Annotated in this window: 53 protein-coding genes, 2 tRNA genes, 1 other RNA gene and 1 pseudogene (2 of these 57 running past the window's edge); 23 read left to right on the forward strand and 34 right to left on the reverse strand. The window is 70.1% G+C overall.

Translation table 11 applies throughout. The features are described 5' to 3' along the window. Positions 1 to 238 carry the start of a phosphocholine cytidylyltransferase family protein gene (locus BGO91_RS13775; protein WP_039922356.1) on the reverse strand. The gene continues 455 nt to the left of window position 1, outside the view, so 238 of the gene's 693 nt are visible here — the first part of the coding sequence; it begins with the start codon at positions 236 to 238; its stop codon lies beyond the left edge, outside the window. Between the two features lie 372 nt (positions 239 to 610). On the opposite strand from BGO91_RS13775, the gene BGO91_RS13780 reads away from it, so the two are divergent. The 3 genes from BGO91_RS13780 to BGO91_RS13790 are packed head-to-tail and all read left to right on the forward strand — an operon-like array spanning position 611 to position 3,415. Continuing rightward, positions 611 to 1,561: an ABC transporter ATP-binding protein gene (locus tag BGO91_RS13780; protein WP_290473367.1), complete on the forward strand. Its 951-nt coding sequence runs from the start codon at positions 611 to 613 to the stop codon at positions 1,559 to 1,561. Then, complete coding sequence (locus tag BGO91_RS13785; protein WP_290473309.1) at positions 1,537 to 3,114, forward strand: hypothetical protein; 1,578 nt, start codon at positions 1,537 to 1,539, stop codon at positions 3,112 to 3,114. The genes BGO91_RS13780 and BGO91_RS13785 overlap by 25 nt, the downstream gene beginning before the upstream one ends. A 22-nt stretch (positions 3,115 to 3,136) precedes the next feature. After that, positions 3,137 to 3,415: a DUF3039 domain-containing protein gene (locus tag BGO91_RS13790; protein ID WP_021764578.1), complete on the forward strand. Its 279-nt coding sequence runs from the start codon at positions 3,137 to 3,139 to the stop codon at positions 3,413 to 3,415. Positions 3,416 to 3,467: 52 nt separating this feature from the next. On the opposite strand, the gene BGO91_RS13795 is transcribed toward BGO91_RS13790, so the two are convergent. Continuing rightward, positions 3,468 to 4,778 (reverse strand): nicotinate phosphoribosyltransferase, encoded by a 1,311-nt coding sequence (locus BGO91_RS13795; RefSeq protein WP_290473310.1) that lies wholly within the window; start codon positions 4,776 to 4,778, stop codon positions 3,468 to 3,470. A gap of 52 nt (positions 4,779 to 4,830) precedes the next feature. Here BGO91_RS13795 and murI point away from each other — a divergent pair, with 52 nt between their 5' ends. From murI to BGO91_RS13815, 4 genes are all read left to right on the forward strand, one after another. Further along, complete coding sequence (murI, locus tag BGO91_RS13800; RefSeq protein WP_290473311.1) at positions 4,831 to 5,649, forward strand: glutamate racemase; 819 nt, start codon at positions 4,831 to 4,833, stop codon at positions 5,647 to 5,649. 28 nt (positions 5,650 to 5,677) lie between these two features. After that, complete coding sequence (gene rph / locus BGO91_RS13805) at positions 5,678 to 6,418, forward strand: ribonuclease PH (RefSeq protein WP_290473312.1); 741 nt, start codon at positions 5,678 to 5,680, stop codon at positions 6,416 to 6,418. Between the two features lie 5 nt (positions 6,419 to 6,423). Beyond that, positions 6,424 to 7,014 (forward strand): RdgB/HAM1 family non-canonical purine NTP pyrophosphatase, encoded by a 591-nt coding sequence (rdgB, locus tag BGO91_RS13810; RefSeq protein ID WP_290473313.1) that lies wholly within the window; start codon positions 6,424 to 6,426, stop codon positions 7,012 to 7,014. Positions 7,015 to 7,085: 71 nt separating this feature from the next. After that, positions 7,086 to 7,988: a cation diffusion facilitator family transporter gene (locus BGO91_RS13815; protein WP_290473314.1), complete on the forward strand. Its 903-nt coding sequence runs from the start codon at positions 7,086 to 7,088 to the stop codon at positions 7,986 to 7,988. A 14-nt stretch (positions 7,989 to 8,002) separates the two neighbouring features. Here the strand turns inward: BGO91_RS13815 and BGO91_RS13820 are convergent, their stop codons facing one another. From BGO91_RS13820 to BGO91_RS13835, 4 genes are all read right to left on the reverse strand, one after another. Then, a complete protein-coding gene (locus tag BGO91_RS13820; RefSeq protein ID WP_290473315.1) occupies positions 8,003 to 8,710 on the reverse strand; it encodes a VTT domain-containing protein in 708 nt (235 codons plus the stop codon). 140 nt (positions 8,711 to 8,850) lie between these two features. Then, positions 8,851 to 8,932 (reverse strand) — tRNA-Leu (locus tag BGO91_RS13825). A gap of 18 nt (positions 8,933 to 8,950) precedes the next feature. After that, positions 8,951 to 9,988: an LLM class flavin-dependent oxidoreductase gene (locus BGO91_RS13830; RefSeq protein ID WP_290473316.1), complete on the reverse strand. Its 1,038-nt coding sequence runs from the start codon at positions 9,986 to 9,988 to the stop codon at positions 8,951 to 8,953. Positions 9,989 to 10,078: 90 nt separating this feature from the next. Continuing rightward, positions 10,079 to 11,344, reverse strand: coding sequence for an MFS transporter (locus tag BGO91_RS13835; RefSeq protein ID WP_290473317.1), 1,266 nt, complete (start codon positions 11,342 to 11,344; stop codon positions 10,079 to 10,081). Between the two features lie 70 nt (positions 11,345 to 11,414). On the opposite strand from BGO91_RS13835, the gene prfB reads away from it, so the two are divergent. The 6 genes from prfB (at position 11,415) to BGO91_RS13865 (ending at position 16,700) form a co-directional block, all read left to right on the forward strand. Next, positions 11,415 to 12,533: a peptide chain release factor 2 gene (gene prfB, locus BGO91_RS13840; RefSeq protein ID WP_179699308.1), complete on the forward strand. Its 1,119-nt coding sequence runs from the start codon at positions 11,415 to 11,417 to the stop codon at positions 12,531 to 12,533. A 111-nt stretch (positions 12,534 to 12,644) separates the two neighbouring features. After that, on the forward strand, positions 12,645 to 13,772 hold the full coding sequence (gene ftsE, locus BGO91_RS13845; protein WP_290473318.1) for a cell division ATP-binding protein FtsE: 1,128 nt from the start codon (positions 12,645 to 12,647) through the stop codon (positions 13,770 to 13,772). Continuing rightward, positions 13,769 to 14,674, forward strand: a complete 906-nt coding sequence (ftsX, locus tag BGO91_RS13850; protein ID WP_290473319.1) for a permease-like cell division protein FtsX — start codon at positions 13,769 to 13,771, stop codon at positions 14,672 to 14,674. Before ftsE ends, ftsX begins: the two co-directional genes overlap by 4 nt. A gap of 70 nt (positions 14,675 to 14,744) precedes the next feature. Continuing rightward, positions 14,745 to 15,221, forward strand: a complete 477-nt coding sequence (gene smpB / locus BGO91_RS13855) for an SsrA-binding protein SmpB (protein ID WP_290473320.1) — start codon at positions 14,745 to 14,747, stop codon at positions 15,219 to 15,221. A 20-nt stretch (positions 15,222 to 15,241) separates the two neighbouring features. After that, positions 15,242 to 15,982, forward strand: a complete 741-nt coding sequence (locus tag BGO91_RS13860) for a tyrosine-protein phosphatase (RefSeq protein WP_290473321.1) — start codon at positions 15,242 to 15,244, stop codon at positions 15,980 to 15,982. Positions 15,983 to 16,067: 85 nt separating this feature from the next. Continuing rightward, a complete protein-coding gene (locus tag BGO91_RS13865) occupies positions 16,068 to 16,700 on the forward strand; it encodes a hypothetical protein (protein ID WP_290473322.1) in 633 nt (210 codons plus the stop codon). On the opposite strand, the gene BGO91_RS13870 is transcribed toward BGO91_RS13865, so the two are convergent. Beyond that, positions 16,701 to 17,369 carry an SIMPL domain-containing protein gene (locus BGO91_RS13870; protein WP_290473323.1) on the reverse strand — a complete coding sequence of 223 codons (669 nt, stop codon included), beginning with the start codon at positions 17,367 to 17,369 and terminating at the stop codon, positions 16,701 to 16,703. 128 nt (positions 17,370 to 17,497) lie between these two features. Between BGO91_RS13870 and ssrA the strand changes: the two genes are divergently transcribed. After that, positions 17,498 to 17,892, forward strand: a transfer-messenger RNA (tmRNA) gene (ssrA, locus tag BGO91_RS13875). A 122-nt stretch (positions 17,893 to 18,014) separates the two neighbouring features. Beyond that, a complete protein-coding gene (locus BGO91_RS13880) occupies positions 18,015 to 18,680 on the forward strand; it encodes a hypothetical protein (protein WP_290473324.1) in 666 nt (221 codons plus the stop codon). Between the two features lie 45 nt (positions 18,681 to 18,725). On the opposite strand, the gene BGO91_RS13885 is transcribed toward BGO91_RS13880, so the two are convergent. Beyond that, entirely contained in the window at positions 18,726 to 20,075 is a 1,350-nt protein-coding gene (locus BGO91_RS13885) for an APC family permease (protein ID WP_290473368.1), read from the reverse strand. A gap of 250 nt (positions 20,076 to 20,325) precedes the next feature. Here BGO91_RS13885 and BGO91_RS13890 point away from each other — a divergent pair, with 250 nt between their 5' ends. Next, positions 20,326 to 21,453, forward strand: a complete 1,128-nt coding sequence (locus tag BGO91_RS13890; RefSeq protein ID WP_290473325.1) for a serine hydrolase — start codon at positions 20,326 to 20,328, stop codon at positions 21,451 to 21,453. Here BGO91_RS13890 and BGO91_RS13895 read toward each other — a convergent pair. Continuing rightward, entirely contained in the window at positions 21,450 to 22,280 is an 831-nt protein-coding gene (locus BGO91_RS13895) for an alpha/beta hydrolase (RefSeq protein WP_290473326.1), read from the reverse strand. The two genes, BGO91_RS13890 and BGO91_RS13895, sit on opposite strands and share 4 nt — an antisense overlap. Beyond that, positions 22,277 to 23,320, reverse strand: coding sequence for an adenosine deaminase (locus tag BGO91_RS13900; RefSeq protein ID WP_290473327.1), 1,044 nt, complete (start codon positions 23,318 to 23,320; stop codon positions 22,277 to 22,279). The genes BGO91_RS13895 and BGO91_RS13900 overlap by 4 nt, the downstream gene beginning before the upstream one ends. A gap of 81 nt (positions 23,321 to 23,401) precedes the next feature. Here BGO91_RS13900 and BGO91_RS13905 point away from each other — a divergent pair. Continuing rightward, positions 23,402 to 23,710: pseudogene (locus tag BGO91_RS13905) on the forward strand (DUF2809 domain-containing protein); the annotation flags it as partial. Between the two features lie 37 nt (positions 23,711 to 23,747). On the opposite strand, the gene BGO91_RS13910 reads toward BGO91_RS13905, so the two are convergent. The 5 genes from BGO91_RS13910 to BGO91_RS13930 all read right to left on the reverse strand — a co-directional run bounded on the left by BGO91_RS13910 (position 23,748) and on the right by BGO91_RS13930 (position 28,690). After that, entirely contained in the window at positions 23,748 to 24,728 is a 981-nt protein-coding gene (locus tag BGO91_RS13910) for an NAD(P)H-quinone oxidoreductase (protein WP_290473328.1), read from the reverse strand. Further along, positions 24,728 to 25,969: an ABC transporter permease gene (locus tag BGO91_RS13915; protein WP_290473329.1), complete on the reverse strand. Its 1,242-nt coding sequence runs from the start codon at positions 25,967 to 25,969 to the stop codon at positions 24,728 to 24,730. Before BGO91_RS13915 ends, BGO91_RS13910 begins: the two co-directional genes overlap by 1 nt. A gap of 1 nt (position 25,970) precedes the next feature. Continuing rightward, complete coding sequence (locus BGO91_RS13920; protein ID WP_290473369.1) at positions 25,971 to 26,846, reverse strand: ABC transporter ATP-binding protein; 876 nt, start codon at positions 26,844 to 26,846, stop codon at positions 25,971 to 25,973. A 152-nt stretch (positions 26,847 to 26,998) separates the two neighbouring features. Continuing rightward, complete coding sequence (hisN, locus tag BGO91_RS13925; protein WP_290473330.1) at positions 26,999 to 27,781, reverse strand: histidinol-phosphatase; 783 nt, start codon at positions 27,779 to 27,781, stop codon at positions 26,999 to 27,001. Between the two features lie 9 nt (positions 27,782 to 27,790). Further along, positions 27,791 to 28,690, reverse strand: a complete 900-nt coding sequence (locus tag BGO91_RS13930; protein ID WP_290473331.1) for an NAD(P)H-binding protein — start codon at positions 28,688 to 28,690, stop codon at positions 27,791 to 27,793. A gap of 67 nt (positions 28,691 to 28,757) precedes the next feature. Between BGO91_RS13930 and BGO91_RS13935 the strand changes: the two genes are divergently transcribed. From BGO91_RS13935 to BGO91_RS13945, 3 genes are all read left to right on the forward strand, one after another. Continuing rightward, entirely contained in the window at positions 28,758 to 29,096 is a 339-nt protein-coding gene (locus tag BGO91_RS13935) for a metalloregulator ArsR/SmtB family transcription factor (protein ID WP_290473332.1), read from the forward strand. Positions 29,097 to 29,244: 148 nt separating this feature from the next. Continuing rightward, positions 29,245 to 30,336: an acyl-CoA desaturase gene (locus BGO91_RS13940; RefSeq protein WP_290473333.1), complete on the forward strand. Its 1,092-nt coding sequence runs from the start codon at positions 29,245 to 29,247 to the stop codon at positions 30,334 to 30,336. A 37-nt stretch (positions 30,337 to 30,373) separates the two neighbouring features. Beyond that, the gene (locus BGO91_RS13945) at positions 30,374 to 31,192 is read left to right on the forward strand and encodes a hypothetical protein (RefSeq protein WP_290473334.1); all 819 of its coding nucleotides are present in this window, start codon (positions 30,374 to 30,376) and stop codon (positions 31,190 to 31,192) included. A gap of 12 nt (positions 31,193 to 31,204) precedes the next feature. Here BGO91_RS13945 and BGO91_RS13950 read toward each other — a convergent pair whose 3' ends face one another. The 12 genes from BGO91_RS13950 to BGO91_RS14005 form a co-directional block, all read right to left on the reverse strand. Then, complete coding sequence (locus BGO91_RS13950; RefSeq protein ID WP_290473335.1) at positions 31,205 to 32,374, reverse strand: acyltransferase; 1,170 nt, start codon at positions 32,372 to 32,374, stop codon at positions 31,205 to 31,207. A gap of 113 nt (positions 32,375 to 32,487) precedes the next feature. Then, a tRNA-Lys gene (locus BGO91_RS13955) sits at positions 32,488 to 32,563 on the reverse strand. Between the two features lie 144 nt (positions 32,564 to 32,707). Then, positions 32,708 to 33,976 carry an RNA-directed DNA polymerase gene (locus BGO91_RS13960; protein WP_290473370.1) on the reverse strand — a complete coding sequence of 423 codons (1,269 nt, stop codon included), beginning with the start codon at positions 33,974 to 33,976 and terminating at the stop codon, positions 32,708 to 32,710. 109 nt (positions 33,977 to 34,085) lie between these two features. After that, positions 34,086 to 34,751 carry an SLATT domain-containing protein gene (locus tag BGO91_RS13965; protein ID WP_290473336.1) on the reverse strand — a complete coding sequence of 222 codons (666 nt, stop codon included), beginning with the start codon at positions 34,749 to 34,751 and terminating at the stop codon, positions 34,086 to 34,088. A gap of 221 nt (positions 34,752 to 34,972) precedes the next feature. Further along, positions 34,973 to 36,079: an AI-2E family transporter gene (locus tag BGO91_RS13970; protein ID WP_290473337.1), complete on the reverse strand. Its 1,107-nt coding sequence runs from the start codon at positions 36,077 to 36,079 to the stop codon at positions 34,973 to 34,975. A gap of 72 nt (positions 36,080 to 36,151) precedes the next feature. After that, positions 36,152 to 37,228 (reverse strand): glycosidase, encoded by a 1,077-nt coding sequence (locus BGO91_RS13975; protein WP_290473338.1) that lies wholly within the window; start codon positions 37,226 to 37,228, stop codon positions 36,152 to 36,154. Next, positions 37,225 to 38,250, reverse strand: a complete 1,026-nt coding sequence (locus BGO91_RS13980) for a hypothetical protein (protein WP_290473339.1) — start codon at positions 38,248 to 38,250, stop codon at positions 37,225 to 37,227. Before BGO91_RS13980 ends, BGO91_RS13975 begins: the two co-directional genes overlap by 4 nt. 22 nt (positions 38,251 to 38,272) lie before the next feature. Next, the gene (locus BGO91_RS13985; RefSeq protein ID WP_290473340.1) at positions 38,273 to 39,139 is read right to left on the reverse strand and encodes a carbohydrate ABC transporter permease; all 867 of its coding nucleotides are present in this window, start codon (positions 39,137 to 39,139) and stop codon (positions 38,273 to 38,275) included. Continuing rightward, complete coding sequence (locus tag BGO91_RS13990) at positions 39,139 to 40,095, reverse strand: carbohydrate ABC transporter permease (RefSeq protein ID WP_290473341.1); 957 nt, start codon at positions 40,093 to 40,095, stop codon at positions 39,139 to 39,141. The genes BGO91_RS13985 and BGO91_RS13990 overlap by 1 nt, the downstream gene beginning before the upstream one ends. A gap of 2 nt (positions 40,096 to 40,097) precedes the next feature. Beyond that, on the reverse strand, positions 40,098 to 41,405 hold the full coding sequence (locus tag BGO91_RS13995) for an extracellular solute-binding protein (RefSeq protein WP_290473342.1): 1,308 nt from the start codon (positions 41,403 to 41,405) through the stop codon (positions 40,098 to 40,100). Between the two features lie 31 nt (positions 41,406 to 41,436). Further along, the gene (locus tag BGO91_RS14000) at positions 41,437 to 42,462 is read right to left on the reverse strand and encodes a LacI family DNA-binding transcriptional regulator (RefSeq protein WP_290473343.1); all 1,026 of its coding nucleotides are present in this window, start codon (positions 42,460 to 42,462) and stop codon (positions 41,437 to 41,439) included. Then, on the reverse strand, positions 42,459 to 44,552 hold the full coding sequence (locus BGO91_RS14005; RefSeq protein ID WP_290473344.1) for a hypothetical protein: 2,094 nt from the start codon (positions 44,550 to 44,552) through the stop codon (positions 42,459 to 42,461). The genes BGO91_RS14000 and BGO91_RS14005 overlap by 4 nt, the downstream gene beginning before the upstream one ends. Positions 44,553 to 44,741: 189 nt before the next feature. Here BGO91_RS14005 and BGO91_RS14010 point away from each other — a divergent pair, with 189 nt between their 5' ends. Continuing rightward, a complete protein-coding gene (locus BGO91_RS14010) occupies positions 44,742 to 45,863 on the forward strand; it encodes a hypothetical protein (RefSeq protein WP_290473345.1) in 1,122 nt (373 codons plus the stop codon). A gap of 9 nt (positions 45,864 to 45,872) precedes the next feature. On the opposite strand, the gene BGO91_RS14015 is transcribed toward BGO91_RS14010, so the two are convergent. The 3 genes from BGO91_RS14015 to BGO91_RS14025 are packed head-to-tail and all read right to left on the reverse strand — an operon-like array spanning position 45,873 to position 48,447. Further along, entirely contained in the window at positions 45,873 to 46,376 is a 504-nt protein-coding gene (locus tag BGO91_RS14015) for a DUF2017 family protein (RefSeq protein WP_290473346.1), read from the reverse strand. Further along, positions 46,373 to 46,675 carry an ATP-dependent Clp protease adapter ClpS gene (gene clpS / locus BGO91_RS14020; RefSeq protein WP_290473347.1) on the reverse strand — a complete coding sequence of 101 codons (303 nt, stop codon included), beginning with the start codon at positions 46,673 to 46,675 and terminating at the stop codon, positions 46,373 to 46,375. The genes BGO91_RS14015 and clpS overlap by 4 nt, the downstream gene beginning before the upstream one ends. Further along, positions 46,672 to 48,447: a glycoside hydrolase family 15 protein gene (locus tag BGO91_RS14025; RefSeq protein ID WP_290473348.1), complete on the reverse strand. Its 1,776-nt coding sequence runs from the start codon at positions 48,445 to 48,447 to the stop codon at positions 46,672 to 46,674. The genes clpS and BGO91_RS14025 overlap by 4 nt, the downstream gene beginning before the upstream one ends. A gap of 29 nt (positions 48,448 to 48,476) precedes the next feature. Here BGO91_RS14025 and BGO91_RS14030 point away from each other — a divergent pair, with 29 nt between their 5' ends. Further along, on the forward strand, positions 48,477 to 49,853 hold the full coding sequence (locus BGO91_RS14030) for a glucose-6-phosphate dehydrogenase (protein WP_290473349.1): 1,377 nt from the start codon (positions 48,477 to 48,479) through the stop codon (positions 49,851 to 49,853). Positions 49,854 to 49,865: 12 nt separating this feature from the next. On the opposite strand, the gene BGO91_RS14035 is transcribed toward BGO91_RS14030, so the two are convergent. Next, complete coding sequence (locus BGO91_RS14035; RefSeq protein ID WP_290473350.1) at positions 49,866 to 50,312, reverse strand: hypothetical protein; 447 nt, start codon at positions 50,310 to 50,312, stop codon at positions 49,866 to 49,868. A 98-nt stretch (positions 50,313 to 50,410) separates the two neighbouring features. Next, positions 50,411 to 50,629, reverse strand: a complete 219-nt coding sequence (locus tag BGO91_RS14040; RefSeq protein WP_290473351.1) for a hypothetical protein — start codon at positions 50,627 to 50,629, stop codon at positions 50,411 to 50,413. A 76-nt stretch (positions 50,630 to 50,705) separates the two neighbouring features. On the opposite strand from BGO91_RS14040, the gene BGO91_RS14045 reads away from it, so the two are divergent. Beyond that, positions 50,706 to 51,860: an SLC13 family permease gene (locus BGO91_RS14045; protein ID WP_290473352.1), complete on the forward strand. Its 1,155-nt coding sequence runs from the start codon at positions 50,706 to 50,708 to the stop codon at positions 51,858 to 51,860. Positions 51,861 to 51,899: 39 nt separating this feature from the next. On the opposite strand, the gene BGO91_RS14050 is transcribed toward BGO91_RS14045, so the two are convergent. Then, the gene (locus BGO91_RS14050) at positions 51,900 to 53,873 is read right to left on the reverse strand and encodes a YhgE/Pip domain-containing protein (RefSeq protein ID WP_290473353.1); all 1,974 of its coding nucleotides are present in this window, start codon (positions 53,871 to 53,873) and stop codon (positions 51,900 to 51,902) included. Beyond that, positions 53,873 to 55,826, reverse strand: partial view of an MMPL family transporter gene (locus BGO91_RS14055; protein ID WP_290473354.1) — the 3' portion only. 938 nt of this gene lie beyond the right edge of the window; 1,954 of the gene's 2,892 nt are visible here — the last part of the coding sequence; its start codon lies off the right edge, out of view — the gene reads right to left on this strand; the stop codon is at positions 53,873 to 53,875. Before BGO91_RS14055 ends, BGO91_RS14050 begins: the two co-directional genes overlap by 1 nt.

Consider the following 55,826-nt stretch of genomic DNA (forward strand, 5'->3'; position numbering starts at 1 on the left):
TCTGGTCGTACTGCTCGTTGTAGACGAACTCGGCGTCGGGGAACGCCTCGATGATGTGCTCGAGCTTGTAGCCGACGACGATCGTGACCTTGGCGTCCTTGCCGAAGGCGGCGTGGATGTTGTCGAACTGCTGCTGCATGATGGTGCGGCCGTCGTTCAGCTCGGTCAGCGGCTTCGGAAGGCTGCGGCCGAGTCGGCTGCCCATACCGGCCGCGAGGATCACTACCTGGGTCGTCACAATCATCTCCTTGGAATCAGCACGGGCGGGCGATGCGGCCTCGTAGCCGTTCGCCGGGACTGGGACGCTTTCACCCAGGGTTCATCCGCGCTTACGCGTATCGACACCCCTTCATGCCTCGACCAGAATACCGACGGCCCCTTTCCGGGGGCAGGGGTTGACGGATGTCGTTGTGGGGTCGTTATGTACCTCACAGGTGTTTCAGAGGTGCCCGGCCGCGCCGGAATCGCCCAGAGGGGTCCCGAGGGCCGAGCGTCTTGGTACGTTAGCGGAGTGAGTTTCGAGCGTGCGCGACAGGACGACGCCGAGCCCGTCGAGGGCGCGGTCGTCCCCGTCGAGCGCATGAGCGACCAGGGGGACACGGGGGACGGGATGACGGAGAGCAGCACGGACGGGGCCGACGCCCCGGCGAAGCCGCGGTCCACGACCAGGCGCACGCCGGCGAAGACCGCCGCGGCCGCCACGGGCACGAGCACGCGGGCGCCGCGCAAGCGGAGCACGGCCGCGAAGCCGCGCACCTCGGCCGCGAGCGCGCCGAAGAGCGAGCCCGCGCCGGACCCGCGCCCCACGGTGCTGGCCGTCGCGGGTCTGCGCAAGCGCTTCGGCGACACGGTGGCCGTCGACGACGTCAGCCTCGACGTCCGCGAGGGCTCCTTCTACGGCATCGTCGGACCGAACGGCGCAGGCAAGACCACGACCCTCTCGATGATCACCGGCCTCCTGCGCCCCGACGCGGGCTCGGTCGTCGTGCACGGCGTCGACGCCTGGGCGGAGCCCGTGCGCGCCAAGCACGTGATCGGCGTGCTCCCCGATCGGCTGCGACTGTTCGACCGCCTCACGGGCGCCCAGTTCCTGCAGTACGCGGGCACGTTGCGCGGTCTCAGCGCGAAGACGGTGCGCGCGCGCTCGACCGACCTCGCCGCCGCCTTCGGCATCGAGGACGCGCTCGACCGCCTCGTGACGGACTACTCGGCCGGAATGACCAAGAAGATCGCGCTGGCCGCCGCGATGATCCACTCGCCGCGGCTCCTGGTGCTCGACGAGCCCTTCGAATCCGTCGATCCCGTCTCCGCGGCGAACGTGGTGGACATCCTCCAGCGCTACACCGCCGCGGGAGGCACGGTCGTGCTCTCCAGCCACGGCATGGACATGATCCAGCGCGTCTGCGACAGCGTCGCGATCATCGTGCGCGGCCAGGTCCTCGCATCCGGGACCATCGACGAGGTGCGCGGCGAGCAGACCCTCGAGGAGCGGTTCGTCGACCTCGCCGGGGGACGCAAGGCAGCGGAGGGCATGGAGTGGTTGCACAGTTTCTCGGACTGAAGCTCCGGCTGATGGTCAACGCCTTCCGGCGGAGCCCATGGCAGGTGTTCGGACTGGTGCTCGGCGTCGTCTACGGCGGCGTCATCACCGTGCTCGCGGTCGGCGCACTGATCGCGGCGCGGCTGGTGCCCGATGTGGGCGCGGTGCGCGACGTTCTCGTGGTCCTGGGCGCGATCGTGGTGGTCGGCTTCCTCCTGCTCCCGCTGATGTTCGGCGTGGACGACTCGCTCGATCCCCGCAAGTTCGCGCTGTTCGGCATCCCGAACCGGGTGCTGTCGACCGGGCTCCTGCTGGCGGGGCTGATCGGCATCCCGTCGTTCGTCCTGATCATCTGCAGCGCGGCCACGGTGGTCACCTGGTCGCGTGACCCGGGGACGACGCTGATGGCCGTCGTCTGCGCGGCTCTCGTCGTGCTCACCTGCGTCCTGGCGTCGCGCGTCTCGACCGCGCTCGCCTCCTTCCTGCTCGCGACGCGCCGCTCCCGGGAGGCGAGCGGTGTCATCGCCGCCCTGCTGCTCGTCCTGCTGGCGCCCGCGATCCTGCTGCTCGTGACCGTCGACTGGGGTCGTGACGGACTCGCCGCGCTCTCGAACACCGCCTCGTGGCTCGCCTGGACGCCGCTCGGCGCCGTCTGGGGCGCACCGGGAGCCGCCGCGGCCGGGGACTGGGGCACCGCGCTGCTGCAGCTGCTCGTGGCCGCGGCCACGGTCGGTGCGCTCTGGCTGGTCTGGGACCTGCTGGTCCGGACCGTCCTGGTGAGCCCGCCGCGCCAGTCCCGGGTGAAGTCGTACCACGGCACCGGCTGGTTCGGTCGGCTGAACGGCGGCCCGACCGCCGCCATCGCCGCCCGGTCGATGACGTACTGGGGACGCGACCCGCGCTACTGGGTGTCGCTGGTGATGATCCCCGTCATCCCGGTGTTCGTGCTCGTCGCGCTCCTGCTCGCCGGCCTGCCGGCTCACTACGTCTCGCTCGTGCCGCTCCCGCTCGTGTGCCTGTTCCTCGGATGGAGCGTCCACAACGACATCGCGTTCGACGGCACCGCCATCTGGTTGCACGTCGTCTCCGGGACCAAGGGCATCGCGGACCGCGTGGGGCGCCTGTTCCCGCCCGTCGTGGTCGGCATCCCGGTCATCGCCGTCGGCTCGATCGCGACGGCGATCGCCTACGGCGACTGGGCGATCCTGCCGACGGTCGCGGCGCTCAGCGGCGCGATCCTGGTGATCGGCCTCGGCCTCTCGTCGATCTCGTCGGTGCTGTTCCCCTACCCGGCGACGAAGCCGGGGGACAGCGCGTTCACCCAGCCGCAGACGTCCGGTGCGTCGGCGGCCCTCGTCCAGTCGCTCAGCTTCTTCGCCATCCTGATCCTGGCGTCGCCCGTGATCGTGTTCCTGGTGCTGGGGCTGACCGTCAGCCCGTTCTGGCTCGGGATCGCCCCCGTCGTCGCCGTCGTCATCGGCTTCGGCTCGCTCTTCGCGGGACTGTGGGCGGGCGCCCGGCTGTTCGACCGCCGTGGTCCGGAGCTGATGGCCTTCGCCACGCGCAACGGCTGAAGCGCGCGTCTAGACTGGAACGATGAACGAGGCGAGCATCTCCGAACCAGGCGGCCTGCCCTCGGGCGGCGGCGCGGCGACGCTGGACCGCGAGCTCGAGGAGCTCCTCCAGAACGTCGAGCCGGGCGACCACGAGCGCTTCTCGCACTACGTGAAGAAGGAGCAGATCCTCGAGTCGGCGATCACCGGCAAGCCGGTGAAGGCTCTCTGCGGCAAGATGTGGACGCCGGGACGCGACCCGGAGAAGTTCCCGGTCTGCCCCACCTGCAAAGAGATCTACGCCAAGCTCCGCGACGAGTAGGCCGGCGCGCCGCGACCCGGCGCGCAGCGGTCCGGCGCGCAGCCGACGCCGCTCACGCGAAGATCGTGGGAAGCACCGGGTCGCCGCGGCTCACCCGGAACGCCTGCTCCGGCAGCTCCCGCATCGCGAGCTCGCGATGCTCCCGCGCCCGGCGCGTCCCCTCGGCGCCGAGATGCTCGGTGTGCACCTTGCCGTCGGTGACCAGCGGGACGAGGAGGTCGCGCCCGGTGTCGTCGGGACGGTCTCCGCTCTCGACGATGTGCACGACCTCGGCCACCGCGGTGCCGCGGTCGTCGAGTCGTCGTACCGGGTGCTTGCGCCCTCCGACGCTCGCCTTGCCGTCCGACTTCTTCGCCACCGGCACCCAGTCGCCCGTGCCGTCGGCCGAGCGATGCGCGACCAGCTTGTAGACCATCCCGGAGGCGGGGGAGCCGGATCCCGTGACGACGGACGTGCCGACCCCGTACGAGTCGACCGGTGACGCCGCCAGCGCGGCGATGGTGAACTCGTCGAGGTCGTTCGTGACCGTGATGCGCGTCTTCGTCGCGCCGAGGCCGTCCAGCTTGTCGCGCACGCGGCGGACGAGCTTGGGCAGGTCGCCCGAGTCGAGCCGGACGGCGCCGAGCTCCGGTCCCGCGACCCTCACGGCCGTCTCGATCGCCTGATCGACGTCGTAGGTGTCGACGAGCAGGGTGGTGCCGGGGCCGAGCGCGTCGACCTGCGCCCGGAAGGCGTCCTCCTCGCTGTCGTGGAGGAGGGTGAAGGCGTGTGCCGCGGTGCCCATCGTCGGGACGCCCCAGGTGCGGCCGGCCTCGAGGTTCGAGGTGGCTCCGAAGCCGGCGATGTACGCCGCCCGGGCTGCGGCCACGGCGCTGCGCTCGTTGGCGCGCCGGGAGCCCATCTCGGCGAGCGGGCGCCCGCCGGCGGCCGAGACCATCCGGGCGGCGGCGGAGGCCACGGCCGAGTCGTAGTTGAAGACACTGAGGATGAGCGTCTCGAGCACCACGCCCTCGGCGAACGGCGCGTCGACGATCAGGAACGGGGAGCCCGGGAAGAACAGCTCGCCCTCTCGGTAGCCGCGGATCGTGCCGGAGAAGCGGTAGCCGGCGAGCCAGTCCAGCGTCTCGCTGCGGACGACCGCGTTCTCGCGCAGGTAGTCGAGCTCCTCGTCGCGGAACCGGAACTCCTGGAGCAGTTCAAGAAGGCGGCCGGTGCCCGCCAGGACGCCGTACCGGCGGCCGGCCGGCAGGCGGCGGGTGAAGGCCTCGAAGACGCACTCCCGGTCGTGCGTGCCCTTCAGCAGGGCCGCATCGATCATGGTGAGCTCGTAGCGGTCGGTCAGGAGCGCGGATGACTCGGTCACGCGATCAGCCTAGCGGCGTGCCGTCGTGGGCGGCGGGGTAGGCTGGATCGCTGTGACGGATGCGCCGATTGGGATCTTCGACTCGGGAGTCGGCGGGCTCACGGTCGCGCGCGCGATCCGCGACCAGCTCCCCAACGAATCCGTCCTGTACATCGGCGACACCGCCCACTCGCCCTACGGCCCGAAGCCGATCGCCGAGGTGCGCCGCTACTCCCTGGAGGTCCTCGACCTCCTGGTCGAGCAGGGCGTCAAGCTGCTGGTGATCGCGTGCAACACCGCGTCCTCCGCGATGCTGCGCGACGCGCGCGAGCGCTACTCGGTCCCGGTGATCGAGGTCATCCAGCCCGCCGTCCGCCGCGCCGTGGCCGCCACGCGCACCGGACGCGTCGGTGTCATCGGAACGGTGGGGACCATCGCCTCCCGGGCCTACGAGGACGCGTTCGCCGCCGCGCCGACCCTCCAGCTGTTCACGCAGGCGTGCCCGCGGTTCGTGGAGTTCGTGGAGGCGGGGATCACCAGCGGCGACGAGGTCCTGCGCGTCACCGCCGAGTACCTCGAGCCGCTGCGCGAGGCCGACGTGGACACGCTCGTCCTCGGCTGCACCCACTACCCGTTCCTGAAGGGCGCCATCTCGTACGTCATGGGCGAGGGCGTCTCGCTCGTCTCCAGTGACACCGAGACCGCCAAAGACGTGTACCGCACGCTCGTCGGCGGCGGGCTGGAGCGGCGCTCGGCCGAGCCACCCACCATCCACTACGAGGCCACCGGCCTCGACGCCGACAACTTCCTGCGTCTGGCGCACCGCTTCATCGGCCCGGAGGTCTCCCGGGTCGACCTGGTGCAGACCGGCGTGATCGACCTTCCGCTCTGATCCACCCACACCACACGAGGAGATCCACGTGACCGACATCATCCGCGCCGACGGGCGCACCGCCGACCAGCTCCGCCCGGTCACCATCGAGCGGGGCTGGAGCAAGCAGGCGGAGGGATCGGCCCTGATCTCCTTCGGCGAGACCCGCGTGCTCTGCACTGCCTCCTTCACCAACGGCGTGCCGCGTTGGATGGCGGGCAAGGGCCGCGGCTGGGTCACCGCCGAGTACGCGATGCTCCCGCGCTCGACCAACGACCGGATGGACCGCGAGGCCGTCAAGGGCAAGGTCGGCGGCCGCACCCACGAGATCAGCCGCCTGATCGGCCGGAGCCTGCGGGCGGTCGTCGACATGAAGGCCCTGGGGGAGAACACCATCGTGCTCGACTGCGACGTGCTGCAGGCCGACGGCGGGACGCGCACGGCCGCGATCACCGGCGCGTACGTCGCCCTCGCCGACGCGCTGGAGTGGGGGCGCGAGCACCGCTTCATCGGCCAGAAGGCGACCCCGTTGATCGACTCCGTCTCGGCGGTGTCGGTCGGCATCATCGACGGCACCCCGATGCTCGACCTCGCCTACGTGGAGGACGTCCGCGCCGAGACCGACATGAACGTCGTCGTCACCGGCCGCGGCCTGTTCGTCGAGGTGCAGGGCACCGCCGAGGGCGCGCCGTTCGACCGCGACGAGCTGAACTCGCTGCTCGACCTCGCGCTCCTCGGCACGACCGAGCTCGCGGGCATCCAGACCGCGTCGCTGGGCGAGAAGGCCTGAGCCGGATGGTCCGCGTCGTCCTCGCCACCCACAACGTCCACAAGGCGCTGGAGTTCCAGCAGATCCTCGGCGACGCCGTGCCCGGTCTCGAGATCGTCCGCTACGACGGTCCCGAGCCCGTCGAGGACGGCTCGACCTTCGTCGCGAACGCGCTGATCAAGGCGCGCGCCGCGGCCGAGCACACCGGGCTGCCCGCCTTGGCGGACGACTCGGGGATCTGCGTGGACGTCATGGGCGGCTCGCCGGGGATCTTCTCGGCGCGCTGGGCGGGACACCACGGCGACGCGGAGGCCAACCTGCAGCTGCTGCTCGACCAACTGTCCGACATGCCGGACAGCGCCCGTGCCGCGCACTTCACCGCGACCCTGGCGCTCGTCGTACCCGGCGCGGAGCCGGTCGTCGTCGAGGGGATCTGGCCCGGTCGCATCGCCCGGCACGCGCAGGGCGGCCACGGGCACGGCTACGACCCGATCTTCGTGCCCGAGGGGCACGACGCGACGGCGGCCGAGCTCGGGCCGGACGTGAAGAACCGCGAGAGCCACCGGGCCCGGGCGTTCGCCGCGATCGTCCCTGCGCTGCGCGCGCTCGCCAGCTGAGAACGGCACTCATTCCTATCTAGCGCGATCGCTGGCTTCGCGGGCGGCACTGTGTCTACCGTAGAAGCGATATGAGTCACGACCACGGGCATTCCGCCAACCGCAACCGCCTCCTGATCGCGATCGGCATCGTCTCGACGGTACTGGTCGTGGAGATCGTCGGCGCCTGGCTGAGCGGGTCCCTCGCGCTGCTCGCCGATGCGGGGCACATGCTGAGCGACCTCACCGGCCTCATCGTGGCGCTCGTGGCGACCATCGTCGCCGCGCGACCGGCGACCGACCGGCAGACGTTCGGTTACCGGCGCGCCGAGGTGTTCGGCGCCCTGGTCAACGGGCTCATCCTGATGGTCGTCGCCGTCGGCGTCGCGATCGGGGCGATCGGCCGCCTGACCGGCGGCGAGACGGAGGTCCACAGCGGCCCCATGCTCATCGTCGCGGCGATCGGCCTCGTCGCCAACCTCGTGGCGCTGCTGCTGCTCCGCCCGGCCGCCGGGCACTCGATCAACATGCGCGGGGCGTACCTCGAGGTCTTCGGCGACCTGATCGGCTCCCTCACCGTCATCGTCGCCGCCGTCGTGATCATGACGACGGGCTTCGCTCCCGCGGACGCGATCGCCTCGCTGCTGATCGCGGCCTTCATCGTCCCCCGCGCCTACCTGCTGCTGCGGGACGTGGTGCACGTGCTGAGCGAGTCGGCGCCGGCGGACACCGACGTCGCCCAGATCCGGGATCACATCCTGCGGACGAAGGGCGTCGTCGCCGTGCACGATGTGCACGTCTGGGCGATCACCTCGGGAGCGCCGGTGTTCACCGCGCACGTGGTGGTCGAGCCGGAGGTGTTCCGCTCAGGCGGGACGGGCGCGCTGCTCGACGAGCTGTCGGGCTGCCTCACCGAGCACTTCGACGTCGAGCACTCGACGTTCCAGCTCGAGCCGGCCGAGCATGCCGAGCACGAGGACGAGTTCCACCGCTAGGCGCGAGCGCGAGTTCAGACCTCGGGGCTCGGAGAGGGGTGCGCAGCGGCCTCGTCGGCCTCGGCGATGCGCTTCTTCTTCGCCTTGTGCAGCGACTGGAAGTAGTGGAACAGCGTCGGGATGAGCGTGATGACCACGGCGCCGATCAGGATGATGTCGATGTAGCTCGACACGAACTTCGCGACCGGCGGGATGTAGCCGATGAGGTACCCGAAGAGCGTCAGTCCCGCGCCCCAGATCAGGGCGCCGATGGCGTTGTAGAGCGAGTACTTCTTGTAGTTCATGTGCCCGACGCCGGCGGCGACCGGGGCGAACGTGCGCACGATCGGGACGAAGCGGGCGAGGATGATCGCGAGCGCGCCGAAGCGGTCGAAGAACGCGTTGGTGCGGCGCACGTTCTCCATGCTGAAGAGGCCGCTCTCCCTGCGTTCGAACACGCGGGGGCCGGCCTTGTGGCCGATCAGATAGCCGACCTCCCCACCGAGGAACGCGGCGAACGCGATCGCGAGGCAGACCCACCAGATGTCGACGCCGAAGACGAGCGACGTGTGGGTGAGCAGGCCCGAGATCACGAGCAGCGTGTCACCCGGGAGCAGGAACCCGATCAGGAGTCCGGTCTCGGCGAAGATGATGCCGCACACGACGACGAGCGCCCACGGCCCCGCGGCCGTGATGATGGTGTTGGGGTCGAGCCACGGGATGAGGCCGGCGTGATGGATCAAGACGCTCCAGACGGGGTTCGGGGTACGGAGCCGAGTTTAGTGTCCGGAAGCTGCACGAACCGTGCGAATTCTCGTCACGCGGGCGAAGATCATCCTGTGGTCGGACTGTGCGGCTGCTTTGCCGGTGCGACGGTCTGATGTGCGGGAGAAGGGACTCGAACCCTCACGCCGTGAAGCACAGGAACCTAAATCCTGCGTGTCTGCCAGTTTCACCACTCCCGCGGCGCGCGCTGGGCGCGGCTACGACAATAGCTCATGCACGCGCGGGGCGACCTCGGTGCCGTACAGCTCGATCGCGCGCATCAGGTGATCGTGGCCGAGCGTGCCGTTGCTGATCTTGAGGTCGAACCGCTCGATGCCGAGCCCGCGGGCGGTGTAGGCGATCTTCTGGGCGACGGTCTCGGGCGAGCCGACGACGAGGGCGCCGTCCTCCCCGGCCTCGTGCTCGAAGCGGGCGCGCGACGCCGGCGGCCAGCCGCGCTCGCGGCCGATCCGGTTGGTCATCGCCTCGTAGTGCGGCCACAGGATCTCCTTGGCCTCCTCGTCGGTCGCGGCGACGAAGCCGGGCGAGTGCACGCCGATCGGGAGGGTGGTGTCCTGCCCGAACTGGTCGAGCGCCTTGCGGTAGAGCTCGGCGAGCGGCTGGAAGCGCATGGGGCCGCCGCCGATGATCGCGAGCATCAGGGGGAGGCCGTAGTGGGCGGCGCGCACGACCGACTCCGGGCTGCCGCCGACACCGATCCACGTCTTCAGCGGGCCGTTCTCCAGGTGCGGGTAGACGGACTGCCCGGTGAGCGACGGCCGGAGGCTGCCCTCCCAGGTCACGGGCTCCTGCTTGCGCAGCTCGGCGAAAAGGTTCAGCTTCTCCTCGAAGAGCTCCTCGTACTGGCCGAGGTCGAGGCCGAAGAGGGGGAACGACTCGATGAAGGAGCCGCGCCCCAGGATGACCTCGGCGCGCCCGTTCGAGACGCCGTCGAGGGTCGCGAAGCGCTGGAAGACGCGCACGGGGTCGTCCGAGCTCAGGACGGTGACCGCCGAGCCGAGGTGGATGCGCTCGGTGCGGCCCGCGATGGCCGCGAGCACGACCTCCGGGGCCGACACGGCGAAGTCCTCGCGGTGGTGCTCGCCGACGCCGATGAAGTCCAGGCCGACCTGATCGGCCAGCACGCCCTCCTCGACCACGTTGCGCAGCACCTGCGCGTGGCTCAGCGGTGCGCCGTCGGCGTCGCGGGTGACGTCTCCGAAGGTGTCGATCCCGAGTTCGATCCTGGTCGCCATGTCAGTCCTCACATTCATGCGTTTGCATGAAGCCGAACGGCCTCGGCGCCGAGCCTATTCCCGCGGTGTCCCGACCGGACAAGCCCGCGGTCAGGCCGCGCGGACCTTTCGGGGCACGTAGCGCGGGATGTAGCGCGCGAGCATCCCGGCGCCCAGCAGACCGAGCACGCCCATCACCCCGCCCGCGAAGGAGATGGAGACGACGGCGGTGAGCAGCGAGACCACGAGGGGAGCGGCCGCCTGACCCGCGTCGCTGGAGAACCGCCAGGCACCGAGGAAGGCCGCCGGGGCATCGCGCGGCGCCAGGTCGGCGCCGAGCGTCATCACGATCCCCGACCCGATCCCGTTCGCCATCGACAGGAAGAGGGAGACGCCGATGTACCAGGCGACCCGGGAGTCCAGATCGTGCGTGAACGACAGGGCCAGGAAGCCGAGTCCCAGGCCGATCATCGACGGGATGGCGCTCCACATCCGCCCGAACCGGTCCATGATCTGGCCGCTGGCATAGAAGAGGGCGAAGTCGACGGCGCCGGCGATGCCGATGATCAGGGCGGTGTTGGCCTCGCTGAGCCCGATCGACACCGCCCAGAGGGGGAGGAGCACGGTCCGGGCCGAGCGCACCGCGCTCACCAGCGCGACGCCGGAGCCCATCCGGACCAGCACGGCCCGGAACGCCCAGATGGTCTGGAACAGGCCGTGCGTCCGCTCCTCGGCCTCCTCCTCGCCGGCGGTCACCCGCTCGCCCGCAGCGTCGGTCGTGCGCGGGCTCGGCCCGAACATCTTCTCCGGGTCGGGCAGGGCGACCAGCACGATCACCGCGCCCACGCAGCCGACGACGAAGATCCAGAACACCGACTGCGTCGATCCGGTCAGCGCGATGATGCCGGAGGCGATCAGCGGGCCGACGAACCAGCCGCAGCGGAAGATCCCGCCGAGCGTCGAGAGCGCCCGCGCGCGGTACCGCTGCGGGACGTAGGTGGTCATGAAGGCGTGCCGGGCGAGTGCGAACACCGCCGTCGCGAGGCCCACGAGGAAGATCCCCACCATCAGCACCCAGTAGTTCGGCGCGAGCAGGCACACCGCGATGCCCCCGATCGCGACTAGGGCCGCGGCGATCATCGAGCGGCGCTCGCCGAAGCGCGACACCACCCAGCCGCTCGGGATGTCGCCCGCCAGCTCGCCGAGCATCACCATGGACGCGATGAATCCGGCCATCGCGAGCGAGGCGCCGAGGTTGCCGGCGGCGATCGGGATGATCGGGATGATCGCGCCCTCTCCGATGGAGAAGAGGAGCGTCGGCAGGAAGGCCGCGAGGGCGACGGAGCGGAAGCTGAAGGGGCGCTCGTCGGAAGTCATCTTCTTAACACCGTACAACTTCCCGGTGCCGCCCCGGCGCGCACGCCCGGCCGGTAGGCTGGATGCCGACATGATTGAACTGGACCTCACCCCGCAGATCGCCGAGCTGCGCTCGACCCTGGGCGACATCACCGCCGTCGTCAACCCGGACAAGCTCCGCGCCGACATCGCCGCGCTGAGCGAGCAGGCCGGTGCGCCCGACCTCTGGGACGACACCGCGAACGCGCAGAAGGTGACCAGTGCGCTCAGCCACCGGCAGTCGGAGCTCGGCCGCATCACCGCGATCGAGCAGCGCCTCGACGACCTCGAGGTGCTCGTCGAGCTCGCCGTCGAGGGCGACGACGAGGAGTCGGCCGTCGAGGCCCGCGCCGAGCTGGAGGCACTGCAGAAGGCGCTCGGCTCCCTCGAGGTGCAGACCCTCCTGAACGGCGAGTACGACGAGCGCGCCGCGATCGTGACCATCCGCTCCGGCGCCGGCGGCGACGACGCCACCGACTTCGCCGAGATGCTGCTGCGCATGTACCTGCGCTGGGCCGAGCGCCACAAGTACCCGGTCAAGGTGATGGACACCTCCTACGCCGAGGGCGCGGGCATCAAGTCCGCGACCTTCGAGGTCGACGTGCCCTACGCCTTCGGCACGCTGTCGGTCGAGGCCGGCACCCACCGCCTCGCGCGCATCAGCCCGTTCGGCTCGGCGGACAAGCGCCAGACGTCCTTCGCCGCGGTGGAGGTCATCCCGCTCATGGAGGAGGCCGTGCAGGTCGACATCCCCGAGGGCGACATCCGCGTCGACGTCTTCCGTTCGTCCGGCCCCGGCGGCCAGTCGGTCAACACGACCGACTCCGCGGTGCGCCTCACCCACCTCCCGACCGGCATCGTCGTCTCGATGCAGAACGAGAAGTCGCAGATCCAGAACCGCGCGGCCGCCATGCGCGTCCTCCAGACCCGACTGCTCCTCCTGCAGAAGGAGGAGGAGGCCGCGAAGAAGAAGGAGCTCGCCGGCACGATCACCGCGAGCTGGGGCGATCAGATGCGCTCCTACTTCCTCTACGGCCAGCAGCTCGTCAAGGACCTGCGCACCGGATTCGAGTCGGGGAACCCCAGCTCGGTCTTCGACGGCGACCTCGACGGCTTCATCGCCGCGGGCATCCGCTGGCGCGCCGGAGCCAAAGCCGAGGCCCAGGCGTAGTCGATCGCGCTCCGACCCCGCACGGACCTCGTGCTCGGCGGGCTGTCAGGCTCGCGCCACGCCCGCGGTGATACGGCGGATGCGCCCGAAGATGCATAGTCTCTACACGTCATGATCCGGTTCGAACACGTATCCAAGCAGTACTCGGGCACGACCCGCCCGGCGCTGAACGGCATCAACCTCGAGGTGCTGCGCGGTGAGTTCGTCTTCCTCGTCGGCGCGTCCGGCTCGGGCAAGTCGAGCTGCCTGCGCCTCATCCTGAAAGAGGAGAAGCCCACCACGGGCAACATCCACGTGCTGGGGCAGGACCTCGGCTCGATCTCCTCGCGCAAGGTGCCGTACTTCCGCCGCAACCTCGGTGTCGTCTTCCAGGACTTCCGCCTCCTCCCCAACAAGAACGTCTTCCAGAACGTCGCCTTCACCCTGCAGGTCATCGGCAAGTCCCGTGGCTTCATCCAGGAGGCCGTCCCGGATGTGCTCAAGATGGTCGGACTCGACGGCAAAGCCCAGCGCCTGCCGCACGAGCTCTCCGGCGGTGAGCAGCAGCGCGTCGCGATCGCGCGCGCCGTCGTCAACAAGCCCCAGATCCTCCTGGCGGACGAGCCGACCGGAAACCTCGACCCCGCGACGAGCGCCGGCATCATGGCCGTGCTCGAGCGGATCAACGCCGGTGGCACCACCGTCCTCATGGCGACCCACGAGGCCGCCATCGTCGACCAGATGAAGCGACGCGTGATCGAGCTCGTCGGCGGCCAGATCGTGCGCGACGAGCGCCACGGCGGCTACGGCGTGACCGCGGCCGTGCCCATCCAGCGCGAGCAGCTGACGGTTCCCGCGCAGTCGGCTCCCGTCCCGGTGGGGGCGCCCGCTCCGGCCGCACCCTTCGCGTCGGAGCCGATGACGCGCCCGAACACGCCCGTCGGCAACCCGACCGGGCCGGTCTCCGTGCCGCAGCCGACTGTTCCGCAGCCGACCGGGCAGCAGCCGTCGGTGCCGCAGCCGGTCGCGTACCCGCCCGCGGCGTACCAGCCGGTCGCACCGCCGCCCGCCGCCCAGCCCATCGCGCCGCCTCCCGCCGCGCCGCAGGCAGCACCGGTCCAGCACCAGCAGCCGGTCGAGCCGGTGCCCGCCGGAGAATCGCTGCCGGACCACCTCAACTTCACCGCGAACCTGGACCTGCGGGGCCTGCGCGAGAACACCGACCGCGACGGCGAGCAGAATGTGGGGCCGACCAAATGAGATTCGGACTGATCTGGTCCGAGGTCGGCAACGGCCTGCGCCGCAACCTCTCCATGGTGATCTCGGTCATCCTCGTCACGTTCATCTCGCTGACCTTCGTCGGCACGGCGGTGCTGCTGCAGGTGCAGATCGGCCAGATGAAGAACTACTGGTACGACCGCGCCCAGGTGGCCGTGTACATGTGCACGGAGGCGGACAACTGCCAGGGCGGCGCCGCGACCGATCAGACGGTCGAGGCGGTCAAGAAGCAGCTGGAGTCGCCGGAGCTGTCGCCGTACATCCAGAAGTTCTACTTCCAGAACCAGCAGCAGGCGTACAACGAGTTCAAGCAGCAGTTCAAGGGCAACCAGATCGCCGACTTCGTCACGCCGGACATGATCCCGCAGACGTTCTGGGTCAACCTGAAGGACCCGAACCAGTCCGCGGTGCTCACCGAGACGCTGGCGGGATCCGCCGGCGTGCAGAGCGTGGTCGATCAGCGCAGCTACCTCGACCAGATTTTCAGTATCCTGGGTGCCGCCAGCGCCACGGCCCTCGTCGTCGCGGTGGTGATGCTGGTCGCGGCGGTGCTCCTCATCGCCACGACCATCCGGCTCTCCGCGTTCTCGCGAAGGCGGGAGATCGGGATCATGCGGCTCGTCGGGGCGTCGAACAGGTTCATCCAGACCCCGTTCATCATCGAGGGAGTGCTGGCCGCCCTCATCGGGGCGCTGCTCGCCGCGACCGTCCTGGTGCTGATCGTGCAGCTGTTCGTCCGCGGACCGCTGCAGAACAGCATCCAGTCGATCAACTTCGTCTCGATGTCGCAGGCGTGGCCGGTGATCCCTCTGATCGTCCTCGTCGGGGTGCTTCTGGCGGCGGCGTCGGCCAACTTCGCCATCAAGCGCTACCTGAAGGTCTGACGCACGATAGACTGGTCTGCTGCCCGGCGATGCGCCGGGCAGCACCATCGTTGAACGTCAGGAGTGAGCCGTGCCCAAGGAGCAGGGACAGAAGGTCGTCGCGACCAACCGTCGTGCCCGCCACGACTACCTCATCGAGGACACCTTCGAGGCCGGTCTGGTCCTCACCGGCACCGAGGTGAAGTCGCTGCGGTTGGGCCGGGCGTCGCTCGTCGACGGCTACGCCTTCGTCGACCGGGGGGAGGCGTGGCTCGATGCCGTGCACATCCCGGAGTACGCCGACGGCACCTGGAACAACCACGCCCCGCGCCGCAAGCGCAAGCTGCTGCTGCACAAGGCCCAGATCGTGAAGATCGAGAACAAGGTCAAGCAGGGCGGCTACACGATCATCCCGCTGCAGATCTACTTCAACGACGGCCGCGCCAAGGTCGAGATCGCGATCGCCAAGGGCAAGAAGGACTACGACAAGCGCCAGGCGCTCCGCGAGCGGCAGGACAACCGCGAGGCCGAGCGGGCGATGTCGAGCCGCCGTCACCTGGGCGAATAGCCGCCTGGCAGACTGAGGGCATGACCGTCTCTCCGCAGCGCCTCCCCGTCCCCGGCACCTACAACTTCCGCGACGTCGGGGGATACCCGGCCGAGGGCGGCAGCACGCGCGACGGCAAGTTGTTCCGGGCCGACGCGCTCGGCCGCCTCGGCGACGCGGGCAAGGAATCGCTGCGCGAGCTCGGTGTGCGCGTCGTCATCGATCTGCGCGACGACTTCGAGGTGGACTCCCTCCCGGATGACCTCGACGGTCTCGATGTGGAGGTGCTCCGGCTGCCCGTGTTCGAGGGGTCGGGGGCGTCCCAGGCGACCATCGGGGCGACCTTGGCCGATCTGTACGAGAAGATCGTCCTCCAGCACCGGGACGTGGTGGTGCGCGCGCTCCGCGAGATCGCGGACACCGGCGACGAGCCCGTCGTCGTCCACTGCACCGCAGGCAAGGACCGCACGGGCGTCGTGGTGGCCCTCGCCCTCCTGGCGGTGGGCGTCGACCGCGAGACGGTACTCGACGACTACGCCGCGACCCAGGCGAATCTGGCGGGGGAGTGGCTCGAGGGGATGCTCGCCCTCGTCCGCGGCTACGGCGTCGAGATCACGCCCGACCTCCAGGTGATCATGGGCGGGAGCCCGCGGGAGGCGATGGCGGCGGTGCTCGACCTCATCGACCGCGACTTCGGCGGCGTGCGGGCCTACCTCCTCGACGCGGGCCTCGACGAGGTGGAGCTGGCGAAGCTGCGCTCGGTGCTGATCCAGCCCGCCTGACCCTCTCAGACTCGGCCCGGGATTCACAGCGAAGTCATCATGCGCTCGCAGTCCGATCGCGGGCTGCGCATGCTTTCCTGTGATCATGGACGAGAACCAGCCGACGCAACCGATGCCCCCGGCGCAGCCGGTGCCCCCGGCGCAGCCGGTGCCGCCGGTGCCGCCGGTGCACGAGCCGTTCTACAAGCGGCACGGCCTCGCGTTCGCGATCTCCACCCTGGTGCTCGGCATCGTAGTGCTGGTCGGGATCGTCGGCGTGGGGACGGTCGTCGCGGTGAACGTGGTGACGCACTCGGTGTCGGCGTTCGATCACGCGGCGCCGGGCGAGCGGGCCGTGCCCGGCCAGGGCAGGAACCGCGGCCAGGGCGGATCGGGCGGATCGGGCGGATCGGGTAGCGGACAGGGCGGCTCGCAGAACGGGAACGGCGGCACGCAGCGTGAACTCGTCCGCGGGACCCTCGAGTCCACCTCCGACTCGACGTGGACCGTGAAGACGGCGGCCGGTGCGACCGTGACGGTGAAGCTCACCTCGTCGACCGCCTACGGCCTCCCGAAGCAGCCGGCGACCAAGTCCGACTTCGCCACCGGCGACGAGGTCGTCGTGGTCGGGACCGACCGCAGCGGCGACACGATCACCGTGACGCGCATCCTGACGCTCACCGACATCCCGCGCCCGCCCTCGACGCCCGGCCCCACGCCCGGTTCGGGCGCACCCTGATCAGGACGCCGCGAAGCGGGCGTGCACTTGCACGGCCACGCGGATCTCGTCCGGCTTGAGCGCCAGGGCGGCACCCCCGGCATCCGCGGACATCATGCGCGCAGCGAACGGCGGCGCAGGCTGCAGGGGAGCGCCGGCATCGCCCAGCAGCCCCGGGTCGCTGAGCGCGACGGGGCGGAGTGCGGACAGCCCGAGACCGGAGGCGTAGCGGCGCGCCTTCGCCACGGCCTCCTCGACCGCGCGCTGCGACACCTCCTCGGTGAGCCGCCGGAGGGTGTCGTCGGCGAGGCTCCAGGTCACCCCCTCCACCGTGACGCCGTCGCGGAGGGAGACCGTGCCCACCCAGTCGGACAGGACCGCCGTGTCGGCGAACTCCGCCTCGATGCCGACCTGTGCGTGGTGGACGATCGGCAGCTGCTCCCCGCTCTGACTCCACGGGCGGTCACCCCACACCCGCAGCTGATCGGACGACCAGCGCAGCACCGGTCCGTGATCGGCGTTCTGGATCTCCCGCAGCCCGGCCGCGAGCTCGGCCTGACGCTCGGTCGCGAGCGCCAGCGTCTCGTGGCGGGACTCGCCGTCGTACGTCACGAGGAGCCTCACCGTGCCGCGTTCCGCAGCCCGTCGTTCCTCGTGCTCGCCCTGGACCGTGATCATCGTCTCCGACATGGACCGATCGTGGCATAGAACGACCCTCGGCGCTGTTGTATGATGAGAAGCTCGCCGGCAGCGGCGAGATCTGCACCTGGACAATTCAACAGCGCGCGACAGCGACCCAGCCACACCAGGCTGCGCATGGGGATGATCGGTTTCGACATTGTCTGCGTGACTGTGAGAAGCGGGTCGAGGATGCATGCTTATCTCGTTAACGACGCATGCAAAACAATAAGTGCCAATTCCAAGAGCACTGTCTCGGCCAAGGCCGACTTCGCCCTCGCGGCGTAAGTCCACCTCCGCCATTTAAGAGACCGTCAGACCGGGAACCGTCTTCTACCCGGATCCTGGCGTCAGCTAGAGGACTAGCTTCTGCGTTGAGTATCAGGGCGCAGAGGGACTTCAACTGATGCTGGGCCCGTCGGATCAGGTGCCAGTGGCAAGATCCGGGGCCGAGAACACGCCTTCACTGGCTACACCCGTAGAAGGCACATGACCACAGCAGTGGACGGGGGTTCGATTCCCCCCATCTCCACCACCAGGCCGCTGTCGCGCGTTGTTCGAACAGGCGCAGAACCACGAAGGCCGTCCCGGATCCGGGGCGGCCTTCGTCCTGCGCCCATTGTGGCCATCCCGCGCGGCCGGGTGTACCGTCGGCGCGTGTCCACCTTCGGTGAGCGGATGAACGAGATGCGGGGCTGGTCGAGCGCGCGTGCGACCGTGGATCTCGATGTCACGGTCGACCGGATGCCGGGCATCGTCCGGCAGGCTGTCGCGACCGTGCCGGGGCTGGGCGTCTCCGAGCTGGGACCGAACGCGGGCACCCTCTTCCGGAAGACGACCCTTGCGTATCGCGCGGGCACCATCGCGCTGACCTTCGAGCCGCAGGGGTCGCGGACCCGCGTGATCGCGGTGACGCGCTCGTCCATGCCCCTGGTCGGCACGGACTACGGGAGGGGGGACAAGGATCTCGCTGCCCTCTTCGAGGCGATGAGGGCGGCGGTCGCCGGCGCGAAGCCGGGGCCGCTCTCGCCGTCGCCGACGCCGTCACTGGCCCTGCAGCGCCTCGCGATCGGGAGGGTCCGCGTGTTCGGGTTGGTCTTCGTCATCGCCGGTGCGATCGGGTGCGTCCTGGCGATCGCTCTTCTCGTCGCGCCCGGCGGCAGGGGCCCCGTCATCGGCTCGCTGCAGCTCGTCCTGTGGGTGCTGATGACGGGCGTCGGGGTCCGCCGGCTGCTCGTCGCGCGTCGCCGCCTTGCCGCGTTCGAAGCCGCCAACGGGCCGCGCGCGGGTGAGCAACGGAGCGGACCACGCGGACGGCCGTAGCCGGAGTCTCCGCCGGAGCCGTGGCCGTCCGCAGCGAGGTCCGCCCTACTCGTCGTCCTTGCTGATCGCCTTGTTGAAGCCGGTGACGGGCTGGGCCTCGTCGAACGCGGCGGCCTTGCGGCGGAAGCCGCGGGTCAGCACCAGCAGGTAGACGAACCCGATCGCCGCCCAGATGACGCCGCCGATGAGGGCGTCGGGGTGCAGGTTGGCCCAGAGGATTCCCGTCATCAGCATGCCGATCCCGGGCAGGACGATGAACGTGAAGATGTCCTTCGGGGTCTTGCGCCGGCCCTTGCGGATGGCGAACCAGGCGATCACGGAGATGTTCACGAAGGTGAACGCGATGAGGGCGCCGAAGTTGATGAACGCCGCGATCAGTTCGAGGGTGAAGGCCGCCGCCAGCAGGCTGATGACACCGACGAGGACGATGTTGAACGTCGGGGTGTGCGTCTTGGGGCTGATGTAGCCGAAGAGGCGCTTGGGGAGGACGTTGTTGCGGCCCATCACGAGCAGCATGCGCGACACCGAGGCATGCGAGGCGAGGCCGGACGCGAGGGTGGCGGCGAAACCGGCGGCGGTCAGGACCGCCTGCAGCACGGGGCCGCCGACCTGGAGCCCGATCTCCGGCAGCGTGCTGTCCTCGATCGCATCGCTCGGGAACGCCGTGGAGGAGGGGAACCGCAGCTGCGTGAAGTAGGCAGCGATCAGGAAGATCGCGCCGCCGATGATGACGGTGAAGAGGATGGCCTTCGGCATGATCTTCGGGTGCTTCGCCTCCTCCGCGTACATCGTGACGGCATCGAAGCCGATGAACGAGAAGCAGACGATGGTGGCGCCCATGAGCACCGCGCCGAGGGTCACGCCGTCGTGGAAGAACGGCTGCATCGAGGCGACGGTGCCGCCGCCCTCGCCCTGCGCGAGCTGCGCGATGACCATGATGACGAACACCGCCATGACGACGATCGAGAAGACCAGCAGGAGCATGTTCATGTTCGAGGTGCCGCGCATGGTCAGGTAGATCACGGTGGTGACGACGGCGCAGTAGATGACGACCCAGATCCAGCCGGGCACGTCGGGGAAGATCGCCTCCAGGTAGCTGCGGATGATCAGGCAGTTGACCATCGGCAGGAGGACGTAGTCGATCAGCGACGTCCAGCCGACCATGAATCCGACGTTCGGGTGGACCGACTCCCGCACGTACGTGTAGGCGGAGCCGGCACTCGGGATGGCGCCCGCCATCTTGCCGTAGCTGATCGCGGTGAACATCATCACGACCAGGGCGACGAGGTACGCGGACGGGACGACGTTGTCCGTGTCGCGCGCCACCATCCCGAACGTGTCGAAGACCACCGTCGGCGTCATGTACCCGAGGCCGAGGCCGACGATGGCCCACAGGCCGAGACTCCGTTTGAGGTTCCCCGACTTCGGGATCGCGGGAGCGGATGTACTCGTCACAGTCTCTCCTAACCGACGTGGCGTGCGGACCGAGCGACTCTGCTCGTCCGCGAGCAGTGACAGCCATCATGGCAGAGGCGTGGAGCGACACGCGCCACACACTCCGTCGGGACGCTGCCCGATTCCGGACGATCCGACCGGCGGGGCCCGGCCCTTGCGTCCTGCGTGGGCCACGCGCCACCATGGCAGCATGAAGAACCGCGTCGCCGGTGCTCTCGCCGTCTCCCTCGCCATCCTGCTCGCCGCAGCGGGCTGCGCGGCCCGGCCGCAACCCGCGGATCCGACGGCCGACAACTGGCAGCACGCGGCGCAATCCGCGCTGGACGACGCGCTGCGCACGACCGGTATCCCGGGCGGGGCGATCACCGTCACGCACGACGACGTCACCTGGACCGGCGTCTCCGGCGTCGCCGACGTCGCGAGCGGTCGGCCGGTGACCCCGGACGACCGGTTCTCCTTCCGCAGCATCACGAAGTCGTTCACGGTCACGGCCATCCTCCAGCTGGTCGACGAAGGGAGGCTGTCGCTGGACGACCCGGTGGCGAAGTACGTCGACGGCGTGCCCGACGGCGACCGCATCACGCTGCGCGAGCTCGCGCGCATGCGCTCGGGGCTGCCGAACTACTCGGCGACGCCGGCGTTCCAGGACGCCCTGCGGATCGACCTGACCCGCGACTGGACCGACGCAGAGATCCTGCAGACGGCCTTCTCCGAGCCCAACGACTTCGCACCGGACGCGCGCTACGAGTACTCCAACACGAACACCGTGCTGCTCGGGGAGGTGCTGCAGAAGGTCACGGGCATGCCCTGGTACGAGGTCGTGCAGGAGGGCATCCTCACCCCGCGCGGTCTGAGCACCACCACCTATCCCGACTCCGAGCCCATCCCGTCGCCGCTGGCCGAGCCGTACCAGGGCGGCGGCGAGGGCCAGAGCCCGGAGCTGCTCCCGGCGATCCCGGCGAACTCGCTCTCGGCGGCCGGCGGATTGGCGGGGACCATCCGCGACCTCGGGCGCTGGGCCCGCATCCTCGGCAGCGGGGAGCTGCTCAGCGACGCGACGGCCGAGCAGCGCACGGCGGCGGCCTCCCTCTCACCGACGACCGACGACCCCAACAGCCCGTTCTACGACGCCTACGGCATGGGGATGGGCGAGATCGACGGCTGGATCGGCCACACCGGCAACGGTCTCGGCTACCAGGCCCTCGCGATGTACGACCCGGCGACGGGGGACAGCGTCGCGATCGTCATCAACGGCACCGGCGACGACCACGACGCACCGGCGCACCTGTTTCAGAAGCTGCTGCCGGCGCTGGGCTAGCGGCTGAGCGCCCAGTCGAGGGCGACACCGAGGCCGGTGAGCACGGAGACGTGGCCCTCGCGCGGGCGCAACCAGAGTTCGCCGCGCGGGAGGCGCTCCAGCTGGAGCGCCGCGTGGCCCGGCGGGACCACCCGGTCGGCGCCGCCCTGCACGAGCAGAACGGGGCAGCGCACGGCCGCGAGGTCGATGCCCCAGGGCGAGACGTAGGCGATGTCGTCGTCGACCTCGCCGTCCGGCCCGTCGGCGGCGCCGGCCCCGGCATCCGCACCGAGCGGGCCCCAGTCGGCGTTCAGGGCCTCGAAATCGCGGGACGTGAAGCTGTCCGGGTCGAACTCCGCGGTGCGGGCGTGCTCCAGCCGGTCGTCTCGGCCGCCGAGTGCCGCACCGAGGCCGGACGGATCCGCCATCCCGGTGAACCAGTCGGGGGAGGCGGTGTAGGGCGCGATGCCGGCGAGGACGACAGCGGCGCGCACCCGCTCCGGCGCGAGCGCGGCGAGGGCGAGGGCGTGCGGTCCGCCGCCGGATGCTCCCGCGGTGACCACTTCACCGATGCCCAGGTGGTCGAGCACGGCGACGACGTCGGCAGCGGCGTCGGCCACCGAACGGCCCGGCCGTGCGTCCGACCCGGGATAGCCGGGGCGGGCGCAGGAGACGACCCGCAGCCCGCGGGCAGCGGCGGCGTCAGCGATCGGCTCGATGACCGCGCCGGTCTGCGGCGTGCCGTGGTGCCAGAAGAGCACGCGGGCGTCCGCGGCCCCTCCGGTGTCGAACCAGCGCACGAGGCGCCCATCCGGGAGCGCCAGGGACTGCGGCTCGGGGGCGCTCATCCGCGCCACGCCTCGAGCTCCTGGAGCAGCTCCGCCTTGCGCTTGTCCGGCGCGAACGACGCCTCGATCGAGTTGCGGGCGAACCGCGCGGCCTGGTCGGCGGTCAGGCCCAGCGCATCCCGGACGGCGATGAAGTTGTCGCCGACGTAGCCGCCGAAGTACGCCGGATCGTCGGAGTTGATGGTGACAGCGACGCCCGCTTCGTCGAGCCGGTGCAGGGGATGGTCGGCGAGGTTCGGCACCGCCCGCAGCCGCAGGTTCGACAGCGGGCAGACCGTGAGGGCGATGCGCTCGGCGGCGAGCCGGGCGACGAGCTGCGGGTCCTCGATCGAGCGGATGCCGTGGTCGATCCGCTCGGCGCCGAGCAGGTCGAGCGCCTCGAGGACGTACTCGGCGGGGCCCTCCTCGCCCGCGTGGGCGACGACGTGGAGTCCGGCCTCGCGAGCGCGGCGGTAGACCCCCTCGAAGAGCGAGGGGGGATAGCCGACCTCGGCGGAGTCCAGGCCGACGCCGACGATCCGGTCGGTGTGGCTCAGCCCGGCACTCAGGATCTGCTCGGCCGAGTCGACCGATTCGTCGCGCAGGAAGCACAGGATCAGCCCGCTCGTGATGCCGAGGTCGCGCTCGGCCTCGTCGAGGGCGGTCCCGATCCCGCCGATGACCTCCCCGATCCGCAGGCCCCGGGCGACGTGCGCCTGCGGGTCGAAGAACAGCTCGACGTGCCGCACGCCCTGCTCGGCCGCGCGTGCGAGGTAGCGGCGGGTCAGCTCGGCGAAGTCGTCGCCGGTGCGGAGCACGTCCATCGTCGCGTAGTAGAGGTCGAGGAAGGACTGCAGATCCTCGAATCGGTACTGCGCCGCCAGCTCCTCCACCGAGCCGTACGGCAGCGAGACCCCGTTGCGGCCGGCGAGCTCGAACGCGAGCTCCGGCTCCAGCGTCCCCTCGATGTGCAGGTGCAGTTCGGCCTTCGGCAGCGCCAGGAGGGCGGCGTCGGAGGGGGAGGAGGCGGCGGAGTCGGGGGAGGGCACGGCATCGGTCATGCAACGATCCTCCCACCTGCGACGGGGCGGATCATCCGTCCGGCCGATGCCCGCCTGCGGGGCGGCGGATAGCGTCGGAGGATGCGCCGCCTCGTCCTCCTCATCTGCGCCGTCGTCGTGATCGCCGTCGGTCTCGCCGTCCACACCGGGGTGCCGGGCGAGGTCGGCGGCTTCGCGGGCGACGCCCTCTACGCGGTGCTCGTGTTCCTGCTCGTCTCGCTGGTCGTGCCGCGCGCGCCGCTGCTGCCGACGGCCGGCGCCGCTCTCGCCTTCTGCTGGGCGATCGAGCTGCTGCAGCTGACGCCGCTGCCCGCCGCGCTCGCGCGCACGGTGCCGGGCGCGTCTCTCGTGTTCGGCAGCACCTTCCAGGCGCTGGACCTCGTGGCGTACGTGATCGGCGTCGCGGCGGCTGCGGGGGTGGACGCCGTCAGTCGACGCGCAGCAGGATCTTCCCGAGGTGGGCGGAGGACTCCATCCGGCGGTGCGCCTGCGCGGCGTCGGCCAGCGGGAACACCGAGTCGATCACCGGGCGCAGACGACGGTCTCTGAGCAGCGGCCACACCCGCTCCTCGACGTCCGCGATGATCTCGCGCCGCTCGGCGAGCGGGCGTGCGCGCAGGGTCGTGCCGTGGATGAGGGCGCGCTTGCGCATGAGCAGCCCGACGTCGAGCACGGCGGGCGCGCTCTCGCGGGTGGCGATCGACATGATGCGGCCGCCCACGGCGAGGGCGTCGAGATCGCGGGCGATGTACGAGCCGCCGACGATGTCGAGCACGACGTCGGCGCCTCGGCCCTCGGTGACCGCGAGGACGGCCTCGACGAAGTCCTGGGTGCGGTAGTCGACCGCCGCGTCCGCGCCCAGATCGCGGCAGAAGGCGGTCTTGACGTCGCTGCCGGCCGTCGCGATCACCTGTGCCCCGAAGGCGCGGCCGAGCTGGATCGCGGTGCTGCCGATGCCGCTCGATCCGCCGTGCACCAGCAACGTCTCGCCGGCGGAGAGACGGCCGAGGCGGAAGACGTTCGACCAGACGGTGGCCACCGCCTCCGGGAGATCCGCGGCCTCGACGAGGTCGACGTCCGCCGGCACGGGGAGGACGAGTCCGGCATCCACAGCGACGAGCTCGGCGTAGCCTCCACCGGGCAGGAGGGCGCAGACGCGGTCGCCGATGCGCCACCGCTCGACGCCGTCGCCGACCGACGCGATCGTCCCCGACACCTCGAGCCCTGGCCACTCCGGCGCGCCGGGCGGCGGCGGGTAGAAACCCCGCCGCTGGCTGAGGTCGGCCCCGTTGATCCCGGCGGCGGCCACGCGGATGACGACCTCGCCGTCGCGCGCCACCGGATCCGCGACCTCGCCGATCCGGAGGACGCTCGGGTCGCCCGGCTCGGCGATGGTCACGGCGCGCATCAGCGGGCCACGCGGTCCGCGTCGCTGCGGGCGCTGAGCACATCCCGGATCTTGACGCGGCTCGAGTACTGGATGGACCCGTAGCGGAAGAGGCGGACGGCCAGGCGCAGCACGATCGCCGCGAGCACGAACAGCTCGGCGATGATCACGATGGCCTGCCACAGCGGCAGCGATCCGAACGCGTTCAGGATGAGCGCGGTGATCGGCGCGGTGAACGGGAAGTACGCGAGGATCTGCACGATCGGCGACTCCGGTGCGCTGATCGCGAAGCTCGACGCGTACAGCGGGATGACCACGGCGAAGATCACGACCGAGAAGACCGGGGCGGCCTCCTTCGCCGTCGGCATGACCGCGCCGACCGCGACCAGCGTGCCCGTGAACAGGGCGAAGCCGCCGATCAGGATCAGCGAGCCCACGATCATCTTCTGCGGGTCGAACACCAGCCCGCTGAGATCGAGGTTCGGGATGTTCAGCTGATCTCGGAAGAACACGTACCCGACCAGCACCGGCAGCGCGAACACCGCTATCTGGATCAAGCCGACGGCGAACAGCGAGATCACCTTGCCGATCAGCAGGTTCGTCGGGTTGATCGTGGTCAGGATCATCTCCGTGACCCGGTTCTCCTTCTCCTCGAGCGTCGAGTTCAGCATCTGGTTGCCGAGGAAGACGATCACGATGAAGAACGCCGCCAGGAAGATCAGCGCCGGGATGATGGCCTCGAAGCCGGGCGCCACGGCACCGTCCTTGAAGGTGGTCGTGGAGGTGTTCACCTCGCCGCGCAGGATGGCGACGTCGGTCGGCGAATCGAGCCGCTGCTCCACGCTCGCGGACAGCAGGGCCTCGGCGACCGAGGAGTACTTGCCGTTCTGGAAGACGCCTGCGTCGGCGCCGTAGACCTTCACGGTCTCGGTCTTCGGGTCGGCGGGGTAGTCGAAGTACGCCTTCGTGCCGCCGATCTGGACCTCCTCGACGCCCTCCGCGTCGCTCTCGATCTGTTTGCCGCCGTACTCGCGCGCGATCGTCGGGTTCACGAGCCCGGAGGCGTCGCTGTAGAGGAAGTCGAAGCGCGCGTTCTTCTGCGCGTCCGCTGAGTTCGACGTCGAGACGTTGGCGGAGATGATGAGCGCACCGAGCCCGAAGACCAGCAGCGGCAGGATGAGCGTGACCACCCAGAACGACCGCTTGGTGACCGTCCGCTTGAACTCGAACGAGATGACGGTGGAGAGGTTGTGGCGGGCCATGTCAGTCCTCCTGGCGGCTTTCGGCGCCGTAGACCTCGACGAAGATGTCGTCGAGCGACTTGCGGGTGGGGGCGAAGCGGGTGATGTTCAGGCCCGCGTCGAGCAGGCCGCGCAGGATGGCCGCGTCGTCCGCGTCGTTCGCGACCTCGAGCTCTGCGCGCCCGCCGGCGTCCGACGCGATCCGGTAGGCGGGGGAGTCGGGCACGATGCCGTCGTGGTCGACGTGGATGATCGTCCCGCCGAACTGCTCCTGCACCTCCGGCACCGTGCCGTAGGCGCGCGAGACGCCGTCCTTGAGCAGGATGACGCGGTCGCAGAGGCGCTCGACCTCCTCCATCTGGTGGGTGACCATCATGACGGTGGAGCCCGCGCGCTTCTGATCGGCGATGATGTCCATGAGCAGCCGCCGGTTGACCGGGTCGAAGCCCTTCGTCGGCTCGTCGAGGATGAGTAGCTCGGGGTCGTTCATGATCGTGACGCCCAGCTGCACCTTCTGCTGCTGACCGCCGGAGAGCTTGTCCAGCCGCGTCTTCTCCTTGTCGGGGAGGCCGACGCGCTCGAGGTACTCGCGCGACCAGCGGCGGGCCTGCTCGGCGCCGAGCCCCTTCAGTCGGCCGAAGTAGACCATCACATCGATGACGGACTCCTTCTTGTAGAGCCCGCGCTCCTCGGGCAGGTAGCCGAGGCGCTCGCCGGTCTCGGGCGAGAACGGCTTGCCGTCGATGTGCAGCACGCCCGCGGTCGGCTGGTAGATGCCGAGCAGGGCGCGGATCGTCGTGGTCTTGCCGGATCCGTTGCTGCCGAGGAAGCCGAACGTCTCGCCGCGCTCGATGTCGAACGAGAGGTCGCGGATCACCGTCGTGCGGCCGAAGTCCATCCGGAATCCCTGGATGTGGACGAGGGGTTCGAGTGTCGATGCGCTCACGCGTACAGCCTAGGGGTGGGCCGGCGATCGTGGTCAGGGCCACGCCCGGGGCTGTCGGCGCGGGTCGGCGGCGCGGGCCGCGGGTCGCGGGCCGCCGGCGCGAGTCAGGCGAGGGCGGCGAGGAGCGCCGGGTGCAGGTGCCCGTTGCTGGCGAGGGACGAGCCGTTCCCGGGGCCGGGGGTGCCGTCCACCGAGGTGAACACGCCTCCCGCCTCCTCCACGATCGGGATGAGCGCGGCCAGGTCGTAGGTCTTCACGTCGAACTCGCCCACCGCGTCGAGCACGCCCTCGGCGAGCAGCATGTACGACCACATGTCGCCGTAGGCGCGATCGCGCCAGACGGCACGGGTCAGGGCGACGAGCTTGTCCAGGTAGCCGGCGTCGTCCCACTGCGCGATGCTCTGGAAGCTGAGGGAGGCGTGCTCCAGCTCCGAGACGCCCGACACCTGGAGGCGGCGCGGTTCGCCGGTGGTCTCGTCCGCGGTCCACGCGCCCTCGCCGGTCGACGCCCACCAGCGCCGGCCGAGAGCGGGGGAGCTGACGACGCCGACCACGGGGACCCCGTCGACCGCGAGCGCGATCAGCGTTCCCCAGACCGGCACCCCGCGCAGATAGTTGGCAGTGCCGTCGATCGGGTCGATGATCCACTGCCGCGCCGAGTCGCCCTCGGTGCCGTACTCCTCGCCCAGGATGCCGTCCTCCGGCCGTTCCGCGGCGATCAGCTCCCGGATCGCCCGTTCCACGGCCAGATCGGCCTCGGTCACGAACGACCGATCGGGCTTGGTGTCGATCCGGAGGTCCAGGGCACGGAAGTGCTCCGACGAGATCCGGTCGGCGGTGTCGGCGAGGCGCAGGGCGAGGGCGAGGTCGTCGCTGTGGCGGGTCACGGGACGAGCCTACCGGGCGAGGGTCCGGCGGGCGATCCGCAGGTCGCGCAGCGAGAAGCGCCCGTCCGGGAGTGCCGCCCGGATGCTCGCGTCGTCGAACGGCCGGGACGGGCGGATGCCGGCCGGCGGCTCGGGTGCGAACGGGGCGGGCGCGCTGACGCCTTCGTCGAGCATCCGCGCCTGCGCTTTCGCGACGAGCGGGACGACCATCGTCCACTCGGTGAGCTGCGCGAGTGCGCGGATGGTCCAGACCGGCGCGGGGAAGAAGACCGGGCGGCGGTCCGCAACCCGGGCGATCCGGCGGACCGCCTCGCCCAGTGTGAACTCGTCGGCCCCCATGACCGCCACCGTCGGCTCCGGGATGCGGGCCTCGAGGGCGGCGACCAGCACGTCGACCGCGTCGTCGACGGGGACCGGGCGGACCGTCCGCTCGCGGAAGCCGACCGTCGCGAACAGTGGGAGGGTGCGCACGGCGCGGGTCACGTGGTCCACCATGTGGTCGCCGGGGCCGTAGATCATCCCGGACTTGAGGATGGTGTGGTCGATCCCCGAATGGCGGATCAGCTCCTCCGCCGCCCACTTGGTCTCGTGGTAGGGCGAGCCGCAGTCCGGCCGCGCGCGCAGGAAGCTGACCATGACGATGCGCTTCACGCCGGCGCGCTGCGCGGCCTCCACCACCGCGCGGGTCCCGTCGACGTGGACGCGCTGGAAGGTCTGGTCGCCGAGCTCGCGGTTGATTCCCGCGCAGTGGGCGACGACGTCGCAGCCGGCGAAGGCCGCGGCCAGGGCCTCGACGTCGTCGATCTCGGTGCCGGTGCGCCGCGAGACGACGACCGTCTCTGCGGGGTCGAGCCGCTCGGCGAGATGGCGCCCGACGAATCCCGTGCCGCCGGTGATGGCTACGCGCATGACCTTGCTCCTTCGCTTATTAGCAATATAGCGAAACTGTATATAGCAATGGTGCTATATTGCAACCATGACCGACAGCGCGACCGACGTGTTCGCCGCTCTCGCGCACCCGACGCGGCGGCAGATCCTGCAGGACCTCAAGGACGGCGAACTCGCCGCGGGAGAGATCGCCGCGCGCTTCAACGCCACCGGCCCGACCATCTCCCGGCACCTGAGCGTGCTGCGCCAAGCCGGCCTCGTCTCCGAGCGCCGCGACGCCAACCGCATCCTGTACTCGCTGGTGGGGGACCGCCTCGCCCTGTCGGTGGGCGACTTCCTCTCCACCGTGTGCCCCGAGCAGATCGTGCTGCGCGAGGTGCGCAAGCGCGGTTCGGGCTCGAGGAGCGGCCGCGGCGTCGAGGCCTGAGCCGCCGCATCGTCGGGAGTTCGCTGCGAGTTCCCGCGGTCACAGCGTCCTCCGATTGACCGCCCGGTGGGGCGGCGTATCGTCGTGTGCACAGCGCCCCAGACCTTCGACGCGGTCCCATCCGATCCGAGTCGAGTCGAGGTGTGCGATGTCGCAACTCTCTGAGAATCCGACGGCGCGCGACGGCGGTTACTCCGCTCTCGCGACCGTCGTCCGCGATGCCGGTCTCCTGCATCGCCGGTACGGCTACTACTGGACGAAGCTGATCCTCGTCCCGGTGGTCACCGCCGCCATGATCGCCGTCTTCCTCGTGATCGGCGACAGCTGGTGGCAGGTCGTCACCGCCGTCGGCTTCGCCTTCGTCTTCACCCAGATCGCCTTCCTGGGTCACGACGCGGCCCACCGGCAGATCTTCCGCTCGGGGCGCTGGAACGACTGGATCAGCCTCCTCGTCGGCGACCTGTTCGTCGGGATGAGCTACGGCTGGTGGCAGCACAAGCACACGCGCCACCACGCCAACCCGAACCAGGAGGGCGCCGACCCCGACATCGACCTGCCGGTGATCTCCTTCACCCCCAGCCAGGCCGCGGCCAAACGGTCGCCCGCGGTTCGGTGGCTGATCGGCCATCAGGGCTGGTTCTTCTTCCCGATCCTCTTGCTCGAAGGGCTGTCCCTGCACGCCTCGAGCGTGCGGCGCGTCTTCTCGCACGGGGCCGTGAAGCGTCGGCCGGTGGAGATCGCGTTCCTCGCGGTGCGCATCGGGGGCTTCCTCGCCCTGGTCTTCCTCGTGCTGTCGCCCGGCATCGCCGCGGTGTTCCTCGCCGTGCAGCTCGGGCTGTTCGGCTTCTACATGGGGATGTCGTTCGCCCCGAACCACAAGGGGATGCCGCTGGTGCCCCACGGACTGAAGCTCGACTTCATGCGCCGGCAGGTGCTGATGAGCCGCAACATCCGCGGCAACCGCACCCTCGACTTCCTGATGGGCGGCCTGAACTACCAGATCGAACACCACCTGTTCCCGTCGATGCCGCGGCCGCATCTGCGCCGCGCCGCGCCGATCATCCGCGCCTACTGCGAGGAGCGGGAGATCGCCTACACGGAGACCGGACTGCTCCAGTCCTACGCGATCGTCACGCGCCACATCAACAGGGTGGGGCTCGGCGACACGGATCCCTTCAGCTGCCCGCTGCTCGAACTGCGTCAGGTCTCCTCCACGGCGGAGCCCCCGCGAAGCGCCTGAGTGCGCGCCCGCCGCCGCACGCGGCAGAATCTCCCGTATGAACGGCGAACTCGCGGCGCTCATCGCGCTCACCCTGCACGGCAACGACTGGCTCGCGTCCGGGAGCGGACCCGCTCCCGACCTCGACACCGCGAACTCGGCGTTCCAGTACGTCGCGACGGTGCAGGCGACGTCCCCGCGGCGCCGGCTGCTGGGCACGCGGACGTGGACGGCCGAGGGTGTCGGCGCGTGGTTGAGGTTCGTGAAGGACACGAAGGCCCGCCGCCTGTCCCTGGTCGTCGGCGGCTCGCCGTCCTCCGGACTTCCCGACCCGGTCGCTGCGTCGTTCGCGAACGGAGGCCGGTGGGCGCTGGTCAGCGACGGCCCCAGTCCACGGCTCTGGCGATCGCAGTGGGTCGTGCAGGATCGGAACCGTCCCGACCAGCGGATCTGGGCCGTCCGGCTCATCGGCGATCCGCTCCGCCGGCCGTGGCGAGCAGAGCCGCCGGCGTCGCTGACGGTGGCGCGCGACGACCTGCGGAGCGCGCTCGAAACGATCAGGGCCTTCGCTGAGCGCGCCGAGCTCACCACCTGGGCGGCGTGGTTCGGCGAAGCGCTGGACCTTCTCGCTGCGCCGGAGGCGCTCATCCCGTACAACCCCGACCTCGCCCCGGCGACGCTCTCCGTGGAGTCGCGGCAGCTGCTGGCCGCGGCCGTCAAGGCGTGGGTGTTCGGCGGGATGGGGTCGTGGAACGATCTCGGGTTCGACGACGAGGCGCTGCAGGCGGAGTACGCGCAGCGGACCGGCATCCTCTACGGCAGCGTTCTCGCCGCCCTCGTCGCGGTCACCGGCGCGCCGATGCGGCGCGCCGCATGACGCTGCGGCGCCTCAGGCCTTGTCGTGAGTGTCGACGAGTGCTCGCTCTGATTCTCGCGCTTCCGTCTCGGCCCGCACGGAGCGGGCGACCCGCTGGGAGAGCCGGTGCAGAGGGCGCTCCGCCGCGTAGTAGAAACCGGTCGCCACCGCGAGCGCGAGCACGATCGCCACGAGCGCGGGCACGGGGCCGATCCCCATCACGTACGCGACGGCGATCATGAGCGGGCGGTGTACCAGGTACAGGCTGAACGAGATCGTCCCGAGGAACAGGAGCACGCGCGTCGTCAGCACCCGGCTCAGCGGTCGCCAGAGGGTCGCGACGACGATGAGCAGCATGATCCCGAGCAGCACGACGGGGATGGTCGCGACGCGGGCCGGGATGCCGTGGGCCTCGAGGGGACGGCCGATGACGAAGAACGAGGTGATCGCCGTGATGGCGGCCAGGGTGAGCGCGACACCGGCGACGTGCGTCCACCAGCGATCCGCGGTGAGGAACCGGAAGACGCGGGTGATCTGCTCCCAGTACTGCGCGAGCAGCGCGCCGAAGAAGAACATCGGGAGGTAGCTCGTCGCGGGGTCGTTGTTCGCCCAGCCGATCAGGCAGATGACGAGCGCCAGGATCGAAGCGGGGATCGGGTAGCGCCGGACGATGAGCACGTACACGGGCAGTGCGAGCGAGAACACCACCTCCCACTGCAGCGACCACAGTGTCCCGATGGCGTTCGACGTCCCGCCCAGCAGCGTCGCGTCGTGGATGATGTCGATCAGCGGGTAGTCGGCGGGGAGGGCGGCCACGATGGGGGAGGTGCCCGGACCTGCGGTGTGCGGGATGAGAACGTAGGACAGCCAGGCCAGCACGATGGCCGCGAGCACGGGGCCGTAGAGACGCACGATGCGGCTCGGGTAGTACGCGGTCAACGAGAAGCTGGGACGCGTCGCCGCCTTGGTCAGGACGAACCCGGACAGGATGAAGAAGAGGAAGACGGCCTCGGCGCCGAGCCAGACGACGTGGAGGGGCGAGAAGATGAGCAGATTCGCGAGCGGGTTCGCGGCCGGCTTGAGGTAGACGCCGTCCTGCAGGGTCGACCAGTTCAGCGCGAGCACATGATAGAGCAGGACGGACACCGCGGCGAGACCGCGGAGCGCGTCCAGTTCACGATTACGGATGAGGTCACCTCTCACAGAGCGTGGTACACGCGGATAGACTACCCGCCGTCGTGTTCCGACGCGCTGCCACGGACAGCGCGCCGATGCAGGAAAGCCCGGTCAGAATGCTTTCTGACCGGGCTTTCCGGTGGTGCGCCCCCAGGGACTTGAACCCTGAACCCATTGATTAAGAGTCAATTGCTCTGCCGATTGAGCTAGAGGCGCATTCGATTCGGTAACCCGAACCGAGGCTCAACATTAGCAGGGGTTTCGGCCGCTTCGCCAATCGAGTGATCCTCGGGTGTGTCGAGGGTGGAACCGGATATCCCCGGCGTGAGGCTGCCGCGACAAAACGCACGGCTCCACTCGTCACCTGTAGGCCACGGCCTCGACATCACGCTCGAGGTCTTTCACCTCTTTTCGGATTCGTGCGTAAAAGAGGGATTTCGCTTCGCCTTCGTTTGCCAGCCTTGTCAGCGAAACACCAAAAACCTGGTTCAGCGCCGTCCGCATCTGGTCAATAGTCCATTCGTCGAAGTTCGGTATGTAGCCGGAACGGTCGGGCCGCCGAGACGCGAGTAGGCGGTAGGCGGCTACAAATCGTTTAAATTGGGTGTTCTCGGCGACCCCGAAACGGGCAGCCTTGGACGAAATCATCGAGTCGAGATGGTGAAGCAACTGCTGGTGACGTATTTGAGAAAAGTAGACGAGCCACCCGACCGCATGACCTTCAAATCTGCAGCCCGTAATCAAGAGGTCGATATGCCAAACCAGCCGATGCTGCGCCACGGCAAGTCGTTCGGCGTCGCCCTTGGCTCGGATCACGGCATACTTGTAGGCCGTAAAGGCGCGCGCAATTCGGCCTTCAATGCGAGAAATCGACTCCCTTCTAACCGTGAGCCTCGGTCCCTCAAATCTGTAGCCGAGGTACTCGAACGGCTCTGAGAGCGCGCCGGTCGCGGACTTTCCAGATCCATCTACGGGATGTGGGCTGAGTTTCGCCATACCCAAAAGTCGCTTCGCGTCCACCATCGCGGGACCGGTGTCTTTCGACGGCAACAGAATGAGTACGTCGTCGACAAACCGAAAGTATGCCACCCCACTCGAGGCCATTTCTTTGTCAAGGTGCGCTAGGCACAATTCCGCCAGTCCATTAGATATGGCAAGGCCCTGGGGTACGCCAATGGCATTGGAGTGCCCTTTCGAAGAAACCCGTGACCCAGTCGTCGGTGCCCGTGCAGCATCCATGAACAGTTGCACGATGCTCTCGTCTTTGAGTGCGTGCTTGAGGACGGCCTGCAACCATTCGTGGTCGATGCTGGGGTAGAAGTTCTGGATGTCAAGCTTCAGAAAATGGGTGTACTCACGCCTTGATAGCGCAGAGATGACGCGAGCAATAACGTCTTGCGCAAGTGGAGCAGACGCGACGGGCGCCATCTCGCGCATGAAGTTGGCCATGCACTTGAGCACTACTCTGTCTTGAATTCGAGGCTGAGAGATCTCCCTCGGGGCCTTGGCTCTACCCTTCGGTTTTAGGATCAGGTGATACCCCGCGAACCTGTAGCTGCGGGCCCGGAGCTTGTGGTTGAGCCATCGAACGTTGGTGTCGAGATTTGTGCGCCAGTTCGCGGCAGTCATACCGTCCCGCGCGGCGGTAGCTCCGCGTGCCTCTAAGGTCTCGAACGCCGCGACTATCGCGGCTTTTGTCACCGCGGTATTCCAGATTCGGCGGCTCCCGCTAGCTGTCCTACCCACCGATCATCCAAGCAAGGGTCGGTACGAGCAAGGCTGCGGAGCCCATTGCGAGAACTATCGGAATGCAATTGATGCCGATGTCGAGGGCGATTAGCGCGCGCCACTTAGCAAGTTCCACAAGACTTACGTACCTGTAGCTCGGCCTTTCAGGCTTGGCGGCATCCTCGCGATCAAGGCGCCATGTCATTGCGCGCGCAAAGTCGACCGGGCTGTGGTTAGGGGTCCTATCCAAAAGAAGCTGGTACTCCGAGTTCAGCCTCTCAAACGTGCGTTGACGTGACCCTCGTAGACGCAGCGTTCGACTTGCGAAATCCGCGTCGACGGAGATTCTCTGGAACTGTCTGTAGGCCTCGAAAAGTAGCGCAGCCTTCTCCCCGTATCCGGCATTTGCAATAACCAGCGAGGCAATAAGCGTAAGGACTCCGATTGCGCACCACAGATACGCACCGTTCGGCCCGTAAATCGTCGCGTCCTTCAGCATTGCAACACTGACTAGCGCGGACGCCGTCGACAGAGAGATCAGCGCAGCATTCCAAAGCCGTCCTCGATTTTGCATTCTTTGGGCGAACTTCATCCTCGACAGATAGTTGCGCTCGGATCGGGCCGCGAAATCAGAAAGTTGATCGCGTGTGACGAGAGACATTGGCGCTTCGGCCACCTCCGGTAATCCGCTGCGCTAGCAACTAGCGCAATCCAGTGCTCATCGCCCGTAGGCTCAGCCGACTTTGCGGCGCGCGGACAACGATCCGCATCTATCACATGACTCCCGGCCGAAGCGACCGTAGGAGCGGTGGCCGAAGCGATCTCACACTAGCAACGCACTCGAACAACCCCAGAGAGTTTCATGCTTGATGCCCCCGAACTGGGGTGTGTCGAGGGTCAGCGCAGCTCCTTGCGGGGCATCACGATCTCTTTGATGATCAGGATGATGCCGGCGGAGATGGGGATGGCGACGAGCGCCCCGGGCAGGCCGAACAGCGTCGAGCCGGCCAGGGCGGAGATGAGGACGACCGAGCCGGGCACTTGAACGGCCTTGCCCATGACCTTGGGGGTGAGGATGTACGCCTCCACCTGCATGTACACGAGCATGAAGATCAGGACGACGATCGCGCTGACGGGGGAGTGGATGAGCGCGAGCACGGTCATGACCGCGGTCGTGAGCACCGTTCCGATCAGCGGGATGAGGGTGATGAAGAAGGCGGCGATACCGATGAGGAACGCGCCGGGGACGCCGGTGACGAGCAGCAGGATGGTGCTGTAGACGGCGTTGAAGAACGCGAGCACCACCATCCCGCTCAGGTACTTGCCGAAGTTCTGGAGGATGCGTTCGGTGTACTTCGTGAAGCTGTCGCGGTGCGAGCGGGCGACGAGGCGGTAGAGCGACGCCTTCGTCGTGTCGTACGAGGCGATGAAGTAGAGCGTCAGGATGGCGATGAAGAACCCGGTGGTGAGCCCGTTCACGACCGAGAGGCCGAAGCCGACCAGGCCGGAGCCGATGCTGGCCCAGAGCTGCGGATCCTGCACCTCCTTCGCGATCCAGTTCAGGACGGCGGACAGCGTGCCGTTGCTGGTCTCGTTCGCGGGGTCGAACCAGCCCTGCGCCTTGAGCGCCGAGATCTGCTTCGGGATGGAGACGGCGAGGGACTGGATCTGCTCGATGACGAGCGGCAGCACCACCCAGACGATCGCGACGATCACGCCGATGAGCAGGAGGCTGACCGTCACGATCGCCCAGCCGCGCTTCATCCCCCGGCGCTGGAACCAGCGGATCAGCGGGTCGAGGCCGACGGTCGCGAACGCGGCCAGGAACACGGAGAAGATGATCGAGCGCAGGCCGTAGAGCATGAGGCCGGTGAGGACGGCGCCGACGGCGCCGAGCGTGATCAGGTACCCGAAGAGCAGCGGGCTGCGGTTCAGGAGCGGTTCGCCGCGGCGCTCCTCGACGGCTCGGGAGGCCGGGGTCGCCGGCGGTCGGGTGAAGCGCATCGCGCCCTCCTTCAGGTTCCCGCTGAGCGTACGGGTCCCACGTCGCGCGCGACAAGCACGACACGCTCGCCGTCAGGGTGCTGCAGGATCGTTGCGCGACAGCCGGGCGACGCCGATCTTCGAATCGGCCATCCCGTAGAAGACCCAGTCGACATCCCCGATGCGCTCGATGGCGGTCGGGAACACGACGTTCGGGACGATCCCGCTGCGCTCGTCGTCCGTCTCCGCCGCCAGCAGCGGTTCGGCGGTGCGCTGCAGCACCCGCCACGGCTCGTCGGCGTCGAGGATCATGGCGCCCGCGGCGTAGTTGACGTTCTGCTGCTGAGCGACGCCGGTCTCGAGCCGGCCGGTGACCCCGTGGTGCAGCAGGAGCCAGCCCTCCGGCACGCGGATCGGCGCCGGACCCGACCCGATCTTCAGCTCCTCGAACGGATGCTCGGGCCCGGCGAGGAAGCGGTTCCGCCGCCACCGGGTGAGCTCGCGCTCGTCCGCGAGCACAGCGTCCAGCGGCAGGAATGCGATCCAGATGCTGGGCCGCGACTCGGCCAGGGCGGCCGGTGGATGGGCGCCCTCCCCGGCGCGGATCTCGTCGAGATCCCAGACCGGCCGGTGCAGCACGGCGAGGCTCGGCGTCCCGTCCGGAGCGGTGACCGGTTCGGGGAAGAAGACCGTGTCCTTGTTGGGGAAGAGGGCGAGGTCGGTTCCGATCGCGTCGTCGTACTCGAAGGTCACCGGGCCCAGCCGCCTCCACTCGCGCAGCTCGTCCGAGACGGCGACCGCGGTGCGCGGACCGAGCGGCCCGTACGCGACGTAGGTCATCACGTGCAGCCCGAGCCGGGGGATGAAGGTGATGCGCGGGTCCTCGACGCCGGCGTTGCTCGTGCCGCGCTCGAACTCACGCTCCGGCTCGAGCACGACGCCCACCCGCTCGACGCCGACCGGGATGCCGCCCTCGATGACCACCCGGGCGAGCCCGACGCGGGAGACGTTGCCGGCGGCGACCAGCCGGGGGAGCAGGTAGAGCTCGCCGTCCGGGCCACGGCCGGAGGCGGGGTTGAGCACCCCCTCGGCTTCGAGCGGATCCCCGGGAGTGGGGGGCATGACGACGCCCTCCCGGACGAGACGGTAGGGGAACGGTGTGCTCGTCATCGGATGACCTCCCGGTAGAAGAAGAGTTCGCGCTCGCCCGGGGCGGCGTCCCAGCCCTGCGCGAACGACCAGCGTCCGCCGAGCTTCTGGAGGCCGCCCCACGCCAGCGAGCCGCCGCGGTGCAGGGCGAGCTGGGTGAAGGGGGCGTCGAGCGCGTAGAGCGCCTGCCCCGCGGCGAAGTCGCCCGCGGCGTCGGCGTAGAAGAAGTCGAGCACCATCCGGTCGCCCTCGACGGCCGCGCAGGCGACCTCGTAGAGGCTGCCGGGGAGCGGCGACAGGTCGAGGTACGGCTGCTCCTCGAACCGCCAGGTCAGGAGGTCGTCCGAGCGGCCGACCATCGGCCGACCTCCGCAGCCTTCCGAGAGGAACATCAGGTACTCGCCGCCGATGCGCACCGCGCGTCCGTGCTCGTCCCGCGGGACGACCGCGCCCTTCGCCCAGCCCTGCGAGACGGAGTACGGGACCGCGAGGCCGAGCTTGCGCCAGGTCGTCAGGTCGTCGGAGACGGCCGACATGATGTCGCAGGCGACGTCACCGGCCTCGGTGCGCCAGATCGCGTTGTAGAAGAGGACGTAGCGGCCGTCGGCCTCGTAGACCTTGGGGTCCTCGCAGCCGAGGGCCTCGTTCGCCGTCGTCGGGTAGACGACCGGGTTGGCCGGATCGTCGTGCCAGACGCCGTCGCGGTGCACGGCGTGACCGATCCGGCTCGCCGTCGACTCCTTGCGCGGGGACGCGCGGTAGAAGAGGTGGAGCGCGTCGCCGGCCTCGATGACGGTGGGGTTGAAGACCGAGTCGCTGGTCCAGCCGACACCGGTCGGGTCGTCCCACTGGCCCTCCGGCCGGAAGGTCAGCCGGTCGTCCCGCTCGAACGGCCCGATCACCCACTCGGGTCGGTCCTCGTAGCGGGCCGAGAACTGGTCGGTCGAGATGCGGTCGGTGAGGGCGTTCGTGTGCTCCAGGGCCTCCCGATAGCTGGCGCGCAGGGCGTCGGCGGTGACGGGGACGGTGTCGACGGGATCCACGGATCTCCTTGGGGTGGGCGGCTCAGCCCTTGACGGACGAGCCGATGTCGGTCGAGGTGAAGTAGCGCTGGAAGACGATGAACAGCACGACGACGGGGCCGGCGAGCACGACCGCGCCGGCGAGGATGGCGCCGAAGGGGTTGCTCGTCGAAGCCGCGACGGTGCTGATGTAGTTCGCCAGCGACACGGCGAGCGGCTGCATGCTCGCCTCCTTCGTGATCAGGAACGGCCAGAGGAACTCGTTCCACGGGCCGATGAAGGTCAGCAGCACGACGGTGACCAGGGCGGGCCGGACCAGCGGAAGGGCGACCCGCCACAGCACGGTGAACTCGCCCGCTCCGTCGATCCGCGCCGCGTCGAACAGCTCGCGCGGCAGCTGGAGGAAGTACTGGCGGAAGATCAGCACGGCGGCCGAGTTGATCGCGAACGGCAGGATCATCCCGAGATAGTTGTCCGCGAGCCCGTAGTTGCGGGCGATGAGGACGTACAGCGGGATCATCAGCAGCTGGAACGGGATGGTCTGCACCAGCAGAGCGAGCGCGAACGTCGTGCCGCGCCCCTTCCACTGCAGCACCGACAGCGCGTATCCGGCCAGCACGCCGAAGACGACCGTGCACAGCAGCACTCCGCCCGTGAAGATCCCCGAGTTCGCGAGGCCCGACCACAGATTGATCCGAGAGTTGATGGCCCCGTAGTTCTCCAGCGTGAGGTTCGCGGGGTTCGGGAACGCACCGGCGATCGAGGTGTCCGGGGTCGTCTGCAGCGAGCCGACGAGCATGTAGTAGAAGGGGAACAGGAAGGCGATGGCGCCGAGCGTCAGCACGACGCCCTGCAGGATCGCCTGCGGCCGGCTGAGCGCCCGGGACGCCGCCAGGTCTTTGCGTGCCATCAGTCTCGTCCTCCCGCGAATCGGTTCTGCAGCCAGCCGATGATCAGCACCAGGACCACGAGCACGACGCCGATCGCCGCAGCGTAGCCAGGGTGCCCCTGCTGGATGCCCTGCTGGTAGATGAGCAGCACCGGCGAGGTGGAGTGGCCGTCGGGGCCGCCTCCGCCGGTGAGCAGGTACGGCTCGGTGAAGAGGTTGGCGCCGGTGATGGTCGAGAGCAGCAGCACCAGCACGGTCGCGGGCCGGACGCCCGGCACCGTCACCGAGAAGAACTGCCGGACCCGGCCGGCCCCGTCGGTCGAAGCGGACTCGTACAGCTCCTGCGGCACGTTCTGAAGCGCCGCGAGGTAGAGCAGGATGTACAGGCCCAGTTGCTTCCAGGTGACGTAGATCGCGATGGTCGGCATGGCGAGCCACGGGTTGACGAACCAGGTCGGGTTCGGCGCCAGCGGCCCGAGGATGTGGTTGACCAGGCCGTCCCCGCTGAACAGGAAGAGCCAGACGCCGATGATCGCGACGCTCGCGGTCACGTACGGCACGTAGTAGCTGACCCGCAGGAACGTGCGGAACCGCGTGATGCTGTTGAGCCCGCTCGCGAGCACCAGCGACAGGATCACCGTGAGGGGCACGTTGATGATCAGGAAGATGCCGACGTTCAGGAACGACTGCAGAACGGCCGGGTCCGTGAAGACCTGGACGTAGTTGTCCAAGCCGACGAAGGGCTGGTTGACGTTCGCGCCGGGGGCGGCGAAGAAGTAGTCGAAGAACGAGATGTAGACGGCGTAGCAGAGCGGGTAGGCGAAGATCACCAGCACGAACAGCAGGTACGGCGCGCCGAAGAGCCAGCCGAGCGGGTTCTTGCCGAGGATGCGCTGCACGAGCGGCCGGCGCCGACGGGGCGGCGGCCCCGCGGCGGGCGTGGTGCCCGCCGCGGGGGGAGCGGAGACGGTGCTCATGGCTACTTCTGCGCCTGGAGCTTGTCGATCTTGTCGGAGGCCGCCTTGAAGGCGTCCTCGACCGAGCCGCTGCCGTTGATCACGGCCTTGCTGTACGCGTCGCGCAGGGCCTGCATCTGGGCGATGGTGTTGCTGCCCGTGGGGTCGTCCACCGTGCGCGCGCTCTGGTCGCCGAACTCCTTGTAGTCCGGGTGCGAGCTGAAGTACGACGCGTACGTGGTGGCCAGGTCGGTGCGGATCGGCATCTGCCCGGTCACGTCGAGCAGCTTGCCGTCCTGCTCCTGGCTGGTGGCGAACTTGAGCACATCCCACGCGGTGCCCTGGTTCTTGCAGGAGGAGTACATGCCGATGTTCTTGGCGTCAGGGAAGGTGTAGGTCTGGTCGGCCGCCTTGCCGTCCTTGGTCGGCACCGGGACGGAGCCCCACTGGATCTTGTCGCCGTAGTAGGCGATGGCCCACGGGCCGACGATGGCCATGGCCGCCTTGCCGTCGGCGAACGCGTCGCCCTGGTACTGCTCCTTGCCGGCGAGGCCGTCGCTGTAGACGGTCTTCCAGAAGTTCGCGACGTCGAGCGCGTCCTGGTTCGTGATGGCGGCCTTGCCGTTCTCGATGAACGTCTTGCCGCCGGTCTGCGCGGCGAGCAGCGGCAGGTAGTCGAAGTTCACCTGGAAGAACTCACTGGTCGGAGCCGGGTAGATCGCGTACGGCGCGGCTCCCGAGTCCTTGATCTTCTGCGCGGCGGCGAGGAAGGAGGAGTATGTCGAGAGGTCCGGGTTGTCGGCGTCGAGCCCGGCCTTGGCGAAGATCGCCTTGTTGTAGAAGATCATGACCGGGTTCTGCTTCCACGGCATCTGGTAGTAGTCGCCGTCGGAGGACTTGTACTGGTCGGCCGCCGAGCCGCTGCGCGCCTCGATGTACTTCGCGCCGTCCGAGAACTTCGACAGGTCGACGAGGCCGCCCTGCTTCTGCCACTGGCCGGTGGCGGCGGGGAGGTTGTTGAAGACCAGGCACGGGGTGGTGCCGGCGGTGATGGCGGCGCCGATGACCTCCTCGGTGCTCTTGCCGGCGGGCACCTCCTGGGCCTTGATCTGCTCCTTGGGGTGCGCGGAGTTCCAGGCCGACACCATCGACTTGCCCCACTGCACCTCCTGCTCGTTGTTCGAGTACCAGATGGTGATGGGCCCGTGCGCCTTCATGGCGTCGGACGATCCGCCGCCGCCGGAGCCGCACGCGGCGAGGGTCCCGGCGACGATGCCGGCGGTGACGACCGCCAGTGCGGCCCGGTGCAGGGCTGTTCTGCGTGTTCGCATGAGGGTTCTCTTTCGTGAGTGGGTGTTCGCGTTATCGATCGGCGGCGGGTGGCGCAGTGGATGCGCGCACCACCAGCCGCGCGGGGGGCAGGGCGACGTCGGCCGATTCGTCGTGCTCCACCAGCCGCAGCAGTGCGGTGGCGGCGGCGATGCCCCAGCCGGCCGGGTCGTTGTCGAGCGTCGTGAGGGAGGGGTAGATGTAGGTGCCGATCTGGGAGCCGTCGAGGCCGGTGATCGACAGGTCGTGCGGAAGCCGCAGACCGCGTTCGTGCGCGACGCCCATGCCCGCGATCGCCATCGGGTCGTTGCCGTACACGATGGCGGTCGGGGGTTCGGCGGCGTCGAGGAGGGAGGTCGTGGCCGCGGCGCCCTGCTCGGGGGAGAAGTCGGTCGCGACGACGACGGGGTCGAGCCCCGCCGCCCGCATCGCGCTCTCGAACCGTTCGCGGCGGCGCAGCCCGTGCAGCATCCGCTCGTCGCCAGAGACGTGCACGATGCGGCGGTGCCCCAGGGCGACGAGGTGCGTCACGAGCTCGTCGATGCCCGCGTCGTAGTCGCGGGTGATGACGGGGAAGGGGCTGCCGCCGACCGGCTCGCCGAGCGACACCGCCTGGGAGCCGAGGCGCTCGATCAGGCCGATCCGGTCGTCCGAGGCCAGGAGGTCGGTGAGCAGGAACCCGTCGACGCGCTTGTCGGACGCGAGCCTGGTGTATGCGCGCTCCTCGGCCTCCTGGTCGGGCACGACGGTCAGGACGAGCACCTGGCCGCGCTCGGCGAGCACGGTCTCGACGCCGGCGATGAACGCCGCGAAGAACGGGTCGACCTCGATGGTGCGGGCGGGGCGACGCAGGATGAGGCCGAGCGCGTAGGCGCGTCGGGTGGTGAGGCCCCTGGCGCTGGGGTTCGGCGTCCAGCCGAGCTCGCGGGCGGCGGCGAGGATGCGCTCACGGGTCTCGGTGGCCACGCCGGGCCGCTCATTCAGGGCGAGGGACACCAGCCCCTTGCTCACGCCGGCGGCGCGCGCGACGTCGTTGATCGTGACGGCGGCCGGGCTCATCGCGGGACCACCGTCGTGAAGCCGCCGGGCTCGACCGCGATCAATCCACGGGCGCCGACGCTCTGCGCGCCGCCGACCTGGTGGCCGGTGCTGTCGTAGCGCACGACCGTCACGGGCCCGGTCGTGCTCAGGCGCTGGGGCACGGGGAGCTTCGTCCCGTTGACGTAGACGTCGAGGCTCGACGAGCCGGCGAGGGCCAGGTGGGAGACGACGGGCTGGACCAGCACCGCGTCGAGCTTCGCCGTGCCGGAGACGTGCGCCGTGACGGAGGTCGTCGAGGCGAGCACGGGGAGGGTCAGCGTCTGCGGGAGCAGGAACACCGGACTCGCGCCGCTGCCCTGGGCGGCGTCGGCCCGCACGTTGGCCGTCGAGCCGAGGGGCACGCTCACCCGGCCGAGCTGGGCGGTCCAGCGCGTGCTCCCCGAGCCGGCCGGAAGCCCGGTCGTGGGGTCGCCTGGTCCCAGATCGGCGATCGGGAGGAGACGCGCCGCCGAGTGCCCCGCAGGCAGGGTCACGGTGACGGTGGAGCCGGACGAGGCGGCGACGTACGCGCCGCCCGACCAGTTGGCCGATCCCGTCCACGCGGAGGCGGGCGTCACCACCGACGCCGACCCGGTCAGTCGGCCGGACTCCGCCTCGACGACCTGGATGCCGTCGGCGGCCGTCGTGCGCGTGAGGGTGGTCGCGGCGCGGGCGATGGCGGGGTGCGCATCCAGCGCGAGCATCGTGAGCTCGGTGTGGATGACCGACTCGGCCCCGCAGTTGCGGTTGACCGTGCCGTCGGCGGCGATGCCGTCGACGCACACGCCGGTCGTCGGGTCGTAGGCCGGGGTGCCGGCGGGGTTGGCCCCGAAGAACCAGGCGGCCTGCGCCCCGGCGAGGGCCGCGAGCCCGGCGGCGCCGGTCGCGTCGGAGGCGGCGACGAGCCCTTCGACCCGCGAGTCGACGCCGTACGCGATCTGCGTCCGGTCGGCCGGGGTGGGCGTCCATCCGTTGTCCGGACCGCCGGACGCGAGGAGCTGCGCGGTGAACTGCGCGAGGTCGGTGGTGGCCGCCTTCTGCAAGGAGGCATCGTCGAGCACGCTCGCCGCGGCCGTGAGAGCGGCCGGCTGCATCGCGCCCCAGGCGTGCCAGAACGTGGGGGAGTTCGCCTCGGGGAGCAGGGCGCCGAACGGCCACTGGCCGATCCCGCCGCTCGCGAGCTTCGCGATGCCCTCCGAGTAGTGCGCGAGCGCGGTACGGGCCGTCTGGTCCGCCGGGGCGGCCGCCGTGTAGGCGGCGAGGCCCAGCACGGCCTCCGCCGTCGGGCTCGCGCTCCCCGAGATCAGCCAGGCGGGCACGGTGACCCCGTTGGCGGTCGTCGTCGTGCCGTACGCGGCGAGCGACTGGCGGCCGAGCGCGCCGAGCGCGAGCCCGAGCCGGTCGGCCAGGAACCCGGCGAACTGCGGGTCAGCGTCGCGGAATCCCGCGTAGCCCTCGCCGAGCGCCCAGACCGTGCGGGCGAGCCAGAACGACTCGGCGGAGTCGCTCGGGTCGGGGAGCTCGACGGGGATGGCCGACGGGTTCAGCGTGCCGTCCGACTGCTGCCAGAGGACCACGTTGCCGGCGTTCGGGCCGGAGTCGGTCTGCAGATACGTGAGCGAGCGCAGCAGTTCGTAGGCGGTCTGCTTGCTCGACGCGGTGCCGTTCTGCTTCCAGTCGCGCAGGTAGACGACCGCGGCGCGGGAGATGTCGTCCGCATCGAAGGCGCCCTGCGCGTACCAGCCGCGCGCGGCGTCCGTGATCGGGCCGCCTCCCACGCGGGAGAACGAGCCGTCGGCCTGTCGGTCGGCGTACACCCACGGGGCGCGCGCGGCCGGCTCGGTGTCCTGCCGGTAGGTCGTGTGCCCGGCGACGCCGGGCAGCAGCGGCACGTCGTCGAGGAGGAAGTCGAGGTGGGCGAGGTTCGTCAGCTTGGCGGGGGCCGCGGTCGCGCGGGCGGTCGCCGCGTCCGGGGCGGCGGGCGTCGCGGTGGCGGCCGCGGCGGGGAGGGCGAGAGCCGTCGTCACGAGTGTCGCGGTGGCGACGGCGAGCAGGGTGATCCGCTTCATTGCGATTCCTTCGTCTGGTGACCGGGAGGATGACCTAAACCGGTTTAACGCACCGTAGGCGGATCCGGCGGATCTGTCAACGGGCGTTCCCGCCCCAGGTGGTCGGGGGCTTGTGGCACCGGTGGCGGCAGGCGAGACTGAACGGACCGGTCGCGGACGACCGCCACCGGCGACGACCGAGGAGGAACCGTGGAATACAAGGACATTCCCACCAAGGCCGACATCGAGAGGATCTCCGCTCTGCGCGAGCCCGGATGCGTCAGCATCTACCTGCCCACCGGCACCACCCCGCCCGAGGCGGACCGCGCGCGCATCGAGCTCAAGAACCACCTCAGCCAGGCCGTGCGCGCGCTGGAGACGCTCGGCGTCTCGAAGGCCCGCATCGGCGCTGTCCAGGCGGAGGGGGAGGTGATCCTCGAGGACCGCGACTTCTGGCGCTACCAGTCCCGCTCGCTGGCCGTCTTCCTCGACGGCGAGGTGGCGCAGACCTTCCGCCTGCCGAACCGGCTGACCAGCGCGTGCGAGGTCGCCGACCGGTTCTACGTGAAGCCGCTGCTGCGCGCGATCACGTTCCCGCAGTCCGCGCTCATCCTGGCACTCGCCCAGAACTCCGTGCGGCTGATCCGGATCGCCGCGGAGGCGCCTCCCACGCCCGTCGAGGTCGAGGGGATGCCGCAGGACGTGGCCTCCGCGGCCGGGCTCCCGTCGATCAGCGGGCGCTCACCGGACGGCCGCGTCCAGGGCTCCGAGGGCCAGAAGGTGCGGATGCTCGAGTACGTGCAGGCCATCGACCGCGCGCTGCACCCGCTGCTCGCGAACAGCACGGAGCCGCTCATCCTGGCGGCCGCGGAGCCGCTCAGCGGCATCTTCCGCGGCGCGAGCACCTACCCGCGCCTCGTCGAGGAGACGATCGGCGGCAACCCGGAGGAGAAGACCGACGAGGAGCTCTCGACGGCCGCGCGCGGGGTGCTCGACGCCCTCTACGCCCGCAAGACCGAGGAGCTGAAGGACGACTTCGAAGCGCGGATCGCGGCGGGGACGGCGCTGGTCGACCTGAGCGACATCGCCAGGGCGGCAACGTTCGGTGCGGTGGAGGCGCTGGTCTTCGACATCGACCGGCGCGTCCCGGGCACCGTCGACGACGAGAGCGGCGCGATCAGCCTCGCGGACGACGACGCGCCGGGCCACTACGGCGTGGTGGACGAGATCATCCGCCGTTCGCTCGCGTCGAAGGCCAAGGTCTACGCGGTCCGCGCGGAGGATGTGCCCGGTGGAGGCGCGGTCGCCGCGGCGGTGCGCTTCCCCGTCTAGCGGCGGCGTCTAGCGGCGGCTGAGGGACAGCACGAGGGACTCCTGCACGACGGCGAGCCAGTCGAAGACCGTCCGGCGGATCTGCGACTCCTCGTCGTGCAGGTCTCCCTCGTCGCCGTCCTGCACGATCCCGAGCCGGGCCGCGAGCACGAGGCGGATGTCGGTCAAGCAGCGGAGCCAGGCGGTCGCCTGCGCTTCGTCGAGCGTGACGTCCACCCGGGAGGCGTCGGACCGGGCGAGGCATTCCACGACGATGCGGGCGTTGAGAGCCTTGCGCTCCGCGATGCCGTCCGCGGTGAAGCGGCGGAACTCGGCCGACGCCACCGGATCCCCGGGGTAGGCGTCGGGCATCAGCCGGATCAGGGCCGGATCGCTGCGGAGCTCGTCGTCCTCGATCGCCGCCTCGGAGGCCAGCTCGGCGGCGTCGGTGGCGAGGCGCAGCAGCAGCTCCGCCTCCTCCGACTCGAAGCGGGCGGTGACGCGGCCGTGGCCGACGGGGTGGAAGAGCCTCATGCGTCGGCCTTCGTCAGCGTCGCCCACAGCCCGTAGTCGTGCATCGCCTCCACGTGCCGCTCCATCTCCTCGCGGGTGCCGGTCGCGACCACCGCGCGACCCTCGTTGTGCACCAGCATCATCAGGCGTTCGGCCTCCTTGCGGGGATACCCGAAGTACGTGCGGAACACGTGGGTGACGTACGACATGAGGTTCACCGGGTCGTTCCACACGATGGTGACCCAGGGTGCGCCGAGCTCGAGGCGCTCCTCGAGGCCGACCGACCCCTCGGTCCGCTCCACCGGTCGCGCATCCGTCATCGGCTCGCCGCCGCGATCGCGTCCGCCGCCCGCACGAGCGTGAGGTGCGTGAGGGCCTGGGGAGTGTTGCCGGCCTGCGACCGGCCGTCGACGTCGTATTCCTCGGAGAGCATGCCGACATCGTTGGCGAGCGACACCAGCCGGTCCATCAGACGCCGCGCGTCGTCCAGCCGGTGCGAATGCGCATACTGCTCGACCAGCCAGAACGAGCAGGCCAGGAACGGGTGCTCGCCCGGCGGCAGCCCGTCGACGCCCTGCTCGGTGCGGTAGCGCAGCACCAGGTCGTCGCGCAGCAGGTCCTCCTCGATCGCCCGGACCGTCCCGAGCATCCGCGGATCCTCCCAGTCGACGTAGCCGACCTGGGCGAGCTGGAGCAGCGACGCGTCCACCTCCCGCGTGCCGTAGTGCTGCACGTAGGTGCCGCGCACCCGGTCGAACCCGTTCGCCTCGATGTCGGCGCGGACCTCGTCGCGCAGGGTCCGCCAGCGGACCACCGGCCCCTCGAGCCCGTCGCGCTCCACCGCGCGGACCGCGCAGTCGAACGCCGCCCAGACCAGCGCCCGCGAGTGCGTGAAGGTCTGCGGCTCGCCCCGGATCTCCCAGATGCCGTGGTCAGGCTCGCGCCAGTGCTCCTCCAGGTAGCCCATGAGTGAACGCTGCAACGCCCAGGAGAACCGCGTCTCGCCATCCCCGACCCGGCGGCCGCGATCGAGCCCGATCATCACCTCGCCGATCACATCGGCCTGGAACTGCGTCGACGCGCCGTTGCCCACGCGCACGGGATGCGCCCCCTGATACCCGGGCAGCGAGGTGAGCTCCCGCTCGTCGAGGTCGCGCTCGCCGGAGAGCCCGTACATGATCTGCAGGTCGCCCGGGTCGCCGGCGATGGAGCGCAGCAGCCAGTCGCGCCAGTGGTCGACGTAGTCGTCGTAGCCGTGCGCGAGCAGCACGCCGATCGTGAGCGACGCGTCGCGCAGCCAGACGTAGCGGTAGTCCCAGTTGCGCTCGCCGCCGAACGCCTCGGGGAGGGAGGTCGTGGCCGCGGCCACGATCCCGCCGGTCTCGAGGTGGGTCAGGGCGCGCAGGAGCAGCAGCGAGCGCACCACCTCGTCGCGGTACGGGCCGTCGTGGTCGCAGCCCTCGGCCCAGCGGGTCCACCAGGTGCGGGTCTGCTCGAGCGCGTGGTCGACGTCGAGCGCCTCGGGGGTCGCCCGGTGCGAGGGGAACCAGGTGAGGCTGAGGTCGACCGTCTCGCCGGCCTTCACGGTGAACTCGCCGTGGTGCGCGTGGTCGGTCGCGTGGAGCACCGGCCCGCGCACGACGATGGCGTCGGGGCCGGCGACCGCGACGAGCGCGGAGGGGTGTTCCGCGGTGTCCTTGCGCACCCAGGGGACGGCCGACGCGTAGCCGAAGCGGATCCGCAGCTCCTGCTGCATCCGCACCGTCCCGCTCACCCCGCGCACCCGGCGGATCACGTCGGCGCGGTGGTCGCCCATCGGCATCGTGTCGGTGACCTCCACCTCCCCGTCGGCGGTGCGCCAGCGCGTGAGGAGCGTCATCGTGTCGCCCTCGTAGCGGCGCGTGCTCTTCGCGGAGGCGTCGACGGGCGCGACGAGCCAGCGGCCGTGGTCCTCGGTGCCGAGGAGGGCGCCGAACATCGACGACGAGTCGTAGCGGGGGAGGCACAGCCAGTCGATGCTGCCGTCCTTGCCCACGAGCGCTCCGGTGAAGCAGTCACTGATCAGGGCGTATTCCTCGATGGGGAGCGACATATCCCCAGTATGGCCGTACTGTGATGGTCATGACGCAGACCGTCGACACTCTCGCGATTCTCGGAGCGAGCGGCGATCTTTCCGCCCGCCTGCTCCTCCCCGCCATCGGCCAGCTCCTGTCCGACCACCCGGACCGCCGGTTCCGGCTGGTGGGCGCCGGCTTCGAGGATTGGACCGACGCCCATTGGCGTTCGGTCGTCCGCGCGTCCTTCACGACGATGAAGGCGTCGGGCCCCGCGGTGGAGGAGGTGCTGAAAGAGACCGTCTACGTGCAGGCCGACGTGACCCAGGCGGCGGACCTCGAACGCATCCTCGCCGCGTGCGAGGGAGCGCCGGCGCTCTACTTCGCCCTGCCGCCCGCGATCACCGCGAAGGCGTGCGGCGTGCTCGGCACGATCGACCTGCCGCGCGGGCTGACGCTCGCCCTGGAGAAGCCGTTCGGCACCGACAAGCGCAGTGCGATCGCGCTCAACAAGCAGCTCGCCACGCTGGTGCCGGAGGAGCGCATCCACCGCGTCGACCACTTCCTCGGCCGGTCGACGGTGTTCAACCTGATCGGGCTGCGGTTCGCGAACAGCATCCTGGAGCCGCTCTGGAACAGCGACCACATCGAGCGCGTCGACATCGTGTACGACGAGTCCCTGGCGCTGGAGGGGCGCGCCCGCTACTACGACAACGCCGGTGCGCTGGTCGACATGATCCAGAGCCACCTCCTGCAGGTCCTGGCCGTGGTGGCGATGGAGCCGCCGTCGACGCTCGACGCGGTCGACCTCCGCGACGCCAAGGCCACCGTGCTGCGCGCCACCCGCGTGTGGAACGACAGCCCGGTGGAGTCGAGCCGCCGGGCCCGCTACACGGCGGGCCAGGTCGAGGGCGAGTCCGTCCCCTCCTACGTGAAGGAGCCCGGCGTCGACGCGTCGCGCGGCACGGAGACGCTCGCCGAGGTGACCGTGCAGATCGACACCTGGCGCTGGGCCGGCGTCCCGTTCACCCTGCGTTCCGGCAAGGCGCTGGGGGAGCGGCGGCGGGAGGTCGTGGTGACCTTCAAGCCCGCCCGGCACGTGCCGACGGGCCTCAAGGGCACGAAGGAACCGACCAAGCTGCGGATCATGCTGGCGCCGGACGAGATGTCGCTGGAGCTCAACGTGAATGGCCCGGGGGATCCGTTCGAGATCGAGCGGGCGTCGCTGAGCGTCTCGTTCGGTCCGGGACAGCTCCTGGCCTACGGGGAGGTCCTGGAGGGGATCCTGGACGGGGACCCGTCGCTCTCGGTGCGCGGAGACACGGCGGTCGACTGCTGGCGGATCGTCGCGCCGGTTCTGACGGAGTGGCGCAAGGACGAGGTCCCGCTGCAGAACTACCGAGCGGGATCGGGGGGCCCGGCGTCCTGGAAGCGGATCGGCTGAGCCCGGAAGGGGTCAGGCGGCGTTGCGTTCCACGATCGCGGGGATCTCGCCCGTGACGGGCTTGCGGAGGTCGGTCCACACGGTGATGGGAGCGGGCTCCCAGCCGAACGCGGCCGGCTCGTCGCTCTCCGGAGTCTCGACGACGCTCTCGGCGACCGGAGCGCTCTCGGCCGAGGCGAGGTGCTGCGGTTCGGTGACCGCGCCGATCTCGCCGGCCTCGAGCCGGTTGCGGGCGTCGACGAGCGCCGCGGCGATGCCGACGGAGACCGACTGCGCGAGCACGGAGTGGAAGATGGTGTCGGTGTCGTCGGCCGAACGGCGCGAGACCGTCCATTCGCCGTCCTCGCCGATCAGCTCGGCGATCTTGACATGCACGATCTCGAGGATCTGCGCGTCCGTCAACTGAGGGACCGGCGCCGCCGGAACCTCGGCCGCGGCGTGCCGCCTGCGTCCAAACATCGCGATACCCCTTCCCTGGCTCTCCGTCGTTACCAGTGTCGGGGAGGAACGAGCTGTCTGCGGCGTGGACACGCCGGTTGATCAGCGGAATTCCGCGGTCAGGAGCCTTTTCGGGAGCCCAGCGGCTTCGACTCGCGCTCGGCGGCGTCCTTGGAGTCCTCCACCACGGTCCCGATCGCGATCGCCAGGGAGAGGGCGGCGCTGATCCAGAGCAGGGGGACACGCCAGTCCCGCACCCCGTTCCTGGTCGACTGGATGGTGGTCCACAGGCCCATGACGGCCGAGAGCACCGCGCCATTGAAGACGTACTTGCGCATCCGCATCCTTTCGCTCTCCCCGTAGCGTACGCTGCCTACGGCGCCGGGGGGACCCGGGCCGGAGGAAGGGATCGGGATGCGCACTGCCGTCGTCGGGGCGGTCCTGCTCGTGCTCGGGGCGATCGCGGTCGCGGTCGGGATCCTGCCGGTGCCCGAGGTCGCGGTCTTGTGGGATCGGGTGTGGCCCATCCTGCTCTTCGTGGTCGCGGTGACGGTCGTCACCGAGCTGGCGGCGGAGGCCGGCCTCTTCACCTGGGTCGCCCAGCGGACCGCGCGGTGGGGGCGCGGGCGCGCCTGGGTGCTCTGGCTGCTCGTGGTCCTGGTCGCCGCGCTGTGCACGGTCTTCCTCTCGCTCGACACGACCGCGGTGCTGCTGACGCCGGTCGTGATCGTGCTCGCCCGCCATGCCGGGCTCAACCCGCTGCCGTTCGCGCTGACGACGGTGTGGATGGCCAACGCGGGCTCGCTGCTGCTGCCGGTCTCGAATCTGACCAACCTGCTGGCCCAGCACGCCATGGGCGACCCCACGCCGGTGGCGTTCGCAGCCTTGATGTGGGCTCCGGCGCTGGTCGCGATGGTGGTGCCGATGGTGGCCGTCTTCCTCATCGCGCGGCGCTCGCTGGTGGTCCGCTACGAGCCGGGCGAGGAGGAGCCGGTCGGCGACCGGGTGCTCTTCGGGACCAGCGCGATCGTCGTCGTCGCCCTCGTCCCGCTGCTCGTCTCGGGGCTGCCCGTGTGGCTTCCGGCGTCCGGGGCCGCGATCGTGCTCGGCGCGGTGTTCCTGGTGCGGCGGCGCTCGGTGCTCCGCTTCGGGCTCATCCCGTGGCAGCTCGTCGTTCTGGCCGCCGGGTTGTTCCTGTTCATCGAGGCCCTGCACGCCGTCGGGCTCGGCGCGGTGCTGGCCGCCGTGTCGGGCACCGGGGAGTCGCCGCTCGCCCTGCTGCGGCTGTCGCTGACCGGGATGGTCGGAGCGAACGCGATCGACAACCTCCCCGCGTATCTGGCGCTGGAGCCGGTGGCGGGATCGCCGGCGCGGCTCGCCGCCCTGCTCATCGGCGTCAACGCGGGACCGCTGATCACCCCGTGGGCGTCGCTGGCGACGCTCCTCTGGCATCAGCGCCTGACGTCGTTCGACGTCGAGCTGCGCTGGAAGCGCTACGTGCTGCTCGGCGCGGTGGTCGCCCCGGTCACGGTCGTCCTCGCCACGCTGGCCCTCGCGCTCACCGTCTGAGCGGCGACCGCGAGGGCAGGGGCGCGGGCGACGTGGCGGCTACTCGGCGGGGAGCAGCTGGGAGGCGCGGACGACCCGCTTGCGCGCGATCGCGATGAGCGCCAGCCCGAAGCCGAACGCCGCCCAGAGGAGCAGCCCGCCCAGTCCGCGCCACACGTCGGAGCTGCTCGCCACGACGCCCTGGAGCGCCGTGATCGCGGGGGAGGTCGGCAGCCACGGCAGGGCCCCGTCGAAGAAGGCGGGCGCCGTCGACACGATCCCCGACGCCAGGGTGATCACCACAACGAGCATCGAGAGGAACCGACCGATGCCGCCGAGGAGCGCCACGAGCCCGTGGTTGACCGCCGCGAACGCCACCCCGACGCCGACGGCGACTCCAGCGAAGCCGAACCAGTGGCCGACGTCGAGGTGCAGCGCCGGCTGCATGATCGCGGCGACGAGCACGCCCTGGACGGCACCGAGCACGGCGGCCGGGACGAATCCGTCGAGCGCGATGAGCCCGGCGGCCCGGGAAGTGAGGAGCGCCCGGCGCGAGACGGCCTGCAGCACGAGGAAGGAGGCCAGCGCGCCCAGCCAGAGGGCGACCGAGGCGAACAGGGGGATGCTGGTCGACCCGAACGCGGCGGTGCCAGACGCCTTCTGCGTGACCGGCTCGGAGGCGACCGAGGCGAGGTTGGTGCGCTCGCCGCTGTCGTAGCTCGGCAGCTGCCCCACCGCGGTCTTCAGCCCGGAGGCGAGGGAGGCCGCACCGGACGCCGACTGATCGGCGCCGGTCGCGAGCGGGGTGATGCCGGTCGCGAGCTGGGAGACGCCGTCCGACAGCTGGGAGGCTCCGGAGGCGCTCTGCGCGGCGCCGTCGGCGAGCTGCGCGGCCCCGGAGGCGGACTGCTGCGTGCCCGCGGCGAGCTGCTGCGCGGCGGAGGCCGACTGCGCGACTCCGCCGGCGAGCGATCCGGCACTGGACGCGAGGGCACTGGTCCCGGTCGCGACCTGCTTGGCAATGTCCTCGATCGACTGCCCGGCCGAAACGGGGGCGGTCAGAGTCCCGAGCACCGTCACCAGTTGCGTGCAGGTGGCGTCGGCCGCACCATGATCCGCGACGCAGGTCGCGAGCGCGGCCTTCGCTGACGCGGCTGCGGCCGATACACCGGTGGAAACTCCGGACGCCCCTGCGGAGAGCTGGGCCGTCTGAGCCGGGAGATCCTTCGTGCCGTCGGCGAGTGTCTGGAGGCCACCGGCGAGTTGCGATGTTCCCCCGGACAGCGTCCCGAGCCCGCTGGAGAGCCCGCGCGCCCCCGAGGACAGCTGCCCGATCCCGCTCGACAGCGACGACGCCCCGCTCGCGAGCTGACCGGCCGCGTCGTTGAGCTGGTGCGTGCCGCTCGCGAGCTGCGTGAGCCCGCTCGACAGCTGGTCCGCTCCGGTCGCCGCCTGGCCGATCTGGTCGTGCAGGGTGTTGAAGCCCACGTACACGTTCTCGAGGTACGTCGACGTGAGCTGCTTGTTGAGCACCGAGGTGGCGGTGGTGGTCACGGCCTGGCTGATCGCCGGGTCCACGAGCTTCGACTTGTCGCTGGTGCGCACGTCGATGGTGGCCTGGGTGGCATCGGCCGCCTCGCCCGACGGGGAGGTCGCCGCCTTCGAGAACGTCTTCGGGATGGTGACGACGGCGACGTAGCGGCCGTCGGCGACGCCGCTCTCCGCGTCCTTCTGGTCGGTGAGGACCCAGCTGAAGTTGTCCTTCGTGCTGTCGAGGAGCCCGGCGGAGAGCTGCCGCCCGAGCGGCACCGTCTGGTCGCCGATCTTCACCGGCTGGTCGAGGTTGACGACCGCGGCCTTCACATCGTCGAGCCGGTCGGTCGGGTTCCAGAGCGCCCAGACGAGCAGGCCGCCGATGGCGAGCGGCACCAGCACGATGCCGATGATCGTGAGCCAGGTGATGCGCTTGTCGGAGCGCATCCGCTCCAGCGAGAACAGGGAGCCGGGGCGGCGGAGGGGGGACGGGCTGGTCATCAGGCGTTCGCCTTCTCGAGGTGGGACGGCGCATGGGCCGTGCGGTCGGGGGAAGCGGTGGGGTCGTCCGGCAGGAGCACCGTGCCGGTCTCGACGCCGTCGGGGAGCAGATCGTCGAGCCCGGCGGGGTCGACGCAGCTCACGACGAGGGCGAAGGGGCGCTGCTCGACGTGCGCCCGGCTGAGCGCGGCCGAGAGCTCGGAGCGGATGCGGTGGCGCTCGACCGGGTCGGTCACGGTGTCGGCGGCGTCGAGGGCGAGCAGCTGCGGCCGGCTCGCGAGCGCCTTCCGCACGTCGTCGACCGGGGTGTCGGAGACGCCGAGGCGCACGACGGAGGTGCGCGAGCGCACGCCCGACCCGCGGGTGGGGAGGACGAGCCCCGCCACCTTCATGGTTCCAGCGTCCGGCTTCGTGCGGCCGGTCACCGCCATCAGGAGGGTGAGCGCCGCCATCCGGTCGCCGCCGTGGACGACGAGCACCTCGCGGTCCCGGAGGCGGAACGACACGTCGCGCAGGACGGGGTGGCGGCGCACGCTCACCGACAGTCCGTCGGCCGCGGCCACGACGTCGGCGCCGTCCTCGGGCCAGTCGGCCAGCTCGAGCTCCTTCTGCAGGCCGTCGCCCTCCACGTCGAACGAGGGGAGGATGCGGTCGAGCCAGCGCGGCATCCACCACGCCTTGTCGCCGAGGAGCTGCAGGATCGCGGGGACGAGGGTCATGCGCACGATGAACGCGTCGACGAACACGCCGACGGCGAGGCCCAGGGCGATGGGCTTGATGGAGGTGTCGCCCTCGGGCACGAAGGCGGCGAACACCGAGATCATGATGATCGCGGCGGCCGTGACCACCTTCGCGGACCCGACGAAGCCGCTCTGGATCGCGCGGCGGGCGTTGCCGCCGTGCACGTAGTCCTCGCGGATGCGGCTGACGAGGAAGACCTCGTAGTCCATGGCGAGCCCGAACAGCACGCCCATCAGGATGATCGGCATGAAGCTGATCACCGGCCCGGTCTTGTCGACGTGGAGGGCGTCGGCGAACCAGCCCCACTCGAAGACGGCGGTGACGGCACCGAACGCGACGCCGACCGAGAGCAGGTAGCCGAGGGCGGCCTTGATCGGCACCGCGATCGAGCGGAACACCATCGTCAGCAGCACGAGCGAGAGCCCCACGACGAGGATGCCGAACGGGAGCAGCGCGCCCGCGAGCCGGTTGGAGACGTCGATCTGCGCGGCCGTGGTGCCGGTGACCTTCAGGTCGACCTTGTACTCGTCGAGGAAGTGCTGGTGCTTGGCGCGCAGCTCGGCGACGAGGTCGGCGGTGCGCTGGTCGTCGGGGCCGGTCGTCGGGATGACCTGGACGATGCCGGTGTCGGCCGTCGCGTTCGGCGTGGAGAGCGGGACCGCGGCGACGCCGGGCATCTCGGCGATCTCGGCGCCGATCTTGTCCATCAGCCCGATCGGGTCCGTGCTGGAGATGATCGAGCCGGTGACGATCAGGGGGCCGTTGTAGCCCGGGCCGAAGTGCTCCGAGATGAGGTCGTAGGTGATGCGGGCGGGGTCGTCCGGGGCGTGCGACCCGGCGTCCGGCAGGGCGAGCCGCAGCTGCAGCGCCGGCACGGCCGCGATCCCGAGCGCGACGATCACGGCGACGACGGTCACGATGGGGAAGCGGGTGACCGCGCGCACCCAGCCGCGGAAGAACCCCTTCGGGATCTCGGCGGTGGCCGCGTGCGCGAGGCTCGGCGCGCCGGCGGAGGCGGGCGCGGGAGCGGGGTCCGCCGCCGGGGCCGTCCGGTCCGCGGCCACGGCGTCGCCGGCCGTCGTCGCGGATCGTGCGGCGCGCTTCTCCGCGCGCCGCGACGCGCGACGCCCCGGCGTGATGCGCGCCCCGGCGAAGCCGAGCAGCGCCGGCGTGAGGGTCAGTGCGACCAGGACGGCGATCGCGACGGCGGCC

It is taken from the genome of Leifsonia sp. 71-9 (genome assembly GCF_001898805.1).
Lineage (GTDB): Bacteria > Actinomycetota > Actinomycetes > Actinomycetales > Microbacteriaceae > Leifsonia.

Coding starts and splice junctions, on each gene's coding strand:
- BGO91_RS14035 (WP_290473350.1), bottom strand. CDS start 50,312: ATGTTTGGACGCAGGCGGCACGCCGCGGCCGAGGTTCCGGCGGCGCCG.
- BGO91_RS14050 (WP_290473353.1), bottom strand. CDS start 53,873: ATGACCAGCCCGTCCCCCCTCCGCCGCCCCGGCTCCCTGTTCTCGCTG.
- BGO91_RS13930 (WP_290473331.1), bottom strand. CDS start 28,690: ATGCGCGTAGCCATCACCGGCGGCACGGGATTCGTCGGGCGCCATCTC.
- BGO91_RS14030 (WP_290473349.1), top strand. CDS start 48,477: ATGACGCAGACCGTCGACACTCTCGCGATTCTCGGAGCGAGCGGCGAT.
- ftsE (WP_290473318.1), top strand. CDS start 12,645: ATGATCCGGTTCGAACACGTATCCAAGCAGTACTCGGGCACGACCCGC.
- BGO91_RS14015 (WP_290473346.1), bottom strand. CDS start 46,376: ATGAGGCTCTTCCACCCCGTCGGCCACGGCCGCGTCACCGCCCGCTTC.
- BGO91_RS13940 (WP_290473333.1), top strand. CDS start 29,245: ATGTCGCAACTCTCTGAGAATCCGACGGCGCGCGACGGCGGTTACTCC.
- BGO91_RS13870 (WP_290473323.1), bottom strand. CDS start 17,369: ATGTCGGAGACGATGATCACGGTCCAGGGCGAGCACGAGGAACGACGG.
- BGO91_RS14005 (WP_290473344.1), bottom strand. CDS start 44,552: ATGAAGCGGATCACCCTGCTCGCCGTCGCCACCGCGACACTCGTGACG.
- BGO91_RS13865 (WP_290473322.1), top strand. CDS start 16,068: ATGGACGAGAACCAGCCGACGCAACCGATGCCCCCGGCGCAGCCGGTG.
- BGO91_RS13900 (WP_290473327.1), bottom strand. CDS start 23,320: ATGACCGATGCCGTGCCCTCCCCCGACTCCGCCGCCTCCTCCCCCTCC.
- BGO91_RS14025 (WP_290473348.1), bottom strand. CDS start 48,447: ATGTCGCTCCCCATCGAGGAATACGCCCTGATCAGTGACTGCTTCACC.
- prfB (WP_179699308.1), top strand. CDS start 11,415: ATGATTGAACTGGACCTCACCCCGCAGATCGCCGAGCTGCGCTCGACC.
- BGO91_RS13945 (WP_290473334.1), top strand. CDS start 30,374: ATGAACGGCGAACTCGCGGCGCTCATCGCGCTCACCCTGCACGGCAAC.
- BGO91_RS14000 (WP_290473343.1), bottom strand. CDS start 42,462: ATGAGCCCGGCCGCCGTCACGATCAACGACGTCGCGCGCGCCGCCGGC.
- BGO91_RS13990 (WP_290473341.1), bottom strand. CDS start 40,095: ATGAGCACCGTCTCCGCTCCCCCCGCGGCGGGCACCACGCCCGCCGCG.
- BGO91_RS13985 (WP_290473340.1), bottom strand. CDS start 39,139: ATGGCACGCAAAGACCTGGCGGCGTCCCGGGCGCTCAGCCGGCCGCAG.
- BGO91_RS13935 (WP_290473332.1), top strand. CDS start 28,758: ATGACCGACAGCGCGACCGACGTGTTCGCCGCTCTCGCGCACCCGACG.
- BGO91_RS13970 (WP_290473337.1), bottom strand. CDS start 36,079: ATGCGCTTCACCCGACCGCCGGCGACCCCGGCCTCCCGAGCCGTCGAG.
- BGO91_RS13890 (WP_290473325.1), top strand. CDS start 20,326: ATGAAGAACCGCGTCGCCGGTGCTCTCGCCGTCTCCCTCGCCATCCTG.
- BGO91_RS13975 (WP_290473338.1), bottom strand. CDS start 37,228: ATGACGAGCACACCGTTCCCCTACCGTCTCGTCCGGGAGGGCGTCGTC.
- ftsX (WP_290473319.1), top strand. CDS start 13,769: ATGAGATTCGGACTGATCTGGTCCGAGGTCGGCAACGGCCTGCGCCGC.
- BGO91_RS13780 (WP_290473367.1), top strand. CDS start 611: ATGACGGAGAGCAGCACGGACGGGGCCGACGCCCCGGCGAAGCCGCGG.
- BGO91_RS13910 (WP_290473328.1), bottom strand. CDS start 24,728: ATGCGCGCCGTGACCATCGCCGAGCCGGGCGACCCGAGCGTCCTCCGG.
- BGO91_RS13830 (WP_290473316.1), bottom strand. CDS start 9,988: ATGGCGACCAGGATCGAACTCGGGATCGACACCTTCGGAGACGTCACC.
- BGO91_RS13995 (WP_290473342.1), bottom strand. CDS start 41,405: ATGCGAACACGCAGAACAGCCCTGCACCGGGCCGCACTGGCGGTCGTC.
- BGO91_RS14040 (WP_290473351.1), bottom strand. CDS start 50,629: ATGCGCAAGTACGTCTTCAATGGCGCGGTGCTCTCGGCCGTCATGGGC.
- BGO91_RS13835 (WP_290473317.1), bottom strand. CDS start 11,344: ATGACTTCCGACGAGCGCCCCTTCAGCTTCCGCTCCGTCGCCCTCGCG.
- BGO91_RS13920 (WP_290473369.1), bottom strand. CDS start 26,846: ATGGACTTCGGCCGCACGACGGTGATCCGCGACCTCTCGTTCGACATC.
- rdgB (WP_290473313.1), top strand. CDS start 6,424: ATGGTCCGCGTCGTCCTCGCCACCCACAACGTCCACAAGGCGCTGGAG.
- BGO91_RS13895 (WP_290473326.1), bottom strand. CDS start 22,280: ATGAGCGCCCCCGAGCCGCAGTCCCTGGCGCTCCCGGATGGGCGCCTC.
- BGO91_RS13860 (WP_290473321.1), top strand. CDS start 15,242: ATGACCGTCTCTCCGCAGCGCCTCCCCGTCCCCGGCACCTACAACTTC.
- BGO91_RS13960 (WP_290473370.1), bottom strand. CDS start 33,976: ATGACTGCCGCGAACTGGCGCACAAATCTCGACACCAACGTTCGATGG.
- BGO91_RS13915 (WP_290473329.1), bottom strand. CDS start 25,969: ATGGCCCGCCACAACCTCTCCACCGTCATCTCGTTCGAGTTCAAGCGG.
- BGO91_RS13815 (WP_290473314.1), top strand. CDS start 7,086: ATGAGTCACGACCACGGGCATTCCGCCAACCGCAACCGCCTCCTGATC.
- clpS (WP_290473347.1), bottom strand. CDS start 46,675: ATGACGGATGCGCGACCGGTGGAGCGGACCGAGGGGTCGGTCGGCCTC.
- BGO91_RS13790 (WP_021764578.1), top strand. CDS start 3,137: ATGAACGAGGCGAGCATCTCCGAACCAGGCGGCCTGCCCTCGGGCGGC.
- BGO91_RS14045 (WP_290473352.1), top strand. CDS start 50,706: ATGCGCACTGCCGTCGTCGGGGCGGTCCTGCTCGTGCTCGGGGCGATC.